Here is a 55,226-nt window from a genome sequence, read left to right on the forward strand (position 1 = left end):
TGCGGCGAACTCGATTACATCCGCGGCGAGGGACGCCAACTCGACTGCGACTACGTGATGTCAAATAATTTTGCGTTCGGCGGCATCAATACGTCGCTGATATTCAAAAGGTAGTGCCCTTCAATCAAAACTAAAAAAGGAAGTCCATGAAAGCTACTCGCCGCACCATCCTCGTGCTTGCCGTCGCCGCAGCGGTTCCGCTGCTGCAAGGCTGCGCAACCAAGATCAAGGCATCGTCGCTGAACAATCCGGCGCCGACCGAGGCGTTCTCGCAGTATGGCCGCATCGACGTCAAGCCGGTCGTGTTCGCCGCCGGCTACAAGGGCAACCAGGCTGCGTTGGGCAAGATTGCCGAGAATTTTGCCAAGGACCTCGGCCCGTCGGTGCAGAAATGGAATAGCGTTCCGGCCAACGGCCGTACGCTGACCGTGGAGCCGGTGGTGGAGCAGATTTCGTTCAAGAGCGGCGCCAAGCGCGTGTTCCTGGGGCCGTTTGCCGGCAGCTCGGGCGTGCTGATGCGCGTGACCTACCGCGACCAGAACGGCAAGGTCGTGGCCAGCCCACAGTTCTTCCAGCGCGCCGGCGCCATGGCGGGTGGCTTCACGATGGGCGTCCATGACAACCTGATGCTCAACCGCGTGGCCAAGCTGGCCAGTGACTACACCATCGCCAACTACGACCGTGCAGTCGGCGGCCCGACCGGCGCCGACGACGCCGCCGTCGCAGCGCCGTAATCACGGCACAGGGGCGGCGTGCTCCGGATTGCATGCCGCCCCGCAAGTATTTCAGACCTGACCGAAAGAGAAAACATGAAGAAGCTGGTCCTGAGCGCAGCCATTGCCCTGTTCGCCACCACCATGCCCGCCCAGGCGCGTGACACCGTCCATATGATGTCGATCGAAGCCGCCCTCGATGCCAATGACGCCCGCGCGCGTCTGGGCGACGGCATCAAGTTCTACTTTGGCGACCAGAAGACCCCGCAAGTCATCGAGCGGCTTGGTTCGGACAAGACCAGCCAGAAGACCAATTCCTTCGGCAAGTCCGCCGAGACCTCGTGCAACTGGGTGTTTCTCTCGGCAATGTTGCGGCTACGGGCGCGCGCGCAGGAGCTCGGCGCGAACGCCGTCGTGAACATCGTCAGCAATTACAAGAACGTCGAGCGCGCCAGCGCCACCGAGTTCGAATGCCACGATGGCGCCATCATGACCGGCGTCGCGCTCAAGGCCGACTTCGTCAAGATCCAATAAAGCGCCCCGGTGCCGATGGTGTCGCGATGACGTCGACCGGTCAGGTCCTGCTGTGGGCGGTGGATGCCGACGCCGTCGCGCCGGAGGCGCTGGAGCGCCATGCCGCGTGGCTGGGCGCATCGGAACGGGCGCGCTGCGCGCGCTTCGTGCGTCCCGAACGGCGGCGCCAGTTCATCATCGGGCGCGCTTTGCTGCGGCGCGCGCTGGGCAGCCTGCTCGGGACCGAGCCGGCCGCGATCTGCCTGGAGGAGCGCCCGGGCCTGGCGCCGGCCCTGTCGCCGCAGGCGGACGTCGATTTCAGCATCTCGCATAGCGGCCGCTGGGTCGCCTGTGCGGCGGGAGCGGGCGTCGGCCTCGGCCTCGGCCTCGACATCGAGCGTATCGATGCGGCGCGCGACGTCATGGCACTGGCAGAGCAAGCCTTCAGTGCGCACGACGTGGCGGTATTGCGCGCCAGCGAGCCGGCAAGTCGCCGGGTCGCCTTCTACCGCATGTGGTGCGCACACGAGGCCCGCATCAAGCTCGGGCGCGCGAGCGTCGCCGAGTATCCGCTCGCGCTTCCGGGCCTGGCGGGCATGCTGGCCTCTACGCAGCCGCTGGAAACCGTCCCGGTCCTGACACTGCTGCGGCTCGGCGCCCCGTGAACCGGGACCGGCGTCATCCGGCCCCCATCAGCTTGTGCACCAGTTCCAGCGAGGTCGACGCGGCGAACTTGCGCATCAGGCTGGCCCGGTGCATCTCGACCGTACGCGGACTGAGGTCGGTGTCGCGCGCGATCATCTTGCTGGTCTTTCCTTCCACCAACAATGCCGCGATCTCGCGTTCGCGCGGCGTCAATTCGGCCGTCACCGGCCGCTTCTCGCTCACGTCCTCGAACGTCCATACGCCGGCCCCCAGCGGCTCCAGCGGGTCGAGCGCGCGTCCGGTCACGTGGCACCAGAACAGCTCGCCGTTGGCGCGGCGCATGATGCGCTCGTCCGAATAGCGGCCCCTGGCGTTCATGATGGGAATGATGCGGTCGCCCGTGCGCAGGAACTCGTCCATGGTCGGATACAGGATGCTGAACGATTGCCCATCGAGCTTGCGGTCGGGATAGCCGAACATCGCCGCCAGCGCGCCGTTGCAGGCCTGGATCACGCGGTCGAGCGAGACGCACATGCCGACCGGCGCGTGCTGGAAGATCATCTCGTAATCGATTGCGCAAGGCGGTTTCATCTGAGGCAGATCGACAGCTGTGTTCATTCGCGGTGGTATGTGTGAAGGCGGGCTACGGACGCGGCCGTAGTTCTACGGTATTGTGCTTCGTTGTCACGTATTCTATGCTGAGACTCTACTCAGTTGTACAGAAGAGCTTTGGCTTAACCTATAAAAGGGACGGGTATGAATAAAGTTTATCCAGACGCGCGCGCCGCCCTGGCCGGCATCGTGCAAGACGGCCAGACCATCGCTGTGGGCGGCTTCGGCCTGTGCGGCATTCCGGAAGCCCTCATCGCGGCGCTGCGCGATTCGGGCGTCAAGAACCTCACCGCCATTTCCAACAACGCCGGCGTGGACGGTTTCGGCCTCGGCCAGCTCTTGGAAACGCGCCAGATCAAGAAGATGATCTCGTCCTACGTGGGCGAAAACAAGGAATTCGCGCGCCAGTTCCTGGCCGGCGAACTCGAGCTTGAGTTCACCCCGCAGGGCACCCTGGCCGAGAAACTGCGCGCCGGCGGCGCTGGCATCCCGGCCTTCTTCACCAAGACCGGCTACGGCACCATCGTCGCCGAGGGCAAGGAAACCCGCGAATTCAACGGCGAGCATTACGTGATGGAACACGCCCTGACGCCCGACGTGTCCCTGGTCAAGGCCCATATGGCCGACCGCGCCGGCAATCTGGTGTTCCGCAAGACCGCGCGCAACTTTAATCCGAACGTGGCCATGGCCGGCAAGGTATGCATCGTGGAAGTCGAGAAACTGGTCGAGATCGGCGAGATCGATCCGGACCAGGTGCACCTGGCCAGCATCTTCGTGCACCGCATCGTCCACAATCCGACGCCCGAGAAACGCATCGAACAGCGCACCATACGCGCCTGATCCCACACATTCGGAGACAAGAACATGGCATGGACTCGTGATGAAATGGCCGCGCGCGCGGCCCGGGAGCTGCAGGACGGCTTCTATGTGAACCTGGGCATCGGCTTGCCGACCCTGGTCGCCAACTATGTACCGAAGGATATCGAAGTCTTCCTGCAGTCCGAGAACGGCCTGCTGGGCATCGGCCCATTCCCCACCGAACAAGAAGTCGACGCCGACCTGATCAACGCCGGCAAGCAGACCGTGACGGCGCTGCCGGGCTCGGCGTACTTCAGCTCGGCCGATTCCTTCGGCATGATTCGCGGCGGCAAGATCAACCTGGCGATCCTGGGCGCGATGCAGGTGTCGGAACACGGCGACCTGGCCAACTGGATGATCCCGGGCAAGATGGTGAAGGGCATGGGCGGCGCGATGGACCTGGTGGCCGGCGTCAAGCGCGTGGTGGTCGTGATGGAGCACGTCGCCACCGCCAAGGATGGCAGCACCAGCCACAAGATCCTGAAAAAATGCGATCTGCCGCTGACGGGCGTGGGCGTGGTCGACCGCATCATCACCGACCTGGGCGTGATCGACGTGACCGATACCGGCCTGAAGGTGGTCGAACTGGCGCCGGGCGTGGGGCGTGACGAGATCGTGGCCGCCACCGGCTGCGAACTGCATATGTCGGCGCTGTAATCGGCGCGGTGTAAAACGACAAAGGGCGCTGCAAACCAGCGCCCTTTGTCATTGCAGCCTACCGGGATAGGCTCTTAATCCATCGTCCAGACGTATTGCACCGAGGTCCAGGCAAGGACCGGCTTCCCTTGGCGCATTGCTGGCTTGAATGTACAGGCCGAGAGGGCGCTTCGCGCTGCTTCGTCGAGCGAGGCGTCACCGCTCGAGGCATATAGCCGCGACTGGATGACCTTGCCATCCGGCCCGATCAGCATGCCAAGGGTCGTGGTTCCCTCGATCTTGTTGGCCGCCGCCTGTGCCGGATAGACCGGCCTGCTGCAGGAGCCGGGATTCGCGGCCGCCTGCGCCGCGTCGGCCGGCGCGGCGGCCTGGCGTGCGGGCGACTGCGCGCAGCCGGCGAGGAGCGTCGCGGCCATGCCGGCAGCCGCCAGGATGCGCATCGCGGGCGGCGTCATTGCGGCGCCCAGGCGTATTTCACCGCAGTCCACTGCTCCTTCGGCGCGCCGTTCACCGTACCCGGCTGGAACCTGCATTTGGCAAGCGCAGCGCGTGCCGTCTCGTCCAGCAATTCGTTGCCGCTGGTCTTCTGCACCACCGCTTCGCGCACCGTGCCGTCGGCCCTGACCAGGAAGGCGAGCGTGACCGTGCCTTCCGCCCTGGCGGCCAGCGCCTGCGGGGGGTACTCCGGCTGGCGGCACGACTTGAAGTTCACGACCGGCTCGGTGGTGACACTGTCCGGCAGCGCGGTAAAGGGATTGACCGGCGGCGTCTGGGTGCAGCCGGCGAGCAGGGCCAGTCCGAGCGCCGGCACGGCGGCTTTCCAGTGAGCGTGGGTGAGGGTGCAGGACAGCGGTTTGTTGTGTGACATTCCTTCTCCTTCATTGGCCGCACCGGTCGAATGGCGAGGAGCGGCTGTGTTCTTCGCTCCACCGGGCGTCCCCGGTGGAGCGTTCATGCTGTTATTTCAACTGCCATATATAGGATACCTTAGTCCAGGCCTGGACCGGCTTGCCGTTGGCCAGCGCCGGCTTGAAGCTGCACTTGACCAGGGCGGACCGCGCCGCTTCGTCGAGCCCGGCATGGCCGCTCGACTTCTGCACCTTGTTTTCCTTGACCTTGCCGTCCAGGCCAACCAGGAAGCCCAGCTCGACGGTGCCTTCGTGACGGGCCTTATGGTCGGCCTCCGGATACTCGGGCTTGGCGCAGGAATGGAAGTCGGCCAGCGCCTGCTGGTCCACCTGCTGCGCCGTTGCCTGCGCCGGCTGGGCGTTGGCGAAGACGGCGGCGCTCAGCATGGCCAGGCCGATGACCGGGACGGCTGCCTTCCAGCTCGGGGCTTGGGTGTCGGGACGAACCAATCGTGTGATACGTTTCATCAGGTTTCCTCCGTTGGCCGCTTGGGCCAGGTGGTGGGTGGAGAACTGGAGCTTGTCCAGTTCGGAAAGGGCAAGGGCCAGGCGCCGCGGTTCGCCCAGTTGCCTTGCCGCGATATCGTCGGCGATGTGTTCGCGCTCGGTGCGGATGCGCCCCGAGATCCACCACACCGCCGGGTGATAGAAGAGCAGCGTCTCGACCACGTTCTGGGCCAGGTTGACCAGGTAGTCATGACGCCGGATATGCGCCAGCTCGTGCGCCAGCAGCGCCTCGAGGAGGTGGGCCGGCATGCCGGTGACCAGGGACGCGGGCACCAGCACCACCGGTCGCCACCAGCCGGCGGTCACCGGGCTCGATAAGCCATCGACCAGGCGCAGGCGCACCGGCCGCGTGACGCCGCATTGCGCCGCCAGCCGATCGAGGCGGGCCTGCCAGGCGGCATCGCCGCGCTCGCCCGACGCGGCGCGCCGGATCCACGCCAGGCCGAGCGCCATGCGCAGCGCCAACGCCAGGGCGCAGGCGGCCCAGCAGGCCACGATCAGGGCAATGTGTTCGCGCAGCAGGGCGTCCCAGAACAGGCCATCCTCCATGGCCGGGCGCACCGCCGCGGCGCCGAAGAGGGCGCCGGCCTGATTGGCGCCGGCCGCCTGCAAGCGCAGGACGAGGCCCGCCGCCGGCAGCGCCAGGCACAGGAACAGTCCGGTACAGGCCACGGTGTAACGGTGTTCGGCGCGCGCCTTGCGCATCGCGAACAGGGCAAGGGCCACCGCACAGCCGATCAGTGCGCCCTGCCAGAGAAAGTGGATCAGGGTCCAGCCGATGCTGGCGACAAGATGCGCGCCGTTCATCGCTCGTCTCCGTCCTTCAGCAAGCGCTCGATCTCGTCGCGCTCCTTCTTCGAGATGCCGCTTTTGAGCGCGGCCAGCACCAGCGCCTTGGCCGAGCCCGCGAAGGCGCGCTGCATCAGGTCTTGCAGCAGATTGGTCTGCAGGGCGTCGCGCTCGTGCACGGGCGCATACACGTGGGAACGTTCGCTCTCGTCGCGGCTGAGCAGGCCCTTGCCGTGCATGACCTGCATCAGGCGCAAGACCGTGGCATAGGTGACGTCGGGGCGTTGCGGGAGCATCGCTTCGTGCACCTGCTTGGCGGTGGCCGCGCCGAGCGGCCAGAGCACCTGCAGCAGGTCGAGTTCGGCGGGCGTGGGCTTGGGAGCGTCGGGGGAGCGCGGCATGACATGACCTCGTCTGTTCAGGATGAATCTAGATTATCCTGTCTAGATCGAGGTGTCTACAACTATCCGCGTGTGTCAGGATGCGGGGTGAATAAAGTGAATGCCGGGAGGGCTCAGGCCGGGCGCTGGGGCAGGCCGGGCCGCGGTTTGCCGGCGGCGCCGAACTGCTCGATCGTTTCCAGCAGCACCTTGGCGCGGAAGGGTTTCAGGATGACCCGGCTGATCTTGCGGTTGCGCAGCTCGTGCAGCAGTTCGGCGGTGGCCTGTTCGGCCATGATCGCGACCGGGATCACCGCGTTCGCCGCGCCGGCGGCGCGCAGTTCGTCGACCAGGCTCAGGTCGTAGCGCCGTTCGCCGCCGCGACCGATGCAGTCGACCGCGATCACCGCGCCGTGGAAGGCGCGTGCGTGCAGCATGCGGCGCGCGGCCTCGATGCTCGCGGCTTCATGCACCTGGCTCAGCGCAAGACTGCGCGCCGTCATCGCCACCGTGCGGCGCAGCATCGGCTCCGGTTCCACCAGCAGGATGTGCATGGATTCAGTCATCCGCGCGCTCCTCCGGGTGCGCCAGTTCCATCACCGCCAGGTCGCGCAAGGTGCCCAGGATGGCCAGTTCCATCGCATCGAGCGTGCGCGGTCGGCGGTCGATCAGGCACAGGGTGCCCAGGCGCAGGCCGGACGGCAGCGCCAGCGGCGCGCCGGCATAGAAGCGGATGTGCGGCGCGCCCGTCACCAGCGGGTTGTCGGCGAAGCGCGGGTCTTGCAGCGCGTCGTCGACCACCATGATCTCGTCGCGCAGGATGGCGTGCGCACAGAACGACACGTCGCGGCCGGTCTCGCACACCGGCATGCCCACGCGCGCCTTGAACCACTGGCGATTGGCGTCGACCAGCGTGACCAGCACGATCGGCATGTCGAACTCGGCGGCGGCGAATTGCGCGATCTTGTCGAAACGTTCCTCGGGCGGGGTGTCGAGGATCAGGAGTTCGTACAGCGCGGCCAGGCGCGCGGCTTCGTCATCGGGTTGGGCGGCGATGTGCATCGTGGCGGACCAGGGCGGTCGTCATTCGGGAAAGCCGCAATATAGCAGACCCGTTGCGGCCATAAAATGGGGAAATAAAAGGGTGGGATAAAAAAGGCGCGATAAAAACGAGAGATAAAAAAGAAGGGATAAAAAGAAGGGATAAAAAGAAGGGATAAAAAGAAGGGATAAAAAGAAGGGATAAAAAAAACCGTGTCCGAGGACACGGTTTTTTTTGGGGCGGGCAGCGCGCGGGATTACGCCGCTTCGCGCACTTGCTTCAGGCTGTTCTGGTCTTCGACATGGACGCGGCCGCTCAATACGTCGTCCATGCGCGCCGAATCCAGTTCTTTCTCCCACTTCGACACCACGACCGTCGCGACGCCGTTGCCAATGAAGTTGGTCAGGGCGCGCGCTTCGCTCATGAAGCGGTCGATGCCGAGAATCAGGGCCATGCCCGCCACCGGAATGGTCGGCACCACGGCCAGGGTCGCGGCCAGCGTGATGAAGCCGGCGCCGGTGATGCCCGATGCGCCTTTCGAGGTCAGCATCGCCACCAGCAGGATGGTCAGTTCCTGGGTCAGGGTCAGTTCGGTATTGGTTGCCTGCGCCACGAACAGCGCCGCCATCGTCATGTAGATATTGGTGCCGTCCAGGTTGAACGAGTACCCGGTCGGGACCACCAGGCCGACCACCGGCTTGGAGCAGCCCAGCTTTTCGAGCTTGCGCATCAGGTTCGGCAGGGCGCTTTCCGACGACGAGGTGCCCAGCACGATCAGCAGTTCTTCCTTGATGTACTTGATGAACTTGAAGATCGAGAAGCCGGTGAACTTGGCGATGGCGCCCAGTACGACGAACACGAACAGCGCGCAGGTCAGGTAGAACGAACCCATCAGCTTGGCCAGCGGCAGCAGCGACTCCAGGCCATATTTGCCGATGGTGAAGGCCATCGCGCCGAAGGCGCCGATCGGGGCGACTTTCATGACGATGTTGACGATGCCAAAGATCACGTGGGCGATGTCGTCGATGAACTTGGTGACTGGACGGCCGCGTTCGCCCATCATCGACAGCGCGAAGCCGAACAGGATCGCGATCAGCAGGACTTGCAAGATGTTACCGGTTGCGAAAGCATCCACGAAGGTATTCGGGATGATGTGCATGATGAACTCGGTCGTGGTCTGGGCATGCGCATTGGTGGTGTACTGCGCGATCGAGCTCGAATCGAGGTGGGCCGGATCGACGTTGAAGCCGGCGCCCGGCTTGACCAGGTTGGCGACCACGAGGCCAATGGCCAGGGCGAAGGTCGACACGACCTCGAAATAGATCAGCGCCTTGCCGCCGACGCGGCCGATCTTCTTCATGTCCTGCATCCCGGCGATGCCGGCGACGACGGTACAGAAGATCACGGGGGCGATGATCATCTTGATCAGCTTGATGAAGCCGTCTCCCAGTGGCTTCATCGCGGTGCCCAGTTCGGGGTAGAACACCCCCAGCAACACGCCAAGGACGATGGCGATCAGCACCTGGACATACAGTACTTTATAGAAAGGCTTCTTCATGGCAACTCTTCAGCGAGGTTCGTGGTTGTTCCATGGTGGAGCAATCGTTCTCAGCGGGCTATTGTGGAAATCCGCATGCTGCACTGCACCAGGGCGGCATGCAGGCTCACGCACCGCAGCGGTGCGAACGGGGAGGGAGGAGGGTGGCCGGTCCGCCATCTGGCTGGCGGACGGCAGGGTCTGGCGGCAGGGTCTGGCGCAGCAGCCGTGACAGCGCGGGGCCGAGGCGGCGCCCGGCCGGCACCGCCGTTTCGCCCCGATGTTACTGGGCGGCCCAGCCGCCATCCATGTTCCACGCCACGCCACGCACCTGGTCGGCGGCCGGACTGCAGAAGAACACGGCCAGCGCGCCCAGTTCTTCCGGGGTGACGAATTCACCCGACGGTTGTTTTTCAAGCAGCAAGGCCTTGCGCGCGGCGTCGTTGTCCAGGCCGTCGCGCGCGGCGCGATCGTCGACCTGTTTCTGCACCAGGGGGGTCAGCACGAAGCCGGGGCAGATCGCATTCGCGGTCACGCCGGTCTGCGCCGTCTCGAGCGCCGTCACCTTGGTCAGGCCAACCAGGCCGTGCTTGGCGGCGACGTAGGCCGATTTCTGGCTCGATCCCACCAGGCCGTGCACCGACGCCAGGTTGATGATGCGGCCCCAGTTTTTCTGCTTCATGCCGGGCAGGACCAGGCGGGTGGTGTGGAAGGCCGAGCTGAGGTTGATGGCGATGATGGCGTCCCATTTCTCGGTCGGGAATTCCTCGACCGGCGCCACGTGCTGGATGCCGGCATTGTTGACCAGGACGTCGACCCCGCCGAATTTCTCGACGGCGTAGCGCATCATGGCCTCGATCTCCGCTGGCTTGGACATGTCGGCGTTGTGGTAGGCCGTCTGCACCCCGAATTCGGCGCCGATGTCGGTGTACAGCTTCTCGATCTGCTGGGCGTCGCCGAAGCCGTTGAACACGATGTTGGCGCCCTGTTCGGCCAGCGAGCGCGCGATCCCGAGGCCGATGCCCGAGGTCGAACCGGTGACGAGAGCCGTTTTGCCACTTAGCATGCTGGATTTCATTGCGTCCTCTATATGAAGGTGATCGGGGAAACTTCCTGAGAATTGGTAGAATTCTAATCGCAACGCCATTCTGATGGCGAATTGCACAGCCGCCGCCAACCGGCGGCTGCCTATTTTTTCATGACGGAGTCCCGATGTCTGAACCCAGATTAAAAAGCGTCCAGTGCAGCTCGCCCGCCGGGCTGCACCGCGTCGCCTACAAGGAATGGGGCGACGCGGACAATCCGAAGGTGCTGGTCTGCGTGCATGGCGTGACCCGCGTCGGCGACGATTTCGACCATCTGGCGCGCGCCCTGTGCGACGACTATCGCGTGGTCTGCCCGGACATCGTGGGGCGCGGGCGCTCGGAGCGGCTGCGCGATCCGGCCTATTACACGGTGCCGCAGTACGTGGCCGACATGGTGACCCTGATCGCGCGCGTGACGGCCGGCGCCGACAACGAGGACGTGGCCTGGTTCGGCACTTCGATGGGCGGCCTGGTCGGCATGGCGCTGGCCGCGCTCGAGGGCAGCCCGGTGCGCAAGTTCGTGCTCAACGATATCGGCCCGGTGCTCGATGGCGCCGCCTTGCGGCGCATCGGCGACTACATCGGCCAGGACGTGCGCTTCCCGAGCTTCGCCGCCGGGGCCGAGTTCGTGAAGACGGTCTCGGCATCCTTCGGCCCGCACTCCGACGACGAGTGGCGCAAGCTGGCGGCCGACGTCCTGCGCCAGGGGCAGGACGGCCAGTGGGAGCGCCACTACGACTTGAACCTGGCGCAGCCGTTCCGGGAGATCACCCTGGAACGCGCCGCCCAGGACGAGGCCGCGCTGTGGGCGGCCTGGGACAAGATTCGCTGCCCGACCCTGCTGGTGCGCGGCGAGCATTCCGACCTGCTGTCGCGCGCGACCGCGCAGCAGATGACGCAGCGCGGACCGCGTCCGCGCCTGGTCGAACTGCCCGGGGTGGGCCATGCGCCGACCTTCGTGCACGACGACCAGATCGCGATCGCGCGCGCCTTCTTAATCGACTGAACAAGCAACAACATTGTCAACCCGAACCGAAGCGGTTCGTCATAAACCTAAAGAAAGAGATCATGGAAATCAAACGACTGCACGTAGGCAAACGCCTGTCCGAAGTAGCGATCTACAACGACACCGTCTACCTGGCCGGCCAGATCGCCGAAGACACCAGCCAGGGCATCGAGGGCCAGATGCGCGAGGTGCTGGGCCACGTCGACCGCCTGCTGGGCGACGCCGGCAGCGACAAGACCTGCATCCTGACCTGCCAGATCTTCATCTCCAGCATGGATAACTTCCCCGGCATGAACAGCGTCTGGGACGAGTGGGTGGCGCAGGGCCATACCCCGCCGCGCGCGACCGTCGAAGCCAGGCTCGCCAATCCGGCCTGCCTGGTCGAGGTGTGCGTCACCGCCGCCGTTCGCTAAGGCAGAACCGTCGTATGGTATCGACCGCCCTGCTGGGCGACGTAAACAGCGGCCTGGTCCAGGGACTGGGCCAGGCGGACTGCGCGCGCGTGCAGGCGGCGCTCGATTACGCGGCCGCAGGCTATGGCGAGCGGATCGCTTCCTCGGGCCAGGGCGCGTTCGAGTTCTCGCTCGGCGCGGCCGGCACCCTGGCCTACCTGAACACCGACGCCGAGACCCGCATCGCGGGCCTCTTGTTCGAGCTGGCGCTGATGGACCCTGCCACCTTCGGGCGCATCGAGGAGCGCTTCGGCCCCGAAGTGGCGGCGCTGGTGCAGGGCGTGCACCAGCTGATCCGCCTGCGCGACCTGACCGCCGGCCAGGCGCCGGTGGGCAGCGGCAAGAACGCGGCCCAGCAGGCCGCGGCCCAGAACGAGACCCTGCGCAAGATGCTGCTGGCGATGGCCACCGACATGCGCGTGGTCCTGATGCGCCTGGCCTCGTGCGCCGCCACCTTGCGCTACTTCGCCGAGCACAAGCGTTTCGACGAAGTCACGCGCGCCTATGGCCGCGAGGTGCTGGACTTCTATGCGCCGCTGGCCAACCGGCTCGGCATCTGGCAACTGAAATGGGAGCTCGAAGACCTGGCCTTCCGCTTCATCGAACCGGATACCTACAAGCGCATCGCCAAGATGCTCGAAGAAAAGCGCATGTCGCGCGAAAGCTTCGTGGCCTCGTCGATCGCGCGCCTGCAAAGCGAGCTGGCCGCGGCCGGCATCCGGGCCGATGTCTCGGGGCGGCCGAAGCACATCTACAGCATCTGGAGCAAGATGCGCGGCAAGGAGCTCGATTTCTCGGAGCTCTACGACGTGCGCGCCTTCCGCGTGATCGTGGCCGACATCAAGACCTGCTACACGGTGCTGGGCGTGATCCACAATATCTGGACTCCGGTGCCTAAGGAGTTCGACGACTACATCTCGCGCCCCAAGCCGAACGGCTACCGCTCGCTGCACACGGTGGTGACGGCCGACGACGGCCGTCCGCTGGAGGTGCAGATCCGCACGCAAGAGATGCACAATTTCGCCGAGTACGGCATCGCGGCCCACTGGCGCTACAAGGAAGAGGGCGGGTCCAACTTCAAGAGCCAGCAGTACGACGAGAAGATCGCCTGGCTGCGCCAGCTGCTGGCCTGGAAGACCGACGTCGCCGACGCCGTGGCCGGCCAGGAAAACCAGCAGAAGGAATGGGTCGAGAAACTCAAGGCGGCCAGCCTCGACGACCGCATCTTCGTGCTCACGCCGCAGGCGCGCGTGCTGGAGCTGCCGGTCGGCGCCACGCCGATCGACTTCGCCTATCACCTGCACAGCGAGGTCGGGCACCGCTGCCGCGGCGCCAAGATCGACGGCGTGATGGTGCCGCTCAATACCCCGCTCAAGAACGGCCAGACCTGCGAGATCATCACCGCCAAGGGCGGGGCCGGCAGCCAGGGCCCGTCGCGCGACTGGCTCAGTCCCGAGTACACGGTCTCGAGCCGCACCCGCTCCAAGATCCGCGCCTGGTTCCATGCGCTGGACGTGGCCGAAACGCTGGCAAATGGCCGGGCGCTGGTCGAGAAATCGCTGCAGCGCGAGGGCAAGACCGCGGTCAACCTCGAGCTGCTGGCCCAGAAACTCGGTTTCGCCAAGGTGGACGAATTGTTCATCGAGGTCGGCAAGGACAAGTTCAGCCTGCGTCACGTCGAAGCGGCGCTGCACGAGAGCGTCGAGCCGGCGCCGGTCGAAGACGCGGCGGTGGTCAACAAGAGCCGCGCATCGAGCGTCGAGCAGGGCGCCAAGTCGGGCGTGCTGGTGGTGGGCACCGAAGGCCTGATGACGATGCTGGCCAAGTGCTGCAAACCGGCGCCGCCGGACCCGATCGTCGGCTTCGTCACGCGCGGCAAGGGCGTCTCGATCCACCGCCTCAGCTGCAAGAACTTCGCCGAGATGCAGGCCAAGTCGCCCGAGCGCGTGATCCAGGTGGAGTGGGGCACGGCCGGCATGGAGACCGTTTATCCGGTCGACCTGTTCATCCTGGCGCAAGACCGGCAAGGCCTGTTGCGCGACATCTCCGAGGTGTTCTCGCGCGAGAAGATCAATGTGATCGGCGTCAATACCCAGAGCGCCAGGGGCCAGGCGCGCATGGTGTTCACGGCGGAGATCGGGTCGACGGCGCAGGCGCAAAAGGCGCTGGCGGCGATCATGGAGGTGTCGGGAGTGATGGAGGCGAGGAGGCAGTAGGGCGCCGGCCACGCCGCCCCGCGGTCCGTGCGAACGTCATCAATTGTCACGGACCCGTTCAATCGCCTGCAACCGAGTATCATTCAGTCCATGCCGCGAACGATCCCGCCCATCGCCCAACCGACCCTGTGGCCCGCCTACCTGGCGCGCTACCTGCGCAGCTGGTGGTACATGATCCACCTGGGCGCGGTCGCCGTCGTCACGGCCCTCTCGCCGTCCACCTGGCGCCGCGCGAGCTTTCACGCCACCGCGCGCCACATCCACGCCAGCACCTGGCTGGTGCTGCCCTGGTTCACGCTGGCCTCCTGCCTGGTCAGCCTCGTCATCATCCGCATCGTGCTGGTCACGGCCAAGAGCTACGGCCTGTCCGGCATCGCGCTCGAGATGGTGGTGCGGGTGCTGGTGCTGGAGCTGATTCCGCTGGCGGCGGCGCTGTTCGTGGCGCTGCGCGCCAGCATGGCGTTCGACGCCGCGGCCCTGGGCCTGGCGCGCTCAGGGCTGTCGATCCGCGCCGCCAGCATCGAGGCGCTGCACCGCGTGCGGCGCGACCTGGTGCCGCAACTGATCGCCAACGCGGTGGCGGTGCTGTCGCTGGCGATGGTCACGTCGATCACCGTACTGCTGCTGGCCTATCTGAACGTGTATGGCCTGTCGCCCTGGGGCATTCCCGACTACACCCGCACCGTGGGCCGCGTGTTCACGCCGGTGGTGACGGCCGGCTTCGTGATCAAGACGGTGTTGTTCGGCCTGGCGGTGGCCCTGATCCCGACCGCCGCCGTGCTCGAATTGCAGCGCTATCCGCGTGCATTGGCCACCAGCGTGCAGCCCGGCGCGCTGCGCCTGCTGTTCGTGCTGATCGTGATCGAGGCCAGCTCCCTGGCCCTGAAATACATCTGAATCCTGGAACGAGAACCTCATGCCGGACCCGACTCCTGATCCATCCACCCCCGACGAGCCCAAGAACGTCGAAGCCAAGGCGGTGATCCTGCTGGTGCTGCTGGGCCTCATGATCGCGGCCTTCGTGCTGTACGTGATGTACGCGCGCGGCGTGTTCGAGCCGACCCAGCGCCTGACCCTGGTGGCCGAGGATTCGTCCGGCGTCATCCCCGGCATGGACATGACCTTCGCCGGCTTTCCGATCGGGCGCGTGCGCCAGGTCGACCTGGGCGACGACGGCAAGGTGCAGATCACGGTCGACGTCCAGAGCAAGGACGCCAAGTGGCTGCGCGTCTCGAGCGTGTTCACGCTGGAGTCGAGCATCGTCGGCGAGACCCGCCTGCGCGCCTATACCGGGGTGCTGACCGATCCGCCGTTGCCGCCGGATTCCACCCGCACCGTGCTGCGCGGCGACGCCACCGCCGAGATCCCGCGCATCGTCGCCACCGCGCGCGCGCTGCTGGAAAACCTGGAAACCATGACCGCGTCCGGCTCGGACGTCAACGCCAGCCTGGCCAACCTGTCGGCGGTGACGGCCCGCATGTCGGGCCGCTACGGCGTGCTCGGCGGCGCGCTGGGCGGCGACGAAGAGGCGAAGAAGCTGATGGAAGCGCTGGATCGGGTCAACGCCATCCTGGCCAAGGCCGACCAGCGCGTGTTCGGCAAGGCCGGCGTGATGGACGATACCCAGGCCGCGGTCCGCCAGCTGGACGTGGTGCTGCAGGACGCCAGCGCCACGCTGAAGAAGGTCGACGCGGTGCTGGTGGAGGCCCAGGCGGTGGGCGCCAATACGCGCGCGGCCACCGAAGACCTGGGCGCGCTGCGCGGCGAGGTCGACGCCAGCCTGCGCAAGGTGAACCGCCTGGTCGAGGAAATCAACCGCAAATGGCCGTTCGCCCGGAGCAGCCAGGAGATCAAGCTGCCATGAAAATCGCTTGCGTATTGATCGTGGCCGCGCTGGCCGGCTGCGCCGGCAAGCCGCTGCCGCCCGACTGGCAAGCCAATGCCAAGGACGCCCTCGACGCCGCGGTCGACGACTACCTGAAAGGGCACACGGCGGCGTCCGAGGCCGAATTCCGCGAGGCGCGGCGCGAGACGGCGGCCACCGGGCGCCCGGATCGCGTGGCCCAGGTGGAGCTGGTGCGCTGCGCGGCGCAGGCGGCCAGTCTCGTATTCGAGGATTGCCCCGGCTATGCGGCGCTGGCGGCGGATGCCACGCCGGGCCAGCGCGCCTACGCCGCCTACCTGGCGGGGCAGTGGATTGGCCTGGACGCGGCGCTGCTGCCCGAGCAGCATCGCGCCGTGGTCGCGGGCGGCGCGCTCGACAAGATCGACGACCCGTTGTCGCGGATGGTCGCGGCCGGGGCGCTGTTCAAGGCGGGACGCATGACGCCGCAGGGCATCGCGCTGGCGGTGGACACCGCCTCGAACCAGGGCTGGCGCCGCCCCTTGCTGACCTGGCTCGGGGTGCAGGAGCAGCGCGCCAGGGCGGCCGGCGACAGCGCGGCAGCGGACGGGATCCGGCGCCGGATGGCGCTCGTGGCGGGCCAGTGAGGGGAACCGGCGTTTGAGCGATGCATTGAAAGTCACCGGTCACGGTCGATCATGTCGAGACGCTCTTCGAGACGCAGCTACCGCGTGAGCGGGATCGCTGGCGCGCCGACAATGCGCGTTCCATCGTCAAGCCGCGCGTTCATCCCGACTGGCGCGCGCCACTTTGCATGGGGTGAGACCGCCGGCGTTGCTTCATGCGACAGCGCCCCGCGCGAAGCTCAGGCCCGCGGCGGCAGGCTGTCGGCCGGCAGCAGGCGATGCAGCAGTTTTTCGGAAAGACGGCGCAAGCGGATCGCCATGCCGGGTGGCGTCAGTCGGTCCAGGCGCCGGCCGAAGTGGCTGACACCGGGCAGGTCGACGCCGAATAATTGCTGGCGTTGCGGGTCGCCATCGAAACGGGCCAGATCGGATGGCGCAGCGCTGCGAAAGGCCTTCATCCAGAAGTGACCGTAGGTATAGATGAGCGACTTGCGTACGCGATCGGTGTCGTTGGCCTCGGCCATGTGCAGCACATGGGTGTTGAAGAGCACCACGTCGCCGGCGCGTGGCACGATGCGCACCGTTGCGCCGGAGGCGGCCAGCGTCGGCCGATGCGGATTGACATGCAGTGGCGGCAGGTGCTGGCTGCCCGGGATGAACGACAGGCAGCCCTGGTTCGGCGCCAGGTCTTCCAGGTAGAAGTGTGCCTTGGCCAGGAAGCTGGGCGCGTGGGCGGGGGCGACGCCCGACACGCGCGCGATGTCGGAATGGTAAGGGCTGGTGAAGGTTGGGCCGGGAAAGAACAGGCGCGCACTGGTTTCCTGCAACGCGATATCTTCGCCCACCGTCCGGCGCAGCAGCGGGAACAGCGCAGGCAAGTCGACGAGGTCGACGAATACCGGATCGGCATCGAGGATGGCGGGCAGGTCGTGGAAGCGCTTGCCGCTGTCGCGGGCCTGACGCGTCGCCTGCGCGTGGCGGGCGGCAGCGGCGTCGAAGGCGCTGCGCGCAGCTGCTACCACCGCCTGCGGCAGCAGCTGTTTCAGGTGGACGAATCCTTGCGTGTTGTACTGGAGCGTGAGGTCAAGCAGCTGGTCGGTGGAGAGCATGATCGATTGAAAATCCGGCGGCGTTGGCGAACAGGTTGAATTGGGCATGTGTGGTCGCGTGCCAGGAGTGCAGGCGGGCGTGTGCGCAGGTCGCTTCGCGCGTGGGCATGTCGGCGCGCAGGCGCCGTACGGCATCGGCCACGCCGGCCGCTGAATTTGCGCGCAGCAGTAGCCCTGCCGCATGGCAGCGCACCACCTCGGCGGTGCCGCCCACGTCGCTGGCGATGACCGGCGCACCGCAGGCCATTGCCTCGAGCAGGACGTTGGCCCAGCCCTCCCGGTTCGAGGCCAGCACCAGCGCGTCGGCGGCGCTGTAGCAGGTGCGCAACTGGCTCTGTGTCAGGAGGCCGAGGAAGCGGACGCGATCCTGCACGCCGAGCTGGCGGCACATGGCCATGAGCCGGTCGCGCTCCGGACCCGCGCCAACGATCATCAGGCGCACGCCACGCAGTTGCGGCAGGGCGGAGATGACCTTGTCGTGCCCCTTGCGTTCGATCAGGTGGCCGACCGAGAGCAGGGTGAAGCCGTCGATGCTCAGCCCCGCACGTGCCCGTGCATAGGGTTCCGGATAGAACAGTTCGAGATCGACGCCATTGCGCAACGCATGGATGCGTTCTCCGGGCAGGCCGAGGCGGATCATGTCCTGGCGCAGTGCCTCGCAGACGCTGATCATTGCATAGGCGGAGTGCGCCGCCTGGCGGATCAGGCGGCGTGGCCAGACATGGTCCGGCAGCTGGGTGATGTCGCTGCCCAGCGCGCTGATGATCACCGGCTTGCCGTAATGGCGTCCCAGCATGGCCGCGGCCACGCCGTCCGGGTAGAAGTAGTGAGCATCGATGAGGTCGAAATCGGCGCCCTGCGCAAGCAGGCCATCGATGGCCCCGCGTGCGGCGTGGAACAGTGTCCATGGTGTCGCATACATGCCGATACCGGGCAAATTGGCGTAGCGCGGATGCAGCACCCGTATGCCGTCCCGGACTTCCTCGCGCGGCACCCGCGCATAGCGCGCATAGCGCCCGAAGACCCCCGCAGTCGACGGGAACCATGGCACCGGTGCAACCACTATCGAGCGGACGGGGTGGTGGCGCAGTTGCTGGCGAAGACTGGTCTCGGTGAAAATTCCGTGGTGCGGTTCGACGGCATTCGGGAACAGGGTTGAGAACGTCAGAATATTCAGCATCAGGGATCGTCGGCAGCGTTGATTGGTCGCGCCGCCATCAGTCAATGATGAATTCGGACGATGGGTATCGCTATGCAATTCCCATGCCTGCCTGCAATTACTTGATTTTGTTCACTATCTGCTACCGACGTTGTTTAACTGTAAAGTTTTTCGACAGTCGGTCATGGCCGGGAGCGCAGGGCCCAGGGCAGCGTATTGTGGATGGTCGTGGCCGCGATCGCCGCCTGGCCCGTCGCCACCGCGATCTGGTTCAGCCCGCGCGTGACGTCGCCGATGGCGAACAGGCCCGGCACCGTGGTGCGGCAATGGTCGTCCACCAGCAGCTTGTCGCACTCGGCGGTTTCGGCGCCGAGGGCCGCCGCCAGGCTCGATCTCGCGCTTTCGCCCAGCATCGGATAGAACACGTCGCATTCGTAGTGCTCGCCATCGCGCGTGTGCAGCACCGGTCGCAAGTCGTCGGTCAGGGTCACGCCGGCCAGCGGCGACGCGATGTGGAGCACGTTCGCCGCCTCCAGCTGGCGCTTTTCGTCGGCGTTGACGGCAGTTTCGTCGGCGCGCTCGAACAGCAGCACGTCGGCGCTGAAGCTGCGCATGAACAGGGCGTGGCCGACCGGATTGACCTCGGACGTGGCCACCGCGATGCGCTTGTCGATGACGTCGAAGCCGTCGCACACCGGGCACAGGCGCACGGCGCCTGCCGCGACCGCTTCTTCCCAGCGCTCGACCGGCATGCCGGCGTCGGCCACGCCGGTGGCCAGCAGCACCGTATGCGCGCGCAGGGTGGTCAGGTCGCCCTCGGGACTGCAGCAGTCGGCTTCGAACAGGCCGTCCTCGATGCGCAGGTTCGTGATCTCGCCGGGGATCACATGGCCGCCGTAGTTGCCGAGCTGGCAACGGAGCTGGTCCAGCAGCAGCTTGCCGTTGACTCCATCGGGAAAGCCTGGATAGTTGTGCGAGACGGGAATCCAGCCCAGCCGGCTATTGCCCTTGTCGACCAGGGCCACGTTGCGCGTGAAGCGGTGCAGGTAGATGGCGGCGGTCAGGCCGCCAGGGCCGCCGCCGATGATGATGGTGTCGAAGACGTTCGGTGTGAGTTCCATGCCTTGATTATCGCGGGGCGGGTACGACCGGGGTATCGGCGCGCGCCTGAGCGCCGGGTCGGCATCGGCTTACACGCGCGCCTTAGCGCCTATCCCGGTAGGTGGGGGGAAGCTCATGCCGACATGCGCGTAGGCGATGCATGGCGAGTGTGAGCAAGGCGCGAGGAGGCCGCATGGCGAGCCATGCAACGACGAGCAACGCAGCGCACACTTGCCAGGCGCGGCAGGAGCGACTCCCACCTGCCGGGGTAGGCGCTTAGAGCGACTTGCCGCCAGCCGCCTCGGGCTGCAGGGTCACGTGATCGATGCCGTGCCGTTCGCGCAGCATGGCGCGCACCGCTTCGAGCACCGGCGGCCATTCTTCCAGGCTGCGGATCTCGATGTGGCCGATCAGGGCGGGGTGGCCCGGCGACATGTCCCACACGTGCATATCGTGCACGGCCAGCACGCCGTCGACGGCGGCCATGTCGGCGCCGACCTGCACGTAGTCGATCGCATGCGGCACGCCTTCCATCAGGAAGTGGTACGACTCGCGCAGGATGCCGCTGGTCGAGCGCAGGATCAGGAGGGCGACGAAGATCGACAGGATCGGGTCGGCCTGCACCCAGCCGGTGACGTAGATGATGGCGCCGGAGGCGATCGCCGCCAGCGAACCGAGCAGGTCTCCCATCACGTTGACCAGGGCGGCGCGGGTATTGATGCTGTCGTTGTTACGAGAAAGAATCCAGGCGACCAGCAGGTTGATCGAGGCGCCCAGGGCCGCGACCACCAGCACGATGCCGCCCTGCACCTGTTCGGGATGGATCAGCCGCTGCACCGCCTCGTAGCCGATCCAGGCCACCAGGCCCAGCATCGCCAGGCAGTTGACGAAGGCGGCCAGCGCTTCGGCGCGCACGAAGCCGAAGGAGTGGCGGGCCGACGGCGGGCGCTTGGCGATCAGCTGGGCCAGCAAGGCCAGGCCCAGGGCGGCGGCGTCGGTCACCATGTGGCCGGCATCCGAGATCAGGGCCAGCGAGTTGGAGAGGAAGCCGGTGATCACTTCGACCACGGCGAACAGCAAGGTCAGGCCGAGCGCCACCGCCAGCGCCTTCTGGCTGCGCGCCTCGATCGAGTGCGCATGACTGGCGTCGCCGTCCAGGTGGGCGTGCAGGTGCGAAGGGTCGTACGGCTGGTAAGTCATCGCTGGCGAAGGGAAAATGGTGGCAGACCGGAAGTGTAAAGCATACGCCGCAACCGGGCAGGGGCGGGTCCTGCGGCAACTATTTCCGTGCGAGGGTTGCGGTTCCGCCATGCGGTCCTTATAATGGCGGCATCGGGCGGTTAGTTCAGCTGGTTAGAATACTTGGTCGACATCCAAGGGGTCGCAGATTCGAATTCTGCACCGCCCACCAGAACACGGCAATAAGAGCGAGAAAGGCACCGACGGTTATGACACCGCGAACTACAACCTGGTTGTGGGGGAGTCGCTAGACGCGAAGGGGTGTGCTTTTGCTCAACACAACGGAAAAACGCGGCTAGTGCCGCGTTTTTTTTCGTCTTTTAAATTCCCATTGTCTATTTGTTTATTTTTCACCGGCGCGTGCGCCAATTGGAGAACAGCATGCTGAACGTTCGACTTCCCGATGGCTCCAGCCGTCAATTCGACGGCCCCGTGACGGTGGCCCAGGTAGCACAAAACATCGCCCCGAGCCTGGCCAAGGCCGCCCTGGCCGGCAAGGTCAACGGCAAGGTGGTCGACACCTCGTTCCTGATCGACGGTGATGCCGATCTCGCGATCGTGACCGAGCGCGACCCGGAAGGCCTGGACGTGATCCGTCACTCGACCGCCCACCTGCTGGCCTATGCGGTCAAGGAATTGTTCCCGGAAGCCCAGGTCACCATCGGCCCGGTCATCGAGAACGGCTTTTACTACGACTTCTCGTACAAGCGCCCGTTCACCCCGGACGACCTGGCCGCCATCGAAAAGAAGATGGTCGAGCTGGCCAAGAAGGACGAACCGGTCACCCGCAAGGTGCTGCCGCGCGACGAGGCCGTGGCCTATTTCAAGTCGATCGGCGAACACTACAAGGCCGAAATCATCGCCTCGATTCCGGCCAATGAAGACGTCTCGCTGTACAGCGAAGGCGGCTTCACCGACCTGTGCCGCGGCCCGCACGTGCCGTCGACCGGCAAGATCAAGGTCTTCAAGCTGATGAAGCTGGCCGGCGCCTACTGGCGCGGCGACTCCAAGAACGAGATGCTGCAGCGCGTGTACGGCACCGCCTGGACCAGGAAGGAAGACCAGGAGCAATACCTGCACATGCTCGAAGAAGCGGAAAAGCGCGACCACCGCAAGCTCGGCAAGGCATTGGACCTGTTCCACTTCCAGGAAGAAGCGCCGGGCCTGGTGTTCTGGCATCCGAAGGGCTGGACCGTCTGGCAGCAGGTGGAGCAGTACATGCGCCACAAGTACCAGGTCAGCGGCTACAGCGAAGTCAAGGCGCCGCAGATCCTCGACCGCACCCTGTGGGAAAAGACCGGCCACTGGGAGAACTACCGTGACAATATGTTCACGACCGAGTCGGAAAACCGCTCGTATGCGCTCAAGCCGATGAACTGCCCGGGACACGTGCAGATCTATAACGCGGGCATGCGCTCCTACCGCGACCTGCCGCTGCGCTTCGGCGAATTCGGCCAGTGCCATCGCAACGAGCCTTCGGGCGCGCTGCATGGCCTGATGCGCGTGCGCGGCTTCACCCAGGACGACGGCCACATCTTCTGTACCGAAGAGCAGGTCGAGCGCGAAGTCACGTCCTTCCACGCCCAGGCGATGGGCGTCTACGACGACTTCGGCTTCGCCAACATCGACGTCAAGCTCGCGCTGAGGCCAAGCAGCCGCATCGGTTCCGACGAAGTCTGGGACCAGGCCGAAGAGTCGCTCCGTTCGGCGCTGCGCGCCTGCGGCGTGGAGTGGACCGAATTGCCGGGCGAGGGCGCCTTCTACGGCCCGAAGATCGAGTACCACCTGAAGGACAGCCTGGGTCGCCCATGGCAGGTCGGCACCGTGCAGGTCGACTTCTCGATGCCGGGCCGCCTCGGTTCCGAGTATGTCGCAGAAGACAACACCCGCAAGGTGCCGGTGATGCTGCACCGCGCGATCGTGGGCTCGATGGAGCGCTTCATCGGCATCCTGATCGAGAACTACGCCGGCGCGCTGCCGCTGTGGCTTGCTCCAGTGCAAGTTGCGGTGCTCAATATTTCGGATGCGCAGGCCGACTACGTCAAGCAAGTCGAGCAAAAGCTGCGCCAGGCCGGGCTGCGCGTTCACGCTGATTTGCGGAACGAGAAGATCACCTATAAAATACGTGAACATTCCGTCCAAAAACTGCCGTATATCCTCGTTGTCGGGGATAAGGAAAAGGACGCGAACACTGTGGCCGTGCGTGCCCGCGGCAATGTCGATCTGGGCGTAATGTCCGTCGACGCGCTCGTGGAGCGTCTGGTAGGCGAAGTTGCCGCCAAGACGAAATAATCCCGGCCAATACCAATACATTCAAAGGAAAAGACATAGCTACTGACAAGCAGAATCGCATCAATGGCGAGATCACCCATCCGGAAATGCGTTTGAACGGTGTGGACAACGAGCCGCTGGGCATCGTGACCCTGGCCGAAGCGTTCCGTCTGGCCGAAGAAAAGAACGTCGACCTGGTTGAGATCGCGCCGAATGCGGTCCCTCCGGTTTGCCGCCTGATGGACTACGGCAAGTTCAAGTATTCGGAGCAGAAGAAGGCCCACGAAGCCAAGCTCAAGCAGAAGATCATCCAGGTCAAGGAAATCAAGTTCCGTCCGGGCACCGATGAGGGCGACTACAGCATCAAGCTGCGCAACCTCATCAAGTTCCTGGAAGAAGGCGACAAGACCAAGATCACCTTGCGCTTCCGCGGTCGCGAGATGGCCCACCAGGACATCGGCCTGCGCATGCTCGAACGCCTGCGTGCCGACCTGGAAGCCGTCGGCACGGTCGAGCAGTTCCCGAAGCTCGAAGGTCGCCAGATGATCATGGTGGTCGCGCCGAAAAAGAAGAAGTAATTCTTCGCGCGAGGCGGATACACGGCCGGGTCCGTGGCGCAGGCGAAAGCCGGCGCCACGGACCGGCTGTCACGCGTCCATGCTTCGTGGGCGACGCGTGGCGTGCCGGATGAGTTGCCGGCGACCATCCTATTCCCTCGAAACCTGTGCTACAATCTGCGATTCCTGTTTTTAGAAACAGGTTGTAGCAGACTCGCTTCTGCTGCAAGACAAGTGAAAGTAGGCATCCAAGAGCAGCGTTGCTGCCACCTGCAATCCTGTCCCATATGAGGCTGTCCGCAAGGGCAGATGACTATGCCAAAAATGAAAACCAAGAGCTCCGCGAAGAAACGTTTTCGCGTGCGTCCGGGCGGTACCGTCAAGTCGGGCATGGCCTTCAAGCGTCACATCCTGACCAAGAAGACCACCAAGAACAAGCGCCAGCTGCGCGGCACCCGTAACATCAATGCGTCGGACGTGACCAGCGTCTACCGCATGATGCCATCTGCTGTTTAATCTCACACTAAGGAGCGAATATGCCTCGAGTAAAACGTGGGGTTACTGCACGTGCCCGTCACAAGAAAGTTCTTGAACTTGCCAAAGGCTACCGTGGCCGCCGCAGCAAGGTATACCGTGTTGCCAAGCAAGCAGTCATGCGCGCTGGCCAGTATGCCTACCGCGATCGCCGCAACAAGAAGCGCGTCTTCCGCGCACTGTGGATCACCCGTATCAACGCGGCTTCGCGTTCGCACGGCATGACCTACAGCGCCTTCATGAACGGCCTGAAGAAGTCCGCGATTGAACTGGACCGTAAAGTCCTGGCCGACATGGCTGTGCATGACAAGCCGGCATTCGCCGCGATCGTCAGCGCCGTCAAGGCCAAGCTGGCTGCCTGAGCAGGCGAATAAATCAGTCTGCTAGCAAGTCAGCGCCGCGTTAGCGATGGCGCGGCGCACTAGAAGCGGGGCAAGGGTCACACCTGTGCCCCGTTTTTGATTCTGGCGTCTCCCGCCAACGAAAAACAGGAAAAGAACAAGCATGAACTTGGAACAACTCGTCGTCGCGGCCAGGAACGACTTCGCGGCCAGCCTGGATGCCGCCGCGCTCGAAAATGCGAAAGCCAAGTACCTGGGCAAGACCGGCCAGGTGACCGACCTCATGAAGGGCCTCGGCAAGCTCGACCCTGAACAGCGCAAGGCGCAGGGCGCCCTGATCAATGCCGCCAAAGAACAAATCGAACAGGCCTTGACCGCGCGCCGCGAGGCGCTCGCCGAAGCGCAGCTGATGCTGCGCCTGTCCGCCGAGAGCATCGACGTCACCCTGCCGGGCCGTGGCCGCTCCAAGGGCGGCATCCATCCGGTGATGCGCACCTGGGAACGGGTCGAGCAGATCTTCCGCTCGATCGGCTTCGACGTCGCCGACGGTCCCGAGATCGAGACCGACTGGACCAACTTCACCGCGCTGAACAGCCCCGAGAACCATCCGGCGCGTTCGATGCAGGACACGTTCTATATCGAGGGCAATGACAGCCTGGGCAAGCCGCTGCTGCTGCGCACCCACACCAGCCCGATGCAGGTGCGCTATGCGCGCACCCACACGCCTCCGATCAAGGTGATCGCGCCGGGCCGCACCTACCGCGTCGACAGCGACGCCACCCATTCGCCGATGTTCCACCAGGTCGAAGGCCTGTGGATCGGCGAGGACATCAGTTTTGCCGACCTCAAGGGTGTGTACCTGAACTTCGTCAAGGCTTTCTTCGAGACCGACGACCTGCAAGTGAGGTTCCGCCCGTCGTACTTCCCGTTCACCGAACCGTCGGCCGAGATCGATATCGCCTTCGGTTCCGGTCCGCTCAAGGGCCGCTGGCTGGAAGTGTCGGGCGCCGGCCAGGTGCACCCCACCGTGGTGCGCAACTTCGGACTGGATCCGGAAAAGTTCATCGGCTTCGCGTTCGGCTCCGGCCTCGAGCGCCTGACGATGCTGCGTTATGGAATCAACGACTTGCGCCTGTTCTATGAAGGCGACCTGCGGTTCCTGAAGCAGTTCAATTAATTTGCGACGCTGAGGTAAAAAGAATATGCAATTCTCGGAAAACTGGCTCCGTTCCATGGTCGATCCGAAGATGAGTTCGGATGAGCTGTCCCACCTGCTGACCATGTCCGGCCTCGAAGTGGAAGAGGTCGAGGCGGTCGCGCCACCGTTCTCGAACGTGGTGGTGGCCGAAGTCAAGGAAGTGGTGAAGCACCCGAACGCCGACCGCCTGAACGTGTGCCAGGTCGACGCCGGCAGCGGCACGCTGCTGACGATCGTGTGCGGCGCGCCGAACGTGCGCGCCGGCATGAAGGCGATTTGCGCCAAGGCCGGCGCGTTGCTGCCGCCGGGCGCGGACGGCAAGCCGTTCGAGATCAAGGTCGGCAAGCTGCGCGGCGTCGAGTCGCAGGGCATGCTGTGTTCAAGCAAGGAGCTGGGCATCTCGGAAGAGGGCAGCGGCCTGATGGAACTGCCCCAAGACGCCCCGGTGGGCCAGAACATCCGCGACTACCTGGGCTTGAACGACCTCAAGTTCACCATCAAGCTGACCCCGAACAAGGCCGACTGCCTGTCGGTGCTGGGCGTGGCGCGCGAAGTGTCGGCCCTGACCGGCTCGCCCCTGAGCCTGGCGCCGACGCGCGCCGTGCCGGTGAATAGCGACGACATCCTGCCGGTCAAGGTGTCGGCGCCGGACCTGTGCGGCCGTTTCGCCGGCCGCGTGATCCGCGGCCTGAACGCGCGCGCGAGCACGCCCGAGTGGATGAAGCGCCGGCTGGAACGCAGCGGCCAGCGCCCGGTGTCGGCCCTGGTCGACATTTCCAACTATGTCATGCTGGAAGTCGGCCGTCCGTCGCACGTGTTCGACCTGGCCAGGATCCACGGTTCGCTCGACGTTCGCTGGGGCAAGAAGGGCGAGTCGCTCAAGCTGCTGAACGGCAACACCATCGAACTCGACGAGTGGGTCGGCGTGATCGCCGACGACCAGGAAATCGAATCGCTGGCCGGCATCATGGGCGGCGACGCCACTGCCGTCTCGCTGGACACGACCGACATCTACCTGGAAGCGGCCTTCTGGTGGCCGAACGCGATCCAGGGCCGCGCCCGCCGCTACAATTTCTCGACCGACGCTGCGCACCGCTTCGAGCGCGGCGTCGACTATGCAAGCATTCCCGAGCACCTCGAGCGCATCACCGAGCTGATCGTCGAGATCTGCGGCACCGCCGCCACCAGGGTCGGCCCGGTCGACGACCAGATCGTGAACCTGCCGCAGCGTCAGCCGGTGCGGCTGCGCACGGCGCGCGCCCAGAAAGTCATCGGCGTGCCCTTGACCGACGACTTGATCGCCGACATCTTCACCCGCCTGGGGCTGGAATTCGTGCGCGAGGAAGGCGGTTTCCTGGTGACGGCGCCGAGCTACCGCTTCGATATCGAGATCGAGGAAGACCTGATCGAGGAAGTGGCGCGCGTATATGGCTTCGAGAACATCCCGGCCAATCCGCCGGTGGCGCCGAGCGCCATGCTGATCGCGCCCGAAAACACCCGTTCGCTGTTCGCGGTTCGCCATCAGCTGGCCGACCTGGGTTACCAGGAGGTGGTCAATATGAGCTTCGTCGAGAGCGCCTGGGAAGCGGATTTCGCCGGCAATCCCGAGCCGATCCGCCTGCAGAACCCGATCGCCAGCCAGCTCTCCGTGATGCGTTCGAGCCTGATCGGCAGCCTGGTCGCCAATGTGCGCTACAACCTCAACCGCAAGGCGAGCCGCGTACGCGTCTTCGAAGCCGGGGCCGTGTTCAAGCGTAATAGCGACGTCCAGGACGGTCCGCTGGCGGTGGCCGGCTACGAGCAACCCAAGCGCGTGGCCGCGATCGCCTACGGTCCCGCCGCGGACGAGCAGTGGGGTGTGCCGACCCGCGCCGTCGATTTCTTTGACGTGAAGGCCGATCTGGAAGCGCTGTTCGCGCCGCGCCAGCTGCGTTTCACCAAGGCCGAGCACCCGGCGCTGCATCCGGGCCGCTGCGCCACTGTCGAGCTGGACGGCGAGCGGATCGGCCTGGTCGGCGAACTGCATCCGCGCTGGCTGCAGAAATATGATTTGCCGCAAGCGCCGGTGCTGTTCGAAGTCGATGCGGACGCCCTGTGCGAGCGCGTGGTCCCGCGCCATACCGAGATTTCGAAGTTCCCGGGCGCCACGCGCGACCTGGCGCTGGTGGTGAAGCAGGACGTTCCGGCCCAGAGCGTGCTCGACGCGTTCCATGCCGAAATCGCCGTCAATCCTGCAGGAAAGATCGTGCAAGCCGTTGTTTTGTTTGATGAATATCGCGGCAAGGGCCTGGAGGCGGATGAAAAAAGCCTTGCTTTCCGCTTTAGCTTGCAAGATACTCAATCGACGCTGCAGGACGAAGCGGTCGATGCCATCATGGCAGCGGTCGCCCAATCGGCGTTGACGACACTGAACGCGCGGCTGCGCGCATGAGTGGCGAAATAGGCGGCGACATCCGACTGCAGGACTATTCCATGACGGGCGAGCCCAGGCTTGTCCGTGATCCGAAACATCGTTCGACTTGAAGGCAGGGCTTCAAAATTAACAACAACGACCTTGATTCCGCCGTGTTCCAGGAGGCGCTCGCCGCCGACCTGGACCGCGCCATGCAGGTGGCGCGGGTACGCAAGGAAGCTGAACAGTCATTGCCGACCTTGACCAAGGCCGAGCTGGCCGAGCTGCTGTTCGAGCAGGTCGGCCTGAACAAGCGCGAAGCCAAGGACATGGTCGAAACCTTTTTTGACGAGATCCGCAATGCGCTCGAGCGCGGCGAGGCGGTCAAGCTGTCCGGCTTCGGCAACTTCCAGTTGCGCGACAAACCGCAGCGGCCTGGCCGCAACCCGAAAACAGGGGAAGAAATTCCCATCACGGCGCGCCGCGTCGTGACATTCCACGCCAGCCAGAAACTCAAGGGAATGGTTGAAGAGACCACGCCAGGTAGTCCACCCGCGGGTTCCCTGGCGCGTGCAGCCTGAGGACGCCCAATAAGCAATGAATGACCGACCGAACAAGATCGAACCGACCGTGCTGCCGCCGATTCCGGCCAAGCGTTATTTCACGATTGGGGAAGTCAGTGACTTGTGCGGAGTCAAACCCCACGTCTTACGTTACTGGGAACAGGAATTTACTCAGCTTAAGCCGGTCAAACGCCGTGGAAACCGCCGCTATTATCAGCACCACGAAGTCCTGCTGATCCGGCGCATCCGCGCGCTGCTGTACGAGCAGGGCTTTACCATCAGCGGCGCGCGCAACCGCCTCGACGACCGCGCCAGCGCGGCGCTCGAGTTCGACCGGCTGGACCTGCCCGACAGCCCGCCAGCGATCGACGGCGACAAGCTGCGCGCCGATCTGCTGGACATTCTCGACTTGCTCAAGAACGGGCCACGGCCGGCGTAAACTGCGCAGTAGTGCCATTGCCAGCCGGGCCAGCCGTGAACAAATCGTGCCGCCCAGAAATGTGCGTTCATCCGCCGGCGAGTCGTCCCCGGTTCAGATGCCGGCCTTTTGCTGGTCAGATGCCGGTCACTCGGCTTATGATGACTCAACCATTCGTGCACCTGTTGAACGCGGCCCTCTGAGTGTTAAAATGTCACTCGCGCATATGCTGAATAAAACGCATGTATACCGGGCGGTTCAGACCCGGCACTTTCCTGCGCGAGGAAAATTTAAGGGAAGACAATGATACGCGTTGCCATTTGTGACGATCACCAGATAGTTAGAGCAGGATTCAAGCAGATTTTCTCATCGTCGGGCGATTTCGACGTTGTCGCCGAAGGCGCTACTGGCCGCGAGGCCCTCGATATCGCACGCCGCGAGATCTGCGACGTCCTGCTGCTGGACATCGCGATGCCCGACCAGAGCGGCATCGACATCTTGCGCACCATCCGCCAGGGCCAGCCCAATCTGCCGGTGCTGATCCTGTCTGGCTACCCGGCGCAGCAATATGCGCTGAACCTGTTCAAGATGGGCGCCAACGGCTATCTGAACAAGGAGTGCGAGGCCGACGAACTCAAGACCGCCGTGCGCACCGTTTATCAAGGCCGTCGCTATGTGTCCTCCACGGTCGGTGAACTGCTGGCCCAGAGTTTCGACCGCGACCCCAACACGGCGCTGCATACCGAGCTGTCCGACCGCGAATTCCAGGTCTTCCTGCGCCTGGCGAAGGGCGCGACCGTGTCCGACATCGGTAACGCGCTGTCGCTGTCGATCAAGACCGTGTCCACCTACCGTACCCGCATCATGGAAAAAATGGGTCTGCAGTCGAATTCCGACCTGACCTATTACGCCATGAAAAACAATTTGCTCGATTAATGTTCGACTGATTTTTTGGCCGGATTCATCTGACAGCGCGCCCACCAGGGCGCGTTTTCATTGGTAGAGCGAGTTGCATATCCTCATGGGCAAATGCAACAAGAAGTTACGGCAGAGAATTTCGCAGTGCAACATCACGTGCATACGCCTATAATGAAGGGCCAAATTCCTTGCACGAAAGGAAGCCTGGATGGTTTTCACTACCGCTGCGGACGAACAATCCATCCGCAGTCTCCCCCTTCACAAAACACTGCTGTGCCTGATGTGCGTGGTGCTGCTGGTCGTCAACGGCGTATTCCTGACGCGTAACCTCGACGACTTGCGCTCTGCCAATGCGCTGCAGGTGCAGACGGCCAAGGTGTCGGACGAGCTGCAATACCTGAACCTGATCGTCACCGATGCCGAAAGCAGCCTGCGCGGCTATTTCCTGTCGGGCGACGAGGTGTATCTCGGCCCGCTGCGCAGTGCCTCCCAGCAAATCGACAAGCAGATGCGATCGCTCGGCGGCCTGCTGCGCGACACGCCTTCGCAGGCAAAGAACCTGCATCAGCTGCGCACGCTGGTCGACAAGAAATTCGGTTTGCTGCAACAGTCGCTCGGGGTCTACCGCGAGGGTGGACTGAACGATATCGTGGCGATCGCCGCCTCGCCCGACGACCGGGCGCAGATGGACGAGATCCGCCTGCAGGTCGTGATCATGACGCGCGAGCAGAACGAATTGCTCGCTACCCGCACCGCCGAGTTCTACCAGCAATATCGGCACGCCGTGGTCTTCGGCGTCGGCATCAACGCCGCCGCGATTATCGTGCTGCTGTTGTTCTACAAGATGATCAAGCGCGCCTTCTGCATGCGCCTGTTGGCCGAGCGCGCCCTGCAGCGCACCAATGATGGCCTGGAAGAAATCGTCGCCGAGCGCACCGCCCAGTTGTCGGTGCTGTCGCGCCACCTGATCAAGGTGTCGGAAGAAGAAAAATCGCGCCTGGCGCGCGAACTGCACGATGAAATGGGCGCCAATCTGACGGCGATCGGCATGGACCTGTCCACGGTCAGCGAGCAACTGCGCACCAGCCATCCGGAACTGGCGTCCACACTGGGGCGCGCCAAGCGAACCTTGGTCGACACCGTGCAGCTGAAGCGCCGCATCATCGAGAATTTACGGCCGAGTCTGCTCGACAATATGGGGCTGTCGGCTGCGCTGCAAACCTATTGCGCCGATTACGCACGCATCACGTCGCTCGATTGCGATGCGCTGATCGACGCCGAGGCCGACGCCGCCGGCCCGATGCAGGCGATCGCGCTGTTCCGTATCACGCAAGAGGCGTTGAACAATATTGCCAAGTACGCCAAGGCGCGCACCGTGATCGTCAACCTGACGCGCGAGCCCGATGGCTGGGGTCTCGAGATCAGCGACGATGGCGTCGGCATTCCCCAGGATGCCCTGGCCGGGTCGACATCGCATGGTCTACTCGGCATGCGCGAGCGCGCTTTCTTGCTGGGCGGCACCCTGGTGGTGGAGCGTGGTGTAAATGGGGTGGGAACGTGCGTGCGCGCTGTGATTCCGGCGGCGGCCCCGGGGGGCAGTGAAGAAGCGGGTGTGGCGGGCGCATTGACCGCGACGATGACCGGGACGACGACCGTAGCTGCCGTGGCCCTCTCGTGCGTACAGGCCGAAGCGGCCTTGCCGCCGCCGCTCTCGCCATCGTCCGCCCTGGAGGCGGAGCCGATGGCGAAGCCGGCGTCACGTCATCTCAACGCGCCACATCCATGAGCAGGCGGTCGTATTCCGATTTGGCGACCTTGTAGCATTCGCCCGCATATTCTTCCAGGCCGGCGCGGTCGAGCACGGTGATATTGCCGCGGCGGTACTGGATCAGGCCTTCGTCCTGCAGCTTGCCGGCGGCGGCGGTGATGCTTTCGCGGCGCACGCCCAGCATGATCGAGATCAGTTCCTGCGTCACTTTCAGCTCGTTGCTGGCCGAGCGGTCCAGGCGATCGAGCAGCCAGCGGCACAGCTTCTGTTCGATCGAGCTGTGACGGCCGCCGACGGCGTTCTGGGCCATCTGGGCGAACAGCGCATTGGTGTAGCGCATCAGGAGCTGGGGCAGGGCGCCGCCGCGGTTGAAGGCGTCGCGCAGATACTGGGTCTTGAGGCGGTAACCGTAGCCGGCGCTCTGGACCACGGCGCTGCAGGTGGCGCGCTCGCCCATGAACAGCGACACACCGACCGCGCCTTCATGGCCGACCACGGCGATCTCGGTGGTGGCGCCGTCTTCCATCACATACAGCAGCGACACGATTGCGGTCGTCGGAAAATACACGTATTCCAATTTGCTGCCATACTCGAACAACTCTTTACCGAACGGCATCGGGACCAGTTCGAGGTGGTCGAACATCTCTTCCAGGTCGGTGCGGGGCAGGGCGGCCAGCAGCTCGTTCTGCTGGGTGCCGCTGTAGCTCACGACCGGTTTCGACGCGGACTTCATTGCCTCACTCGTGGCAGGGACCTGGTTTTTCGATTTTTGGGTGAGACCACCAAACTGAGTGTTGTTCATCTTATGTCCTCTTATGTCTATCGTGCGTCGGGGGCGATTCCAGCGAGGGTTGTTTTTCTTACCTCATCGCGATGGGTGTACTTTAAAGCTACCGTCTGTTGCCGCACATAAGACGAGTATCCGCCCCCATGTAGGTTCCAAACATGATGTCGTGTCAGCCCAGTCCTACTAGGGAGATCGGTGCGCTGGCGCACCTTGCGCCACAAAGTTTCATTAAAGAACGCCGAAATGCCGCATAATTCGCCGACGCGACCCTGACGGGCGCATCACGACGACGGAATTGACGGATATGGGGCTGCGGGTGTTGCTGGTGGAAGACGATGCGGTGCTGGCCGACGGCCTGCTGCGCGCATTGCAGGCGCAGGACATGACGGTCATGCAGGTGGCCGATGGCCTGGCCGCCGACCGCGCCCTGCAAGAGCCCGGGCCCGAGGTGGTGGTGCTCGACATCGGCCTGCCCGGCATCGACGGCTTCGAGGTGGTGCGCCGCCTGCGCGCGCGCGGCGCGGCCACGCCGGTGCTGCTGCTGACCGCGCGCGACGCGGTCGAGGACCGGGTGCGCGGCCTGGAGACCGGCGCCGACGACTATCTCGTGAAACCCTTCGCCACCGCCGAACTGGTGGCCCGCATCCGCGCGCTGGCGCGGCGCCACGCTCCCGCCTCCACCCTGATCTCGCTTGCCGGCCTGAGCCTGGACCGCGCCACCCGCCGCGCCCGCGTCGCCGGCCATCCCATCGAGCTGTCGGTGCGCGAGTGGGGCGTGCTCGAATACCTGCTTCAGCAGGCCGGGCGGGTGGTGTCCAAGGGGCAGATCATCGACGCCATCCTGCCCTGGGGCGAGGACGTGACCCAGAACGCGGTCGAGGTCTATGTGTCGCGCCTGCGCCTGAAACTGGACGGTTCCGGCGTGGCGATCCGCACCATCCGCGGTTTCGGCTACCTGCTGGAGGCGGCCGAATGAAGGGTGGTTCCACGCTGCGCCCGGCATGAGCAGCATCCGGCTGCGCCTGCTCAAGTGGCTTCTCGGCCCGATCCTGCTGGTCAACCTGGTGCTGGCCGCGCTGGTCGCAGGCCTGGCCTGGACCCCGGCCCAGGTCGCCTTCGACGGCGGCTTGCAGGACACCGCCAACGGCCTGGCCGCACGGCTGGCCGCGGGCGCCGCGCCGCAACTGCCGCCGGCATTGTCGCCGGGGGCGCCGGGCGCCGACCGCAGCTGGTTCGTGGTGCGCGATGCGCATGGCCGGCGCCTGGCCGGCGCCGCCGGCTTTCCTGCCTTGCGACCGGGTGCGGCGCCGTATGACGCCGAGGTCGACGGCGAGCCGGTGCGGGTGGTCGCCCTGGCGCTCGCCACGCCCGAGGGCGAGCGCCACCTGGGGGTGGCGCGCACTCTCCGCCAGCGGCTCGAGGTGCGCTCGGCCGTCGTGCGCTCGCTGGTGGTGCTGGTATCAATGGTGACCCTGGCCCTGGCCGGCGTGGTCTGGCTGTCGGTCAGCAACGGCTTGCGCCCGCTGGCGCGCATCCGCGCCGAGCTGGCCGCGCGCGGGCCCGGCGACCTGGCGCCGATCCCCCAGGCCAGCGTGCCGTACGAGATCGCGCCGGTGGTCGCGGGCTTCAATGAATTGCTCGACAAGGTGGAGGCCGGTGCGCGCGCCCAGCGCGACTTCCTGGCCGACATGGCGCACCAGTTGCGCACGCCGCTGGCCGGCATGCAGCTGCAGCTCGAGTGGCTGCGTGCGCGCCATGCGCGCGACGGCGACACCGTACGTTCGCTGGGCATGATGGAGCTGGCCAACGGGCGCATGATCCGCCAGGTCAACCAGCTGCTGGCGCTGGCGCGCGCCAGGGAGGGGCGCCCGGACGGTCGGCACGCCGCGCTCGACCTGGCGAGCCTGGTGCAGGAAACGATCCAGTTCTTCGTCGGGCAGGCGGCCGCCAAGGACATCGACCTCGGCTTCGAGCTGGCGCCGGCGCCGGTCGACGGAGATGCATTCCAGCTGCGCGACCTGATCGACAACCTGGTCGACAATGCGCTGCGCTATACGCCGCCCGGCGGCCGGGTGACGGTCGCCTGCGCCCGCGTGGGTGACGCGGTACTGTTCACGGTCGAGGATTCCGGTCCCGGCATCCCGGCCGCGCGGCGCGCCGCCGTGTTCGAACGCTACGTGCGCCTGGACGACAAGACGACCGGCAGCGGCCTGGGATTGGCCATCGTGCGCGACATCGCGCAGGCGCACGGCGCCACCGTGGTGCTGGACGATGCCGAGGGCGGCGGCGCCCGCGTCACGGTGCGTTTCGGCGCAGGATCGGCACGCTAGGCCGCACGGCGTCGTATTTGCGTCGCTGTCAGGACTTTGTCAGCTTTTCCTCAGGGAAATGACAGGTTCCTGGGATATCATTCCTCATGGCAACATTATCGGCGGAATCCGCCCGCCTTCGAGGAGAATTCCATGCAGCAGCGCCAATCCGGCTTTACGCTCGTCGAGCTGATGATCGTGGTCGCGATCGTCGGCATCCTCAGCGCGATTGCCGTGCCTTCCTATAATAGCTACGTCATGCGCGCGCGCCTGGTCGAGGCGCATGGCACGCTGGCGTCCACCCAGAACAAGCTGGAGCAGTACTGGACCAACCATCGCAAGTACGAGGATTTCGACAAGCCAGGCGCCAGCCTCATGCCGGAGTCCGGCCAGAATTTCGACTACACCCTGGAAGACGCCACCGTCTCGGCCTACACCCTGGTCGCCACCGGCAAGAACGCCGCCGCCGGTTTCGTCTATACCATCGACCAGGCGGGCCTGCGGGCCACCACCGGGGTGCCGGACGGCTGGCTCGGGAGCGATGACTGCTGGGTCGACCGCAAGGAGGGCACATGCTCCCAGTAAGGCGATCCGACCAGGGCGGCTTCACGGCGATCGAGGCATTCGTGGTCCTGGCGATCCTCGGCATCCTGCTGGCGGTCGGCGTCCCCGGCATGCGCGGCTGGCTGGGCGGCACGACGGCTACCGGCGCGGCCGAGTTCTACGCGGAAGGTTTCCGGACCGCGCGCAACCAGGCGCTGGCCAACAACAGCCGCAGCCGCCTGGTCTTCACCGAGAACGCGGGCAGCGGCCAGCTGGACTGGCAGGTCGACGTCTGCTTCCCCATGCCGGACGACGGTTGCGCCGCCGACAGCGAACGCTGGTCGACCGTGGACGACCCGGCGCCGGGTCCGCAAGACGGCAACGTCGCGACCCGTTCGGTATTTCGCAGCGCCGCCGCGCTGCCGCGCACCACGGCCCTGACCGTGGCGCCCGACGCCGAGGCGCGCTCGGTCTATTTCACCGAGCTGGGCTGGGTCGACGGCGGCAAGCCGGCGCTGATGCGGCTCGACCTCGGTCCTGGCAGCGCCGACGCCGAGCGCGCGTTCACGCCGGGCGCCGTGGTGCTGACGCTGGCCGGCGCCGTCGTGACCTGCCGTCCCGACGTGGGCAACGCCGATTCGCGCAGGTGCCCCTGATGCGCCCGCGCTTTTCGCCGCTACGCCAGGCCCAGCGCGGCGTCGCGCTGCTCGAAGCCCTGATCGCCGTGCTGCTGCTGGGGATCGGCCTGGTCGGCACCCTGGCGTTGCAGGTCAATTCCCAGGCCGCCCTGTCCGAGGCGGCGATGCGCGCCGAGGCGACCATCGCGGCCAACGAGTTGATCGGCGTGATGAGCACCGATCTCGATCACCTGGACGAGTATGCGCTGGCCAGCGATGCGCAGCCGGGCGCGCGCCTCGAGACCTGGCACGCCGCGCTGTCCGGCCACCTGCCGAATGCGGCGGTCGAGGTCACGGTCACGCCGGCGGCGGACACCGAGCGCACCGCCATCGTGATCGTCATCGGCTGGCGCCGCAGCGAAGAGGCGCAGCAGAACACGCATCGCGTGGTCACCTACCTGGCGAGGTCGGCATGAGTTCCGCCATGCGCCTGCATCAGGCGGGCCGGATGGCCGGCTTTTCGCTGGTCGAGCTGATGGTGAGCATCGTCATCGGCCTGCTGGCGGTGCTGTTCGCCACCCGCATGATGACCGATTCCGAAACCACCAAGCGCGGCGCGCTGGGCGGCTCGGATTCGATGCAGAACGGGATGATGGCGATGTTCTCGATCAGCGGCGACGCCGAGCAGGCCGGCTATGGGCTGAATGATCCGATCCTGAACGGCTGCGACACCCTGTTCAACGACAACAGCGATTATGTGCTGGCGTCCGCCAGCCGCGCCGGCGCCGAGATAACGCCGCTGGCGCCGGCCGTGATCGTGCCGGGCGCGGACGGCAAGCCGGACCAGCTGACCCTGTACGCCGGCAGCGCGCCGGGCGGCACCGGCACCACGCGCCTGCAAACCAACTACATCGGCGGCAACCAGCTGGTGGTCGACCGCCTGTTGTACGGCTTCACGGTCGGCGACGTGATCGTGGTCGCGCCCGAGAATGGCGAAGGACGCTGCGCGCTGGCCCAGGTCACGGCGCTGACGGAGGAGGGCGCCGCGCCGACGATCTCGATCGGCGACGTGCGCTACCGCTACAACACCGGCGCCCTGGGGCGTAATTTCGACGGCAGCGCGAGCCGCATCTTCAACCTCGGACCCGAGGAGAACCTGTCGTTCCATACCTGGCTGGTGCGGGACGGGGTGCTGCGCCTGCGCGCCACCAACCTCGGCGCCGACGGCGGCGCCGCGCACGCGGTGGCCGACAACATCGTCTCGCTCAAGGCGCAGTACGGCTTCGACACGCGCGACGCCGCCGGCTTCGATCCGGAGCTGGGCATGCAGGTGGGCGAATGGTCGGGCGCGATGATCGACGCCGACCTGGATGGCGTGACCGGCGGGCCGGGCGACTACCAGCGCATCGCTGCCCTGCGCATCGCCGTCGTGGCGCGTGCACGGACGCCCGAGCGGCCCGGCGCGGACGGCGTGTGCACGGCGCAGCCCGACCCGATCAAGGTGTTCGGCAGCGCGCAGCCGCAGGGCGTCGATCCGGTGGAGATCGAGCTCGACGTGCAAGTCGCGGACGACCCGGTCGACTGGCGCTGCTACCGCTACCGTACTTTTGAGACCATCGTCCCGCTGCGTAACGCCGGCTGGAGGCCCACCGCATGAACCATCCACCGACACGAACCGGCAGCCAGGAAGGCGTCGCCTTGCCCGTCATGCTGATCATGATGCTGGTGATGCTGGTGACCAGCATCTACCTGCTTCGTTCCAGCAACTCGGCCACCCTGGCGGCCGCGAACCTGGCCTACGACGCCACCCTGAGCCGGGCGGTCGACTTCGGCCTGCACACGGGCTTCCAGTGGCTGAGCGACACCGCGTCGGCCGACAAGGCCAGCCTCAACCAGGATGACGCGGCCAACGGCTACCAGGCCATCCTGGATACGACCTGGACGCCGAACAACGAAAAATTCTGGGCAAACAGCGTCGTGGTCGAGGATCCGGACGGCACCCGGATCCGCTATGTCATCCACCGCATGTGCAGCAAGCCGGGCGGCTTCAGCGGCGCAATGCAGCAATGCGTGCTGACCTCGGCCAATACGGTCCGGATCGGCAACCGGGTCGCGATCGGCGAGAGCCTGGCGTCCGACGCGCCGGCCTACGCCAGTTCGCCCCAGATTCACTACGTGATCACGGCCCGCGTCGACGGCGCGCGCGGCGGCAACGTGATCAACCAGATGGCTGTCCTGATCGGCGCCTGACGCCCCACGAATGGAATGCGCATGAACTTCTCCCTCCTCACCCTGCTCGCCATGGCGCTGGCCATGACGCTGGCGCCGGCGCCGGCCTGGGCCGGCCCGACCGGCCTGGCCTCGCTGCCCCTGATGAGCATCACCGGCAGCGGCACCGTCAAGCCGAACCTGATGCTGCTGTATGACGATTCCGGCTCGATGGCCTGGAACCATACGCCGGACTACGTCGACGACAACACCACCTGCCGCGCCAGTACGACGCTCGCGGCGCGCACCCCGCGCGGCTGCGTGATCGGCGATCCGCCGTATGCGGCGCCGCAGTTCAACCGCCAGTACTACGACCCGAAGGTGCGCTACCATCCGCCGGTCAGGGCGGACCAGACCTCGTATCCGAGCCAGACCTCCGGCGCGACCGACGGCTGGACGACCGTGACCACCGACGGCTTCGGCATCGACCGGCGCAACATGCGCAATGCCAGCGAGACCACGACCAATCTGCTGACCGGCTATCCGGACCTGCAGTGGTGCAGCAGCAGCGGCGAGTGCCGCCGCAACATCGGCGGCTACGCCTATCCGAGCCTGAGCTACAACAGCGCCGAGCAGGTCGGCGGCAACCCCTACTACTACACGATCAACGTCGCCGAATACTGCACCGACGCCAGCCTGAAGAATTGCGTGAGCACGGCGGTCAATGCCCCGGCCCCGCAGGGGTATCCGGTGGCGGCCCCGGTCCGCTGGTGCAACAGCACGGCGCTGACCAATTGCCAGGCCAAGTACGTCGGCAACTACAAGTACCCGCGCTATGGCGACCCGAACCGGTCGGCCAACTGGTACTCGACCATCACGATCAACGACTCGGGCGCCGCCAGCGCGGTCTCGATCACGGCCGTGCGCTCGGTCGGGGTATCGGGCACGCAGACCGTCACCAGGGACGTGGCAGCGGCCGCGAGCGGCACCAATACCGCCGCCAAGCGCACCGCGCTGGCCACCGCGCTGGCGGCCTCGATCGTCAACAAGACCGGACTGGCGCGCCCCTTCACCGCCTGCGTACCCACGGCCAGCGGCGTGGTGCGCGCCTGCGCCGACTTCGGCATCACGCTGGATTCAAGCGACATGCTGGCCGTGATCCCGATCAGCTGCGCCGCCGGCGTCACCAACAAGAACGACTGCACCGTGGTGAAGGAGGGCGAACGCACCGGCGACGAGATCGTCGTCGATTCCGGCACCGCCGCCACCGCGCTGCTGCAGGTCGGCGGGCGCGCCGCCAACAGCAGCACCACCAGCGGCCGCAGCCGCCTGGTTGGCCTCAAGCTGGGCAATACCACGCTGATCGATTCGCTGCGCCTCGGCCAGAACTACACGGCGGCGCAAGTCGCTGCGCAGATCGCCGCCGACATCGGCACCGGCGGCACGATCAAGGCCTATGTCGGACCGAACAACGTGACGCCGCATTGCGCGGCGGCCACCAGCTCGACGGTCTGCATCGTGGCGCCGCTGAGCATGACCGGCGCCAACCTGAGCTATAGCCGGGTCGACAATCCGGCCAGCCTGACCTGGGGGAGCGCGCCGGCCACGAGCGATGGCGCGCCGACCTCGGTCTCGGGCTTCGATACCGGCGTGTTCGTGCGCACCGACATCGTGCCGGCGCGCGACACCTACCCGAAATCGGCGCAGCGCACCGATTGCCAGGGCGCGGCCTGCACCTACGACGAGGAAATGACCAACTTCGCCAACTGGTACGCCTACTACAAGACGCGCAACCAGATGATGAAGACGTCCGTCGGCCTGGCCTTCCAGCCGCTGGGCGAAGCCTACAAGGTCGGCCTGGTGGGCCTGCAGGATGCGGCCGGCGAGGAAGCCATGAGCCGTCCGCAGCCGTTCACGGGCCAGAACCGGATCGACTGGTACAACGCGCTGTACGCGATGAACAGTTCGGGTGGCACCCCGATCCGCCTGGCGCTGCACGCGATCGGCAAGATGTTCGCCAACCAGGCGCCCTACCAGCAGGCGGCCGGGGAGGAGACGGTGGAGTTTGCCTGTCAGCAGAACTTTACCTTCGTCACCACCGACGGTTACTGGAACGGCAGCAGCCCCAAGACGCTGGTCGAGCCGGCGACCCGCAATTCGCCTGCCGTGTACCAGGAAACCGTCGTCAACAACGACCACATCGTCAACCCGGCGCGCTTCTGCACGCGCGAGAAGGGCTGCCTCGATACCCGCCCACAAACGCTGCCGTCGCTGGCCGACGTCGCGCTGTACTGGTACAACGGTGGCTCGAGCACCGGCACCGTGTCGCTGCGTCCCGACATCGACGACATGTCGAAGACCGGCCAGGTGCCGGGCGTCGGCAACAACCACCTGCACATGCGCACCTACGCCCTGGGCCTGGGCGTGGACGGCATCATGACCTACGAGCCGGACTACGACACCAAGCCCGTGGTCGGCGGCGACTTCTACAACCTGATCAACGGCGTAGCGACCGGCTGCCCGTGGAACAACAACGGCGCCTACGTCTGGCCCGATCCGAATACCGGCACCACCGACCTGTCGACCGCGCTGCAGTCGCGGGTGGACGACCTGTGGCATGCCGCCATCAACGGCGGCGGCAAATACTTCCCGGCCTCGGATCCGCTGCAGGTGGTCGACAGCCTGAACCGGGTATTGAACGACATCCAGGTCGCCACCGGCGCGGCCGCGGCGGCCGCCACCTCGACCCCCAACGTGGCCCAGGAAGACCGCGACATCTTCTCGGCCACCTTTACCACCGTGAAGTGGACGGGCAACCTCTCCAAGCGCGTGATCGACATCGTCACAGGCGAGGTCAGCAAGGACGTTGAATGGAAGACGTCCTGGAGCATCGGCCAGAAGGTCGGGGCCGATTCCGACACCCGCAACATCTGGTGGCGCGACCCGGCCACCGGCGCGCGCACCGACTTCGCCTACGACCTGCTGGGCGCCGACCAGGCCTGGTTCTCGAACAAGTGCGCGGCGCTGCCGCAATGCGCGCGCCTGTCGGCCGACCAGCGCGCCGTCGTCGACGACGGCCGGACCATCGTCGGCTGGCTGCGCGGCCGGCAGCGGCATGCCGACAACGTCCTGCTGCGCGCCTACACCACCACCGGGCCGGAAGACACGGGTCCGAACGGCGCCCAGCTGGAGATCCTGGGCGACGTGGCGTCGTCCAAGCCGGCCTACCTGCGCGAACCGCGCAAGGCCTACGGCAGCGCCGACTACGCGGCCTTCCGCAGCGACAACGCGAGCCGCGACCCGATCGTCTTCATCGCCGCCAACGACGGCATGCTGCACGCCTTCGACGCCGAGCATGGCGCGGAGCTGTGGGCCTACATGCCGCGCATCACGATGAAGAAGCTGTACCGGCAGGCCAGCGTCAACTACGCCTCGAGCCACCAGTTCAGCACCGACGGTTCGCCCGAGCTGGCCGACGTCAAGATCAATGGCGAATGGCGCTCGGTGCTGGTCGCCGGCCTGAATGCCGGCGGGCGCGGCTACTATGCGCTGGACGTTACCGATCCGGCCGATCCCCGGCCCTTGTGGGAAATCTGCGCCGACAGCGCGGTGTGCGGCGGCGTGCACCACCAGCCCGACATGGGCTTCACCTTCGGCAATCCGCAATTCGGCACCATCCGGGTGGGCGGCGAAGAGCGCTGGGTGGTGTTCCTGACCTCGGGTTACAACAATATTCCCGGCGCCGACGACATCGGGTCGGGCAGCGGCAAGGGCTACCTGTTCGTGATCGACGTCGCGACCGGCCAGGCGATCGCCAACCTGGGCGCCAGCGACGTGCTCGACAAGGGCATGCTCACCACCGGCAGCGGCGACGCCACCACGCCGTCGGGCCTGGCGAAGATCACGGCGATCACGGCGAACCCGAACACCGATCCGCTCGTGACCTACGTCTACGGCGGCGACAACCAGGGCCAGATGTGGCGCTTCGACTTCACCGGCGAGCAGGTCGGGCGGCTCCTGATGGCCAATGCCGGCCCCGACCAGCCGATCACCACCCGGCCCGACGTCGCCGTCTGCCAGGTCGGCTCGACCGGGGAGGGCGCGGACGCCTCGCCGACCAAGCGCGTGGTGGCCTTCGGCACCGGCCGCATGCTCGACCTGCCGGACATCCAGAACACCAGGGTGCAAAGCGCCTACGTGCTCAAGGACGACGGCGCCGCGTTCGACGCCGCCGCCTGGCGCGACGACGCGACCTATGCCGAGCGCACCCTGACCGAAACCCGGCCCTACGATGACGCCGCGCCGGACGTGCCGCGCTCGAACCAGTTCACGATCGGCGGGACGATCGCCGACCTGGGCCGCCAGCGCGGCTGGTTCGTCGACTTCGACGAGAACGACGGCGAGCGGGTCAACCTGGATCCGAAGATCGTGGCCGGCACCCTGACCGTGGTGACCAACCTGCCGCAGTCCTCGACCGCCTGCGCCGTGGGCGGTATCAGCTACGCGTATTTCGTGGACGTGTGCAGCGGCGCGGCGGTCTCGAACGACATCGCCGGCGTGCTGCTGTCGGGCGACGCGGCGGCGGTGGGCACGACCATCGTGCGCCTGCCGTCGGGCGCGCTCAAGCTGATCACCACCACCGCCAAGGGCAATACCATCACCACCGAGGTGGCGCCGGCCAGGACCCAGGACGCGCGCCGCACCGGCTGGCGCCGGGTGCGCGAATAGGCAATAGACAGCGCCGGGCGCGCCGTTTAGTTCACACGGCGCGCCCCGGAAACGGTAAAATCGAGGGTTTTCCGACCAGGGTCGCCCGCGGCCCGACAACAGGGCTCGATTGATGGCCAACGACACCGATATTTCCAGCGACGACCTCGACGTCGCCGCTCCCCGCCAGGCCGGCGCGATCGCGCGCGAAGTCGCGCGCCGCCGCACCTTCGGCATCATTTCCCACCCCGATGCGGGCAAGACGACGCTGACCGAGAAGCTGCTGCTGTTCTCGGGCGCGATCCAGCTGGCCGGCACCGTCAAGGGCCGCAAGAGCGGCCGCCACGCGACCTCGGACTGGATGGACATCGAGAAGCAGCGCGGCATCTCGGTCGCGTCCTCGGTGATGCAGTTCGAGTTCCGCGAGCACGTGATCAACCTGCTCGACACCCCAGGCCACCAGGACTTCTCGGAAGACACCTATCGGGTGCTGACCGCTGTCGACTCGGCCCTGATGGTGATCGACGCCGCCAAGGGCGTCGAGGAACAGACCATCAAGCTGCTCGACGTGTGCCGCATGCGCGACACCCCGATCGTCACCTTCATGAACAAGATGGACCGCGAGACCCGCGATCCGCTGGAGCTGCTGGACGAGGTCGAGTCGGTGCTCAAGATCGAGTGCGCGCCGGTGACGTGGCCGATCGGCATGGGCAAGAACTTCCGCGGCGTGTACCACCTGCTGAAGGACGAGATCATGCTGTTCAAGGCCGGCGAAGAGAAGGCCGACGGCGCCTTCGAGATCGTCAAGGGCATCGACAATCCGAAGCTGGCCGAGATGTTCCCGCTCGAAATCGAGCAGCTGAAGATGGAAGTGGAGCTGGTGCACGGCGCCTCGCACGTGTTCGACCTCGAGCGTTTCCTGTCGGGCGTGCAGACCCCGGTGTTCTTCGGCTCGGCGATCAACAACTTCGGCGTGCGCGAAATCCTGTCGGCGCTGGTCGACTGGGCCCCGGCGCCGCGCGAGCGCGACGCCACCGTGCGCGCGGTCGCGCCGGTCGAACCGAAGTTCTCGGGTTTCGTGTTCAAGATCCAGGCCAATATGGACCCGGCCCACCGCGACCGCATCGCCTTCCTGCGCGTGTGCTCGGGACGCTTCGAGAAGGGCATGAAGGTCAAGCACCTGCGCCTGGGGCGCGAAGTGAAGCTGTCGTCGGTGGTGACCTTCATGGCCTCGAGCCGCGAGCAGGTCGAAGAGGCGTACGCCGGCGACATCATCGGCCTGCCGAACCACGGCAACATGCAGATCGGCGACAGCTTCTCGGAAGGCGAGCTGCTGACATTCACCGGCATCCCGTACTTCGCGCCGGACCTGTTCCGCACGGTGCGCATCCGTAACCCGCTGAAGGTCAAGCAGCTGCACAAGGGCTTGCAGCAGCTGGGCGAAGAGGGCGCGGTACAGGTGTTCAAGCCGGTGCTGGGCGCCGACCTGATCCTGGGCGCGGTCGGCGTGCTGCAGTTCGAGGTCGTGGCCAGCCGCCTGCTCAACGAGTATGGCGTGGACGCGGTGTTCGAAAGCAGCAGCATCAGCAGCGCGCGCTGGATTTCGAGCGACGACAAGAAATCCCTCAGCGACTTCGAAAACCAGCTCGGCCACCAGGTCGCCTACGACGCCGCCGGCAACATGGCCTTCCTGGCCACCTCGGGCGTCAACCTGCGCCTGACCCAGGAGCGCTGGCCAAAGCTGGTCTTCCACGCGACCCGCGAGCACGCCGCCAAGCTGGCCTGACGCGGCCCCTGCATCAAGGCCCGGCCGCGCTGTCCATCCCGATCTCGGCGGCGTCCAGGGTCTGGGTGCGCACCGCGCCGTCGGGCAGCGTCAGGCGCAGCTGCACCGGCAGCCAGGCCTGGCCCGGCGCCAGCCATATTTCCAGCCGCGGCGCCCCCTCGGGCGCCAGCTGCGCCAAACGCAGCGCTTTTAGAACGCCGATCCCGGTGTCGACCGGCTCCATCCCCATCGCCTCGTAGCGTTCCTCGCGCGCCCCGCCGGCGGCGCCGATCCAGAACGCCAGCACGCCGCGCAGCTGGTCCGGATTGGCGCGTCCCATGCCCGAGAGCTGCAGCAGCAGCGAGGCGCGGTCCTGGGCGCCGCCCGCCAGCTGGTCGCGGCGCGCGCCGAGGTGCGAGACGATCACCCCGTTCGCGCGATCGAATTCGGTACTCGCCCGGCCCGGACCTGCCGGCTCGCTGGCGCGCAGCGGCGCCAGCCCGCCGTCGTCCAGGCCGCCCTCGCTGTCCAGCGCGCCCAGGATGCCGTCGAGCGCGATCCGGTAGCTGCTGCCGTCGGTGCGCCACTCCAGGCGCGCCGCGCCCCCGCCGCTCACGCGGTAGCCGAGGCGTGCCGGCGGCGCCGGCGAGACCCGGAACTGGCCCGGCATCGCGCCCGGCAGCACCTCGCCTTGCCCGCCCGGCTGGAGCGGCGCGAGCGGGGGCAGCGCAGGCGTGGCGGTCTCGGGCCTGGCATCCGGCTCGGGCGCGCTTGCCAGGGCGGACTGTGAATCGGGCTGTAGACCAGGCTGCGACTCGGGCTGCGACTCGGACTGCGGGCCGGGCGCGAGCCGCAGCGTCACTGGAGCAGGCTCGTGCACGCCCGGCGCACGCTGGACGGCCAATTCGAGCCAGGCAAGGGCGGCCAGGTGCAGCAGCAGCGATACCAGGCCAACGCCCAGCAACAGCCGGTAGCGCGCGAGGAAAGCGGGAAATCTCATGGGCGCTAGTGTAGCGCGCGCCCGTCCCGGAAAGCGAGCTCAGAAGCCGACGTTCAGATTGGCCCGCACCCTGCTGCTGGAGTTGGTCGCGTTCTCGAAGCGCCTGGCCGCATGGCCGTGATTCTCGAAAGAGCCGTCGAACGTGGCCCGTTCGCTGATCTTGTACTGCGCACCGACGCCGGTGTACAGGCCCGTATCGACGCCCCTGCGCACGCCCCGGCGGTTCTCGCTGTGGGCTACCCCGACCTTGCTGTACGCCGACAGGCCGTCGCCGAGCGGCTGCGTCACCTTGACGGCCGCGTGCAGATTGAAGCCGCGCAGGCCGATCGCGCCGGTCGTGTCTTCGGGATCGCGTTCGTTTACCGGGCGAAAGCCCTGGTCGAGCAGGTTGACGTAGCCGGCCTCGAAGGCCAGCGCCGGCGTCACCGAGACGCCCATCAGCAGCCTGGGATCGGTCTTGAACAGGCCGCCGAACAGGCGGTCGTTGGGGTTGGCGTTCACATTGCCCCCGTACACGCGCGGAAAAGTCTGAAAGCCCGGGTCGCGTGGGGCCGAGAACACGCTGCGTGCGCGGGCGTCGGCCAGCTCCACCGGCGCGGCGGCCGGCGCCGCCAGTTGCGCATATGCCGGCGCCATCGCCATCGTGGCGACGGCAAGCCATCCGGGCGTCGACAGGAGGGCGCGTGCTTGCATGGGATTTCCTCGATCGGGGGATGGTGCGAGCATAGCGCGACCAGAGGCGCTGCACTCATGCGCCACGCATGGGTTGGTAAGCAGTTGTTACCGGTAAGCATACATGGGCTCGCTCATACGTGCGCGGCCGGACCGGGCTTGCGTCGGAACAAGCGAATGCGTTGACGGACGGCGTACATTGTGGAGTGCATTCCAGAAATGTTGCGAGAGAACGCCATGAACATGACACCGCCGCGCCGCCCACCGCAGCCGTCCACCGCTCGCGGGGGCTGACCATGCTGTCCCGCCTGCTGTCCCGGCCGTTGTGCCGCCTGAAGATCGGCCCCAAGCTGCTGCTCGCGCCCGGCGCCGTCCTGATCCTGCTGCTCCTGCTGTCGTGGGTCGCCTATTACGCGATGGTGCGCCAGAACGATTCGCTCGAATCGATCGTCGGCCAGCGCGCGGCCAGCATGCGCGCCGCCAGCAGCCTGGCGGCGCAGTCGCAGAAGGCGCACGCCGATATCTATCGCCTGCTGAGCTGGATGGGCGGCAGCTTCCCGCTGGCGCGCACCGAGCCGCTGCGCCAGGACATCCTGGCCCAGCACCGGCGCATCGCGGCCGGCCTGGAGGCACTGGGCAAGGCGACCCTGACCGAAGCCGAAGACCGCCACGTGGAGCAGGCCGCCGCCGCGCAGCGGCGCTACGCTGCGGCGGTGCGCGAGGTGATCGAGCTGGCGCCGCTGGACGGCTCGATCGGCGCCAATGCCATGCAAAAGGCCGAGAGCGCGTTCGCGCTGGTGGCGCAGCGCCTGGCCGCCCTGGGCGCGCTCGAAGAAGCGCTGTCGCGCGAAGCCTCCGCCAGCGCCGAGGCCGACTTTCGCATGATCTCGATGCTGATGCCGGCCGTTGTGCTGCTGGCGATCGCGCTGTCGCTGGCGATCACGTTCGCCGTGCGCCGCATCCTGCTCGACGAGATCCGCGGCATCGGGCTGGCCGCGAGCAGCCTGGCCAGCGGCGACCTGACCGTGCGGCGGGGCGAGGGCCACGATTACGGCGGCGACGAGATCGCCGACACCTCGCGCCAGCTGGACGCCAGCATCCGCAACCTGAACGGCACCCTGCGCTCGATCCTGGAATCGGCGCGCCTGATCGGCGCCGCCTCGCGCGACATCAAGCTCGGCAGCCTGAGCCTGGGCAGCCGCGCCGTGTTCCGCGCCAGCGCACTGGCCCATACCGAAGGCGCGCTGCGCGAACTGGCGGCCGACGTCAAGCTGGGCGCCGACCAGGCGCGCGCCGCCAACCGCCTGGCCGCGGGCGCCGGCGCGGCGGCGCACGAAGGCAGCGACGTGGTCGAACGGCTGGTGGCGACGCTCGCCGGCAGCCGCCGCGGCGCGCAGCGGGTGGTCGAGATCGTCGATGGGCTGGACCTGGCGGCGAGCGAGGCCGGCACGCTGGCCCTGAACGCGGCGCTGGGCGCGGCGCGCGCACATATGGCTGCCAGCGTGGACGACGACGTGGACGCCGGCGAGCCATCGCCGGCGATGGCCGCGATGGCCGGCGAGGTGCGGGCGCTGGCGCGCCGGGTGGTCGCCGCCAGCCGCGAAATCCGGAGTGTGGCGGCGCAGTCGCTGGCCGAGATCGATGGCGGCGCGGCCTGGGCCCAGCATGCCGGCAGCAATATGGAGCGCATCGCGGGCACGGTGCGCGAAGTGGAAGACCTCGCCGGGCGCATCGGCGCGGCGGGAGAGGGCCAGGCCTCGCACCTGGCCGACGTGGGCCAGGCGATCGTGCGGATGGACCAGGTGACGCGCCAGAACTGTACGCTGGTGGAAGAAGCGGCGAGCGCGGCGCGCACCCTGCAGATGCAGGCGCTGGCGCTGTCGCGCACGGTGGCGGGGTTCAGGCTGGAAGAAGAGGGCGCGCAGGCGCCGCCGCCGCAGGTGGAGGGCGCGGGGAGCAAGGACGGCGGCGGGGCCTGGTCGGCGCCCGGGGAACCGGCGCGCGAGCGCCGCGGGGGCGCCAGGGAACGGCGCCGCCACCAGGCGTCGCACTTGCGGCTCGCCTCGAGCCGCAAGTGACCGGGGATCACTCGTAGTCGCTGATCGGCGCGCAGCCGCAGAACAGGTTGCGATCGCCATAGACGTTGTCGGCGCGGCCGACCGGCGGCCAGTACTTCTTCTTGCGCAGGCTGGCGACCGGGAAGGCCGCCACTTCACGGGTGTAGCCGTGAGCCCAGGCATCGGCGGTGACCACCTCGGCGGTGTGCGGGGCGCCCTTGAGCGGGTTGTCCATGCGGTCGTACTCGCCGCGCTCGACCTTGACGATCTCGGCGTGGATGGTGATCATCGCCTCGATGAAGCGGTCGATCTCGGCCTTCGATTCCGATTCGGTCGGCTCGATCATCAGGGTGCCCGGCACCGGGAAGCTCATGGTCGGGGCGTGGAAGCCGAAGTCCATCAGGCGCTTGGCCACGTCTTCGTTGCTGATGCCGGTCTTGTCCTGCAGCGGGCGCAGGTCGATGATGCACTCGTGCGCGACCAGGCCGTCGTGGCCCGCGTACAGCACCGGGTAGTGCGGCGCCAGGCGGCGCGCGATGTAGTTGGCGTTGAGGATCGCCACTTCGGTCGCGCTGGTGAGGCCCTCCGCGCCCATCATCGCGATGTACATCCACGAGATCGGCAGGATCGAGGCCGAGCCGAAGGCGGCGGCGCTGACGGCGCCGATGCCTTCTTCGCTACGGACGTAGCCGCTCGACAGCTGGTTTGGCAGGAATTTCGCCAGGTGGGCGCCGACGCCGATCGGGCCGACGCCGGGGCCGCCGCCGCCGTGCGGGATGCAGAAGGTCTTGTGCAGGTTCAGGTGGCTGACGTCGCCGCCGAAGGCGCCCGGCGCGGCCAGGCCGACCAGCGCGTTCATGTTGGCGCCGTCGACGTAGACCTGGCCGCCATGCTGGTGCACGATCTCGCACAGTTCCTTGATGCCCTCTTCGAACACGCCGTGGGTCGACGGGTAGGTGACCATCACGCAGGCCAGGTCGCGGCTGTATTGCTCGGCCTTGGCCTTCAGGTCGGCGAGGTCGACGTTGCCGTTGTCGTCGCAGGCGGTGACCACGACCTTCATGCCGACCATGCTGGCCGAGGCCGGGTTGGTGCCGTGCGCCGACGACGGGATCAGGCACACGTTGCGGTGGCCTTCGCCGCGCGACTCGTGGTATTTCTGGATCACCAGGAGGCCCGCGTACTCGCCCTGCGAGCCGGCGTTCGGCTGCAGCGAGATGGCGGCGTAGCCGGTGGCGGCGCACAGCATGGCTTCGAGCTGGGCGATCATCTCGCGGTAGCCGACGGTCTGGTCGTTCGGCGCCAGCGGGTGGACGTTCGAGAACTCGGGCCACGTGACCGGCACCATCTCGGCGGTGGCGTTGAGCTTCATGGTGCACGAGCCGAGCGGGATCATGGTGCGATCCAGCGCCAGGTCCTTGTCGGCAAGCGCGCGCAGGTAGCGCAGCATCTCGTGCTCGGCGTGGTAGCGGTTGAAGGTCGGGTGGGTCAGGTAGGCGCTGGTGCGGGCGAGCACGGCCGGGAAGGCGTCCGCCACGGCGGCGTCCAGCTGGTCGATGTCGACGCTTTTGCCGTTGCCGAACACGGCGAACAGGTTGGCCAGGTCGTCGCGGGTGACGGTTTCGTCGAGCGAGACGCCGACGCTGGTGGCGTCGATCCGGCGCAGGTTCAGGCCGCGCGCGGCAGCCTGCTGGTGGATCGCGCCGGCATCCTGCACGCGCACGGTGAGGGTGTCGAAGAAGGTCTTGTTGGCCAGCTCGAAGCCCAGCTGCTGCAGGCCGGCGGCCAGGATGGCGGTCTGGCGGTGCACGCGGCGCGCGATGCGGGCCAGGCCTTGCGGGCCGTGGTAGACCGCGTACATGCCGGCCATCACGGCCAGCAGCACCTGCGCGGTGCAGATGTTCGAGGTCGCCTTTTCGCGGCGGATGTGCTGCTCGCGCGTCTGCAGCGCCAGGCGGTAGGCCGGGTTGCCCTGGGCGTCGATGGTGACGCCGACCAGGCGGCCCGACATGCTGCGCTTGAATTCGTCGCGGGTGGCGAGGTAGCCGGCGTGCGGGCCGCCGAAACCGAGCGGCACGCCGAAGCGCTGGCTGTTGCCGACCACCACGTCGGCGCCCCATTCGCCCGGCGGGGTCAAGACGGTCAGGGCCAGCAGGTCGGCGGCCACGATCACCATGCTGCCCGCGGCGTGCAGGTGCTCGACGGCGGCGCGGTAGTCGCGCACTTCGCCGTCGACGCCCGGGTATTGCAGCAGCACGCCGAAGCAGGTTTCCTCGAGTTTTTCGATGTCGCCAGGCGCGATGGTGCGCACTTCGATGCCGATCGGCCGGGCGCGGGTCTCGATGATCTCGCGGGTCTGCGGCAGCACGTCGTCGGCCACGTAGAATACCTTCGAGGCTGACTTGCCGACGCGCTGGATCAGGGTCATGGCCTCGGCGGCGGCGGTGCCTTCGTCGAGCATCGACGAGTTGGCGATGCCCATGCCGGTCAGGTCGGTGATCGCCTGCTGGAAGTTCAGGATGGCTTCCAGGCGGCCTTGCGAGATCTCGGGCTGGTAGGGCGTGTAGGCGGTGTACCAGGCCGGGTTTTCGAAGATGTTGCGCAGGATTACCTTTGGCGTATGGGTGCCGTAGTAGCCCTGGCCGATCAGCGATTTCAGCACCTTGTTCTTCGACGCCAGGCCGCGCAGGACCGCCAGCGCTTCTTCTTCGGTGCGCGGCTCGGCGAACTGGCCCAGGTCCAGCCTGTCCTTGCGGCGGATGTTGGCCGGGACCACGGCGTCGATCAGGGCGGCGCGGGTAGCGTAGCCGAGGGTCGACAGCATGGCTGCCTGTTCGGATTCGGACGGGCCGATGTGGCGCGGGATGAACGAATCGCGTGCTTCAAGTTGGGTGAGGCTGGAGCGGGTCATGGTAGGAAAAGAGAATCGGGAAGGAGTCTGGCGCCAATGCTGGCTGGGCGAAGAATGGGGTGGCTGGGATGGCACGGGGCGGTGCGCCCGGGAGCGGGCGCACCCGGGACCATCAGTGGTCGGTGGTCTTGCCGTAGGCGTCGGCGTCGAGCAGCTTGTCGTAGGCGGCGGCGTCGCTCGGGGCCAGCTTGAACAGCCAGGCGCCGTAGGCATCCTGGTTGATCGAGTCGGGCGCGTCGGCGACCGGCTGGTTGACGGCGATGACGGTGCCCGAGACCGGCGCGTAGATGTCGCTGGCGGCCTTGACCGATTCCACCACGGCGGCGTCCATGCCCGCGGTGAATGCCTTGCCGACCTGCGGCAGTTCGACGAACACGATGTCGCCCAGCGCGTCCTGCGCGTATTCGGTGATGCCCACGGTCAGGGTGCCGTCTTGTTCGCGGCGCACCCATTCATGGGATTCGGTGTATTTCAGGTCGGTAGGGATGTTCATGGAGACTCCTGAGGATGGTGGGGTTGTCAGTATAGGGTGTTTGTTATCCGGTCCGGCGGGTCAGGCGGCCAGCACTTTGCCATTGCGCACGAACGGCAGCTTGACGACGCTGGCGGCCAGGTGCTTGTCGCGGATCGCGACCTGCACGGTGTCGCCGACCGCGACGTCCATCGGCACGCGCGCCAGGGCGATCGCCTGCTGCATGCTGGGGCTGAAGGTGCCGCTGGTGATTTCGCCGAATTGTCCCGATTCTTCGCTCGAGGCGGCGATCACGCGCTGGTGCGCGCGCAGGATGCCCCCCTTCTCGCGCAGGATCAGGCCGACGAACTGCGCCCCCTGGCCCTTGGCCTGCAACGCGGCCTTGCCGATGAAGTCGCGCTCGGAGACCAGGTCGACGGTCCAGGCCAGGCCGGCGTCGAGCGGATTGGTCGTTTCGTCCATGTCCTGGCCGTACAGGTTCATGCCGGCTTCCAGGCGCAGGGTGTCGCGCGCGCCCAGGCCCGCCGGCTTGACGCCGGCGGCGAGCAGGGCATTCCACAGGGCTTCGGCCTGGCTTGCTGCCACGCCGATCTCGAAGCCGTCTTCGCCGGTGTAGCCGGTGCGGGCGACCATGGCTTCGCCGAAGGCGGTAGCTTCGACGATGGCGGCGTTGAACGGCTTGAGGTTCTCGGTCGCGGCCCTGGTGGTCGGCAGCACTTCCCATACCCTGGCGCGGGCGTTCGGACCCTGGACGGCGACGAGGGCGATCGGATCGTTGCCGTCGCGGCGCTGGGTGATGGTCACGCCGCTGTTGGTGGCGGCATTGTGCTGGTTCATCCAGGCCACGTCCTTGTCGGCGGTGCCGGCGTTGACGACGATGCGGAACCAGTCCTCGGAGAAGAAATAGACGATCAGGTCGTCGATGACGCCGCCTTCCGGATTGAGCATGCACGAGTACAGGGCCTTGCCCGGCGCTTGCAGCTTGTCGACGTTGTTGGCCAGCAGACGACGAAGGAAAGAGCGGGCGTTGGCGCCCTTGACGTCCACGACGCACATGTGGGAAACGTCGAACATGCCGGCGTCGCTGCGCACCGCGTTGTGCTCTTCGATCTGGGAACCGTAGTTGACGGGCATATCCCAGCCGCCGAAATCGACCATTTTGGCGCCAAGGGCGCGGTGAGCGGAATTGAGCGGGGTCGCTTTGAGCGTCATGGAATCCTCGGACATGAATAGGGTGTCGGCACGATCGTCGTGCGCTATCGACCCCTCTGTCCTTGGTACCTGAGAGATAGCGGCCGGCGCCGCTTGCCCCTTCGGTGGGCCGCATCGCGGCCGCTCTCCAGAGTTGACCGGCCGCGCCGTGCGCCGCCGTCCCTTGACCGGTCCTTTTGCCTGAGAGTTTATGGGTGAGTGCCCCTTCGGCGGCAGCGTCGCTGCGCTCTCCCGATCAAGACTGCGGAGGATATGCCAGCCCGCCAACCCTGTCAACCACGCAAGCCCCGGATCGACCGCCCGCTCCCCTTGCCCCGCCATGAGGGCGGCGTCGGATTGGCTGGCAACGTAGAGGATTTGCCGGCATCGCCCCGCATTCTTGAATTGCTCGAAAGCATTGCTGCGCACTATTGGTGCAGGGGCTTTCGGGGTGTTTGTCGTGATTTGCTACACTTGTTCCACTTACTTTGTAGGCGGGAACAGACTATGAACGAAGAAAAAACGTTGCAAGAGAAAGAGGGGTGGTACACGCTGTCGGGCGACGTCAACAGTGATATGGTGCACCGGATGTTCGAGGCGGTGGCGGCGATGACCGAGGAAGGGATCGATACCGCCCACGTGCTGCTGCAGTCGAACGGCGGCTATGTCAGCGACGGCTTGTGCCTGTATAACTTCATGGCCAACTCGCCGATCAAATTCGTCATGTATAACGCCGGGGCGGTGGCCTCGATCGCGGTGGTGGTCTATCTGGCCGGTTCGCGCCGCTACGCCAGCGAGACCGCGCGCTTCATGATCCACAAGTCGCACGCGACCGCCTCGCCGGGTTCGCGGCCGGATGCGCTCAACATCATCGTCGAAGGATTGCGCGCCGACGATGCGCGCACCGAGGCCATCCTGCGCAAGGAAATCGAACTCTCGCCCGAGCAGTGGGGCGTGCACCAGTACGGCGACCTGCACCTGACCGCGCGCGACGCCAAGAAGGCGAAGATGATCCACGAGGTGCAGGACTTCGCGCCGCCGAAAGGCGCCATCCTGCGCAATATCTGAACCGGGTTGGTGCGGCCGCCGTCGCACCGGCGGTCGGCGCCGCCCCGGCCGGGATGTGTTTGATCATTGCTGGGAGGTAAGAGTATGGCAGAATAGGGGTTCGCCACACTTCGCCCAACCGTCATGGCCACCCCATCCGCCCAGAGCTCTGCCGCGCGCAAGGCCGCACCCGCCCAGCAGGCGGCGCTGGCCGAGCTGGTCGACATGGCGCGCAGCCATGCCGAGTCCGGCCTGGCGGACATGGCGCGGCGCATGGTGTCCGCGCTGCTCGACCTGACCGCGGCCGGTCTCGACCCCGCCGCCGTCATGCGGCGCGTCAAGTCGGGCAATCTCCTCAAGGACAACAGCTACGCCTTCATCCACCTGGCGACGGGCGGGATCGACGCCGCGCTGCGCCAGGAAGTCGCGCGCCTGTTCCCGCACGCGGCCGATACCGGGATCCCGGCTGCCGCGGCCAGGCCGGTCGAACTGAGCCTCGTCCCGCTGGAGCAGATCGACCGGCAGATGGCGCTGGGCGTCGTCAGCCGGCCGTTCGACCTGCAGCATTCCGAGGGCCTGGCCACGCTCGGCGTGCGCCTCGGCCTGCTGCTCGGGCGCGACCTGGTGCGCGCCGCGCACAACCCGTTCCGCCCCGACGTCTTCCTGGCCGCCGTGGACGCGGCCTGGCGCCAGTTCGAACCCGATCCCGACGCCCACGGCCTGGTGGCGCCGCTGCTGCGTCCCGGCCTGATGTTCGACCTGGGGCCGCTGTACGAAGCCCTGGTCGGAAAGCTCAAGGCGCGCAAGGAGGGCGACGCCGACACCCGCTTCAGCAAGACCGACGACCGCGCGGCGCGCCAGGCCGGGCGCGCCCGGCGCGACGCCGCGCTGGCCGAGCAGTTGCGCCAGCTGTTCGACCCGGCCGTGCCCGAGATCCCGAACCTGCCGCAGGGCAGCGGCGGCTGGCGTCCGAGCGCGGCGTC

At 66.4% G+C, this 55,226-nt stretch carries 53 protein-coding genes, 1 tRNA gene and 2 riboswitches (2 of these 56 only partly in view); of the genes, 35 read left to right on the forward strand and 19 right to left on the reverse strand.

The features are described from left to right. The 4 genes from ACZ9AQ_RS04405 to ACZ9AQ_RS04420 form a co-directional block, all read left to right on the forward strand. Positions 1-114, forward strand: the final stretch of a protein-coding gene (locus ACZ9AQ_RS04405) for a beta-ketoacyl-ACP synthase (RefSeq protein WP_429202513.1). It extends 1,110 nt beyond the left edge of the window; only the last 114 of its 1,224 coding nucleotides appear in the window; the start codon falls outside the window, past its left edge; its stop codon occupies positions 112-114. 32 nt (positions 115-146) lie between these two features. Further along, complete coding sequence (locus tag ACZ9AQ_RS04410) at positions 147-734, forward strand: hypothetical protein (RefSeq protein WP_429202512.1); 588 nt, start codon at positions 147-149, stop codon at positions 732-734. A gap of 75 nt (positions 735-809) precedes the next feature. Further along, a complete protein-coding gene (locus ACZ9AQ_RS04415) occupies positions 810-1,247 on the forward strand; it encodes an excinuclease ATPase subunit (RefSeq protein WP_429202510.1) in 438 nt (145 codons plus the stop codon). A gap of 26 nt (positions 1,248-1,273) precedes the next feature. Beyond that, positions 1,274-1,891, forward strand: a complete 618-nt coding sequence (locus ACZ9AQ_RS04420; RefSeq protein ID WP_429202508.1) for a 4'-phosphopantetheinyl transferase family protein — start codon at positions 1,274-1,276, stop codon at positions 1,889-1,891. A gap of 13 nt (positions 1,892-1,904) precedes the next feature. On the opposite strand, the gene ACZ9AQ_RS04425 is transcribed toward ACZ9AQ_RS04420, so the two are convergent. Continuing rightward, positions 1,905-2,462 carry a LuxR C-terminal-related transcriptional regulator gene (locus ACZ9AQ_RS04425; protein WP_429202506.1) on the reverse strand — a complete coding sequence of 186 codons (558 nt, stop codon included), beginning with the start codon at positions 2,460-2,462 and terminating at the stop codon, positions 1,905-1,907. Positions 2,463-2,627: 165 nt separating this feature from the next. Between ACZ9AQ_RS04425 and ACZ9AQ_RS04430 the strand changes: the two genes are divergently transcribed. Together ACZ9AQ_RS04430 and ACZ9AQ_RS04435 are read left to right on the forward strand one after the other, a co-directional pair. Beyond that, positions 2,628-3,323 (forward strand): CoA transferase subunit A, encoded by a 696-nt coding sequence (locus ACZ9AQ_RS04430; protein WP_429202504.1) that lies wholly within the window; start codon positions 2,628-2,630, stop codon positions 3,321-3,323. Between the two features lie 24 nt (positions 3,324-3,347). Next, the gene (locus tag ACZ9AQ_RS04435) at positions 3,348-3,998 is read left to right on the forward strand and encodes a 3-oxoacid CoA-transferase subunit B (protein ID WP_429202502.1); all 651 of its coding nucleotides are present in this window, start codon (positions 3,348-3,350) and stop codon (positions 3,996-3,998) included. A gap of 74 nt (positions 3,999-4,072) precedes the next feature. On the opposite strand, the gene ACZ9AQ_RS04440 is transcribed toward ACZ9AQ_RS04435, so the two are convergent. The 8 genes from ACZ9AQ_RS04440 to ACZ9AQ_RS04475 all read right to left on the reverse strand — a co-directional run bounded on the left by ACZ9AQ_RS04440 (position 4,073) and on the right by ACZ9AQ_RS04475 (position 10,227). After that, positions 4,073-4,453, reverse strand: a complete 381-nt coding sequence (locus ACZ9AQ_RS04440) for an energy transducer TonB (protein ID WP_429202500.1) — start codon at positions 4,451-4,453, stop codon at positions 4,073-4,075. Continuing rightward, complete coding sequence (locus ACZ9AQ_RS04445; protein WP_429202498.1) at positions 4,450-4,866, reverse strand: energy transducer TonB; 417 nt, start codon at positions 4,864-4,866, stop codon at positions 4,450-4,452. The genes ACZ9AQ_RS04440 and ACZ9AQ_RS04445 overlap by 4 nt, the downstream gene beginning before the upstream one ends. A 91-nt stretch (positions 4,867-4,957) precedes the next feature. Continuing rightward, positions 4,958-6,220, reverse strand: coding sequence for a TonB family protein (locus ACZ9AQ_RS04450; RefSeq protein ID WP_429202496.1), 1,263 nt, complete (start codon positions 6,218-6,220; stop codon positions 4,958-4,960). Continuing rightward, on the reverse strand, positions 6,217-6,603 hold the full coding sequence (locus tag ACZ9AQ_RS04455) for a BlaI/MecI/CopY family transcriptional regulator (protein WP_429202495.1): 387 nt from the start codon (positions 6,601-6,603) through the stop codon (positions 6,217-6,219). The genes ACZ9AQ_RS04450 and ACZ9AQ_RS04455 overlap by 4 nt, the downstream gene beginning before the upstream one ends. Before the next feature lie 113 nt (positions 6,604-6,716). Then, entirely contained in the window at positions 6,717-7,148 is a 432-nt protein-coding gene (locus ACZ9AQ_RS04460) for a response regulator (RefSeq protein ID WP_429202493.1), read from the reverse strand. Further along, on the reverse strand, positions 7,141-7,644 hold the full coding sequence (locus ACZ9AQ_RS04465; protein WP_429202491.1) for a GAF domain-containing protein: 504 nt from the start codon (positions 7,642-7,644) through the stop codon (positions 7,141-7,143). Before ACZ9AQ_RS04465 ends, ACZ9AQ_RS04460 begins: the two co-directional genes overlap by 8 nt. Positions 7,645-7,880: 236 nt before the next feature. After that, positions 7,881-9,182, reverse strand: coding sequence for a dicarboxylate/amino acid:cation symporter (locus ACZ9AQ_RS04470; RefSeq protein WP_429202489.1), 1,302 nt, complete (start codon positions 9,180-9,182; stop codon positions 7,881-7,883). Positions 9,183-9,444: 262 nt separating this feature from the next. Beyond that, on the reverse strand, positions 9,445-10,227 hold the full coding sequence (locus ACZ9AQ_RS04475; RefSeq protein WP_429202487.1) for a 3-hydroxybutyrate dehydrogenase: 783 nt from the start codon (positions 10,225-10,227) through the stop codon (positions 9,445-9,447). A 146-nt stretch (positions 10,228-10,373) separates the two neighbouring features. On the opposite strand from ACZ9AQ_RS04475, the gene ACZ9AQ_RS04480 reads away from it, so the two are divergent. The 6 genes from ACZ9AQ_RS04480 to ACZ9AQ_RS04505 all read left to right on the forward strand — a co-directional run bounded on the left by ACZ9AQ_RS04480 (position 10,374) and on the right by ACZ9AQ_RS04505 (position 16,410). Next, the gene (locus ACZ9AQ_RS04480; RefSeq protein ID WP_429202485.1) at positions 10,374-11,252 is read left to right on the forward strand and encodes an alpha/beta fold hydrolase; all 879 of its coding nucleotides are present in this window, start codon (positions 10,374-10,376) and stop codon (positions 11,250-11,252) included. Positions 11,253-11,314: 62 nt separating this feature from the next. Beyond that, complete coding sequence (locus ACZ9AQ_RS04485) at positions 11,315-11,665, forward strand: RidA family protein (RefSeq protein ID WP_429202483.1); 351 nt, start codon at positions 11,315-11,317, stop codon at positions 11,663-11,665. A 14-nt stretch (positions 11,666-11,679) separates the two neighbouring features. Further along, a complete protein-coding gene (locus ACZ9AQ_RS04490; protein WP_429202481.1) occupies positions 11,680-13,920 on the forward strand; it encodes a RelA/SpoT family protein in 2,241 nt (746 codons plus the stop codon). Positions 13,921-14,010: 90 nt separating this feature from the next. Continuing rightward, positions 14,011-14,817, forward strand: coding sequence for an MlaE family ABC transporter permease (locus tag ACZ9AQ_RS04495; RefSeq protein ID WP_429202479.1), 807 nt, complete (start codon positions 14,011-14,013; stop codon positions 14,815-14,817). Between the two features lie 19 nt (positions 14,818-14,836). Then, positions 14,837-15,784, forward strand: a complete 948-nt coding sequence (locus tag ACZ9AQ_RS04500) for an MlaD family protein (protein ID WP_429202477.1) — start codon at positions 14,837-14,839, stop codon at positions 15,782-15,784. Then, a complete protein-coding gene (locus ACZ9AQ_RS04505) occupies positions 15,781-16,410 on the forward strand; it encodes a hypothetical protein (protein WP_429202476.1) in 630 nt (209 codons plus the stop codon). The genes ACZ9AQ_RS04500 and ACZ9AQ_RS04505 overlap by 4 nt, the downstream gene beginning before the upstream one ends. Before the next feature lie 218 nt (positions 16,411-16,628). Here the strand turns inward: ACZ9AQ_RS04505 and ACZ9AQ_RS04510 are convergent, their stop codons facing one another. From ACZ9AQ_RS04510 to ACZ9AQ_RS04525, 4 genes are all read right to left on the reverse strand, one after another. Continuing rightward, positions 16,629-17,498, reverse strand: a complete 870-nt coding sequence (locus tag ACZ9AQ_RS04510; protein ID WP_429202474.1) for a phytanoyl-CoA dioxygenase family protein — start codon at positions 17,496-17,498, stop codon at positions 16,629-16,631. Next, a complete protein-coding gene (locus ACZ9AQ_RS04515) occupies positions 17,473-18,678 on the reverse strand; it encodes a glycosyltransferase family 4 protein (RefSeq protein ID WP_429202472.1) in 1,206 nt (401 codons plus the stop codon). Before ACZ9AQ_RS04515 ends, ACZ9AQ_RS04510 begins: the two co-directional genes overlap by 26 nt. A gap of 161 nt (positions 18,679-18,839) precedes the next feature. Then, positions 18,840-19,778 (reverse strand): NAD(P)/FAD-dependent oxidoreductase, encoded by a 939-nt coding sequence (locus ACZ9AQ_RS04520; RefSeq protein ID WP_429202471.1) that lies wholly within the window; start codon positions 19,776-19,778, stop codon positions 18,840-18,842. A gap of 256 nt (positions 19,779-20,034) precedes the next feature. Next, positions 20,035-20,958 carry a cation diffusion facilitator family transporter gene (locus ACZ9AQ_RS04525; protein WP_429202469.1) on the reverse strand — a complete coding sequence of 308 codons (924 nt, stop codon included), beginning with the start codon at positions 20,956-20,958 and terminating at the stop codon, positions 20,035-20,037. Positions 20,959-21,092: 134 nt separating this feature from the next. Here ACZ9AQ_RS04525 and ACZ9AQ_RS04530 point away from each other — a divergent pair. The 11 genes from ACZ9AQ_RS04530 (at position 21,093) to ACZ9AQ_RS04580 (ending at position 31,975) form a co-directional block, all read left to right on the forward strand. After that, positions 21,093-21,169, forward strand: a tRNA-Val gene (locus tag ACZ9AQ_RS04530). 209 nt (positions 21,170-21,378) lie between these two features. Continuing rightward, positions 21,379-23,289 (forward strand): threonine--tRNA ligase, encoded by a 1,911-nt coding sequence (gene thrS / locus ACZ9AQ_RS04535; protein WP_429202467.1) that lies wholly within the window; start codon positions 21,379-21,381, stop codon positions 23,287-23,289. Further along, positions 23,289-23,846 (forward strand): translation initiation factor IF-3, encoded by a 558-nt coding sequence (infC, locus tag ACZ9AQ_RS04540; RefSeq protein WP_292031645.1) that lies wholly within the window; start codon positions 23,289-23,291, stop codon positions 23,844-23,846. Before thrS ends, infC begins: the two co-directional genes overlap by 1 nt. Positions 23,847-24,140: 294 nt before the next feature. Then, the gene (rpmI, locus tag ACZ9AQ_RS04545; protein WP_005667419.1) at positions 24,141-24,341 is read left to right on the forward strand and encodes a 50S ribosomal protein L35; all 201 of its coding nucleotides are present in this window, start codon (positions 24,141-24,143) and stop codon (positions 24,339-24,341) included. A 20-nt stretch (positions 24,342-24,361) separates the two neighbouring features. Beyond that, positions 24,362-24,721, forward strand: a complete 360-nt coding sequence (rplT, locus tag ACZ9AQ_RS04550) for a 50S ribosomal protein L20 (RefSeq protein WP_320472443.1) — start codon at positions 24,362-24,364, stop codon at positions 24,719-24,721. Between the two features lie 142 nt (positions 24,722-24,863). After that, a complete protein-coding gene (pheS, locus tag ACZ9AQ_RS04555) occupies positions 24,864-25,877 on the forward strand; it encodes a phenylalanine--tRNA ligase subunit alpha (protein WP_429202465.1) in 1,014 nt (337 codons plus the stop codon). 25 nt (positions 25,878-25,902) lie between these two features. Next, positions 25,903-28,329, forward strand: a complete 2,427-nt coding sequence (gene pheT, locus ACZ9AQ_RS04560) for a phenylalanine--tRNA ligase subunit beta (RefSeq protein WP_429202463.1) — start codon at positions 25,903-25,905, stop codon at positions 28,327-28,329. Between the two features lie 173 nt (positions 28,330-28,502). After that, complete coding sequence (locus ACZ9AQ_RS04565) at positions 28,503-28,871, forward strand: integration host factor subunit alpha (RefSeq protein ID WP_005667425.1); 369 nt, start codon at positions 28,503-28,505, stop codon at positions 28,869-28,871. 16 nt (positions 28,872-28,887) lie between these two features. Further along, complete coding sequence (locus tag ACZ9AQ_RS04570; RefSeq protein ID WP_429202462.1) at positions 28,888-29,292, forward strand: MerR family transcriptional regulator; 405 nt, start codon at positions 28,888-28,890, stop codon at positions 29,290-29,292. A gap of 282 nt (positions 29,293-29,574) precedes the next feature. Further along, the gene (locus ACZ9AQ_RS04575; protein WP_429202460.1) at positions 29,575-30,207 is read left to right on the forward strand and encodes a response regulator; all 633 of its coding nucleotides are present in this window, start codon (positions 29,575-29,577) and stop codon (positions 30,205-30,207) included. A gap of 190 nt (positions 30,208-30,397) precedes the next feature. Next, complete coding sequence (locus ACZ9AQ_RS04580) at positions 30,398-31,975, forward strand: CHASE3 domain-containing protein (RefSeq protein ID WP_429202458.1); 1,578 nt, start codon at positions 30,398-30,400, stop codon at positions 31,973-31,975. Here the strand turns inward: ACZ9AQ_RS04580 and ACZ9AQ_RS04585 are convergent. Then, entirely contained in the window at positions 31,956-32,690 is a 735-nt protein-coding gene (locus tag ACZ9AQ_RS04585) for a Crp/Fnr family transcriptional regulator (RefSeq protein WP_143054549.1), read from the reverse strand. The genes ACZ9AQ_RS04580 and ACZ9AQ_RS04585 overlap by 20 nt on opposite strands. Before the next feature lie 358 nt (positions 32,691-33,048). On the opposite strand from ACZ9AQ_RS04585, the gene ACZ9AQ_RS04590 reads away from it, so the two are divergent. The 9 genes from ACZ9AQ_RS04590 to ACZ9AQ_RS04630 all read left to right on the forward strand — a co-directional run bounded on the left by ACZ9AQ_RS04590 (position 33,049) and on the right by ACZ9AQ_RS04630 (position 44,914). Beyond that, positions 33,049-33,720 carry a response regulator transcription factor gene (locus ACZ9AQ_RS04590; protein ID WP_429202455.1) on the forward strand — a complete coding sequence of 224 codons (672 nt, stop codon included), beginning with the start codon at positions 33,049-33,051 and terminating at the stop codon, positions 33,718-33,720. 25 nt (positions 33,721-33,745) lie between these two features. Then, positions 33,746-35,074: a sensor histidine kinase gene (locus ACZ9AQ_RS04595; protein WP_429202454.1), complete on the forward strand. Its 1,329-nt coding sequence runs from the start codon at positions 33,746-33,748 to the stop codon at positions 35,072-35,074. Between the two features lie 132 nt (positions 35,075-35,206). Then, positions 35,207-35,638 carry a type IV pilin protein gene (locus tag ACZ9AQ_RS04600; RefSeq protein WP_429202452.1) on the forward strand — a complete coding sequence of 144 codons (432 nt, stop codon included), beginning with the start codon at positions 35,207-35,209 and terminating at the stop codon, positions 35,636-35,638. Beyond that, a complete protein-coding gene (locus ACZ9AQ_RS04605; RefSeq protein ID WP_429202450.1) occupies positions 35,626-36,252 on the forward strand; it encodes a pilus assembly FimT family protein in 627 nt (208 codons plus the stop codon). Before ACZ9AQ_RS04600 ends, ACZ9AQ_RS04605 begins: the two co-directional genes overlap by 13 nt. After that, complete coding sequence (locus tag ACZ9AQ_RS04610; protein WP_429202448.1) at positions 36,252-36,689, forward strand: type IV pilus modification PilV family protein; 438 nt, start codon at positions 36,252-36,254, stop codon at positions 36,687-36,689. Before ACZ9AQ_RS04605 ends, ACZ9AQ_RS04610 begins: the two co-directional genes overlap by 1 nt. Beyond that, positions 36,686-37,870, forward strand: coding sequence for a PilW family protein (locus ACZ9AQ_RS04615; RefSeq protein ID WP_429202446.1), 1,185 nt, complete (start codon positions 36,686-36,688; stop codon positions 37,868-37,870). The genes ACZ9AQ_RS04610 and ACZ9AQ_RS04615 overlap by 4 nt, the downstream gene beginning before the upstream one ends. Further along, positions 37,867-38,463, forward strand: coding sequence for a pilus assembly PilX family protein (locus ACZ9AQ_RS04620; protein ID WP_429202444.1), 597 nt, complete (start codon positions 37,867-37,869; stop codon positions 38,461-38,463). The genes ACZ9AQ_RS04615 and ACZ9AQ_RS04620 overlap by 4 nt, the downstream gene beginning before the upstream one ends. A gap of 21 nt (positions 38,464-38,484) precedes the next feature. Next, entirely contained in the window at positions 38,485-43,149 is a 4,665-nt protein-coding gene (locus ACZ9AQ_RS04625; protein ID WP_429202442.1) for a pilus assembly protein, read from the forward strand. Positions 43,150-43,261: 112 nt separating this feature from the next. Next, on the forward strand, positions 43,262-44,914 hold the full coding sequence (locus ACZ9AQ_RS04630) for a peptide chain release factor 3 (RefSeq protein WP_429202440.1): 1,653 nt from the start codon (positions 43,262-43,264) through the stop codon (positions 44,912-44,914). A gap of 13 nt (positions 44,915-44,927) precedes the next feature. Here ACZ9AQ_RS04630 and ACZ9AQ_RS04635 read toward each other — a convergent pair whose 3' ends face one another. Together ACZ9AQ_RS04635 and ACZ9AQ_RS04640 are read right to left on the reverse strand one after the other, a co-directional pair. Beyond that, a complete protein-coding gene (locus tag ACZ9AQ_RS04635) occupies positions 44,928-45,893 on the reverse strand; it encodes a DUF3108 domain-containing protein (RefSeq protein ID WP_429202438.1) in 966 nt (321 codons plus the stop codon). 39 nt (positions 45,894-45,932) lie between these two features. Next, positions 45,933-46,586, reverse strand: coding sequence for a hypothetical protein (locus tag ACZ9AQ_RS04640; RefSeq protein ID WP_429202437.1), 654 nt, complete (start codon positions 46,584-46,586; stop codon positions 45,933-45,935). 275 nt (positions 46,587-46,861) lie between these two features. On the opposite strand from ACZ9AQ_RS04640, the gene ACZ9AQ_RS04645 reads away from it, so the two are divergent. Beyond that, on the forward strand, positions 46,862-48,643 hold the full coding sequence (locus ACZ9AQ_RS04645; protein WP_429202435.1) for a methyl-accepting chemotaxis protein: 1,782 nt from the start codon (positions 46,862-46,864) through the stop codon (positions 48,641-48,643). Positions 48,644-48,650: 7 nt separating this feature from the next. Here ACZ9AQ_RS04645 and gcvP read toward each other — a convergent pair whose 3' ends face one another. From gcvP to gcvT, 3 genes are all read right to left on the reverse strand, one after another. Continuing rightward, the gene (gene gcvP, locus ACZ9AQ_RS04650; protein WP_429202433.1) at positions 48,651-51,533 is read right to left on the reverse strand and encodes an aminomethyl-transferring glycine dehydrogenase; all 2,883 of its coding nucleotides are present in this window, start codon (positions 51,531-51,533) and stop codon (positions 48,651-48,653) included. 112 nt (positions 51,534-51,645) lie between these two features. Beyond that, positions 51,646-52,026: a glycine cleavage system protein GcvH gene (gene gcvH / locus ACZ9AQ_RS04655; RefSeq protein WP_429202431.1), complete on the reverse strand. Its 381-nt coding sequence runs from the start codon at positions 52,024-52,026 to the stop codon at positions 51,646-51,648. 60 nt (positions 52,027-52,086) lie between these two features. Beyond that, positions 52,087-53,217: a glycine cleavage system aminomethyltransferase GcvT gene (gene gcvT / locus ACZ9AQ_RS04660; RefSeq protein ID WP_429202429.1), complete on the reverse strand. Its 1,131-nt coding sequence runs from the start codon at positions 53,215-53,217 to the stop codon at positions 52,087-52,089. Between the two features lie 46 nt (positions 53,218-53,263). Continuing rightward, positions 53,264-53,358, reverse strand: a riboswitch (glycine riboswitch). A 17-nt stretch (positions 53,359-53,375) separates the two neighbouring features. Continuing rightward, positions 53,376-53,461: riboswitch (glycine riboswitch) on the reverse strand. Between the two features lie 242 nt (positions 53,462-53,703). On the opposite strand from gcvT, the gene ACZ9AQ_RS04665 reads away from it, so the two are divergent. After that, entirely contained in the window at positions 53,704-54,264 is a 561-nt protein-coding gene (locus ACZ9AQ_RS04665) for an ATP-dependent Clp protease proteolytic subunit (protein ID WP_429202427.1), read from the forward strand. Positions 54,265-54,387: 123 nt separating this feature from the next. After that, a protein-coding gene (locus ACZ9AQ_RS04670) for a DUF1631 family protein (RefSeq protein ID WP_429202425.1) crosses the window boundary here: on the forward strand, positions 54,388-55,226 show its start. The gene runs 1,432 nt beyond the window's last position; 839 of the gene's 2,271 nt are visible here — the first part of the coding sequence; it begins with the start codon at positions 54,388-54,390; its stop codon lies off the right edge, out of view.

It is taken from the genome of Massilia sp. UYP34 (assembly GCF_056279385.1).

What these genes read in the sequence shown, in the direction of transcription:
- ACZ9AQ_RS04435 (WP_429202502.1), top strand. Translation starts at nt 3,348, where the DNA reads ATGGCATGGACTCGTGATGAAATGGCCGCGCGCGCGGCCCGGGAGCTG.
- ACZ9AQ_RS04415 (WP_429202510.1), top strand. Translation starts at nt 810, where the DNA reads ATGAAGAAGCTGGTCCTGAGCGCAGCCATTGCCCTGTTCGCCACCACC.
- ACZ9AQ_RS04520 (WP_429202471.1), bottom strand. Translation starts at nt 19,778, where the DNA reads ATGGAACTCACACCGAACGTCTTCGACACCATCATCATCGGCGGCGGC.
- ACZ9AQ_RS04420 (WP_429202508.1), top strand. Translation starts at nt 1,274, where the DNA reads ATGACGTCGACCGGTCAGGTCCTGCTGTGGGCGGTGGATGCCGACGCC.
- ACZ9AQ_RS04665 (WP_429202427.1), top strand. Translation starts at nt 53,704, where the DNA reads ATGAACGAAGAAAAAACGTTGCAAGAGAAAGAGGGGTGGTACACGCTG.
- ACZ9AQ_RS04495 (WP_429202479.1), top strand. Translation starts at nt 14,011, where the DNA reads ATGCCGCGAACGATCCCGCCCATCGCCCAACCGACCCTGTGGCCCGCC.
- ACZ9AQ_RS04500 (WP_429202477.1), top strand. Translation starts at nt 14,837, where the DNA reads ATGCCGGACCCGACTCCTGATCCATCCACCCCCGACGAGCCCAAGAAC.
- ACZ9AQ_RS04425 (WP_429202506.1), bottom strand. Translation starts at nt 2,462, where the DNA reads ATGAAACCGCCTTGCGCAATCGATTACGAGATGATCTTCCAGCACGCG.
- ACZ9AQ_RS04490 (WP_429202481.1), top strand. Translation starts at nt 11,680, where the DNA reads ATGGTATCGACCGCCCTGCTGGGCGACGTAAACAGCGGCCTGGTCCAG.
- ACZ9AQ_RS04510 (WP_429202474.1), bottom strand. Translation starts at nt 17,498, where the DNA reads ATGCTCTCCACCGACCAGCTGCTTGACCTCACGCTCCAGTACAACACG.
- ACZ9AQ_RS04505 (WP_429202476.1), top strand. Translation starts at nt 15,781, where the DNA reads ATGAAAATCGCTTGCGTATTGATCGTGGCCGCGCTGGCCGGCTGCGCC.
- ACZ9AQ_RS04525 (WP_429202469.1), bottom strand. Translation starts at nt 20,958, where the DNA reads ATGACTTACCAGCCGTACGACCCTTCGCACCTGCACGCCCACCTGGAC.
- ACZ9AQ_RS04570 (WP_429202462.1), top strand. Translation starts at nt 28,888, where the DNA reads ATGAATGACCGACCGAACAAGATCGAACCGACCGTGCTGCCGCCGATT.
- ACZ9AQ_RS04620 (WP_429202444.1), top strand. Translation starts at nt 37,867, where the DNA reads ATGAACCATCCACCGACACGAACCGGCAGCCAGGAAGGCGTCGCCTTG.
- gcvH (WP_429202431.1), bottom strand. Translation starts at nt 52,026, where the DNA reads ATGAACATCCCTACCGACCTGAAATACACCGAATCCCATGAATGGGTG.
- ACZ9AQ_RS04450 (WP_429202496.1), bottom strand. Translation starts at nt 6,220, where the DNA reads ATGAACGGCGCGCATCTTGTCGCCAGCATCGGCTGGACCCTGATCCAC.
- ACZ9AQ_RS04575 (WP_429202460.1), top strand. Translation starts at nt 29,575, where the DNA reads ATGATACGCGTTGCCATTTGTGACGATCACCAGATAGTTAGAGCAGGA.
- ACZ9AQ_RS04590 (WP_429202455.1), top strand. Translation starts at nt 33,049, where the DNA reads ATGGGGCTGCGGGTGTTGCTGGTGGAAGACGATGCGGTGCTGGCCGAC.
- ACZ9AQ_RS04610 (WP_429202448.1), top strand. Translation starts at nt 36,252, where the DNA reads ATGCGCCCGCGCTTTTCGCCGCTACGCCAGGCCCAGCGCGGCGTCGCG.
- ACZ9AQ_RS04455 (WP_429202495.1), bottom strand. Translation starts at nt 6,603, where the DNA reads ATGCCGCGCTCCCCCGACGCTCCCAAGCCCACGCCCGCCGAACTCGAC.
- ACZ9AQ_RS04480 (WP_429202485.1), top strand. Translation starts at nt 10,374, where the DNA reads ATGTCTGAACCCAGATTAAAAAGCGTCCAGTGCAGCTCGCCCGCCGGG.
- ACZ9AQ_RS04470 (WP_429202489.1), bottom strand. Translation starts at nt 9,182, where the DNA reads ATGAAGAAGCCTTTCTATAAAGTACTGTATGTCCAGGTGCTGATCGCC.
- ACZ9AQ_RS04515 (WP_429202472.1), bottom strand. Translation starts at nt 18,678, where the DNA reads ATGCTGAATATTCTGACGTTCTCAACCCTGTTCCCGAATGCCGTCGAA.
- ACZ9AQ_RS04625 (WP_429202442.1), top strand. Translation starts at nt 38,485, where the DNA reads ATGAACTTCTCCCTCCTCACCCTGCTCGCCATGGCGCTGGCCATGACG.
- ACZ9AQ_RS04645 (WP_429202435.1), top strand. Translation starts at nt 46,862, where the DNA reads ATGCTGTCCCGCCTGCTGTCCCGGCCGTTGTGCCGCCTGAAGATCGGC.
- ACZ9AQ_RS04635 (WP_429202438.1), bottom strand. Translation starts at nt 45,893, where the DNA reads ATGAGATTTCCCGCTTTCCTCGCGCGCTACCGGCTGTTGCTGGGCGTT.
- ACZ9AQ_RS04600 (WP_429202452.1), top strand. Translation starts at nt 35,207, where the DNA reads ATGCAGCAGCGCCAATCCGGCTTTACGCTCGTCGAGCTGATGATCGTG.
- ACZ9AQ_RS04605 (WP_429202450.1), top strand. Translation starts at nt 35,626, where the DNA reads ATGCTCCCAGTAAGGCGATCCGACCAGGGCGGCTTCACGGCGATCGAG.
- ACZ9AQ_RS04485 (WP_429202483.1), top strand. Translation starts at nt 11,315, where the DNA reads ATGGAAATCAAACGACTGCACGTAGGCAAACGCCTGTCCGAAGTAGCG.
- ACZ9AQ_RS04440 (WP_429202500.1), bottom strand. Translation starts at nt 4,453, where the DNA reads ATGACGCCGCCCGCGATGCGCATCCTGGCGGCTGCCGGCATGGCCGCG.
- ACZ9AQ_RS04580 (WP_429202458.1), top strand. Translation starts at nt 30,398, where the DNA reads ATGGTTTTCACTACCGCTGCGGACGAACAATCCATCCGCAGTCTCCCC.
- thrS (WP_429202467.1), top strand. Translation starts at nt 21,379, where the DNA reads ATGCTGAACGTTCGACTTCCCGATGGCTCCAGCCGTCAATTCGACGGC.
- ACZ9AQ_RS04615 (WP_429202446.1), top strand. Translation starts at nt 36,686, where the DNA reads ATGAGTTCCGCCATGCGCCTGCATCAGGCGGGCCGGATGGCCGGCTTT.
- pheT (WP_429202463.1), top strand. Translation starts at nt 25,903, where the DNA reads ATGCAATTCTCGGAAAACTGGCTCCGTTCCATGGTCGATCCGAAGATG.
- ACZ9AQ_RS04465 (WP_429202491.1), bottom strand. Translation starts at nt 7,644, where the DNA reads ATGCACATCGCCGCCCAACCCGATGACGAAGCCGCGCGCCTGGCCGCG.
- gcvP (WP_429202433.1), bottom strand. Translation starts at nt 51,533, where the DNA reads ATGACCCGCTCCAGCCTCACCCAACTTGAAGCACGCGATTCGTTCATC.
- ACZ9AQ_RS04630 (WP_429202440.1), top strand. Translation starts at nt 43,262, where the DNA reads ATGGCCAACGACACCGATATTTCCAGCGACGACCTCGACGTCGCCGCT.
- pheS (WP_429202465.1), top strand. Translation starts at nt 24,864, where the DNA reads ATGAACTTGGAACAACTCGTCGTCGCGGCCAGGAACGACTTCGCGGCC.
- ACZ9AQ_RS04445 (WP_429202498.1), bottom strand. Translation starts at nt 4,866, where the DNA reads ATGTCACACAACAAACCGCTGTCCTGCACCCTCACCCACGCTCACTGG.
- ACZ9AQ_RS04565 (WP_005667425.1), top strand. Translation starts at nt 28,503, where the DNA reads ATGCAGGTGGCGCGGGTACGCAAGGAAGCTGAACAGTCATTGCCGACC.
- ACZ9AQ_RS04475 (WP_429202487.1), bottom strand. Translation starts at nt 10,227, where the DNA reads ATGCTAAGTGGCAAAACGGCTCTCGTCACCGGTTCGACCTCGGGCATC.
- ACZ9AQ_RS04460 (WP_429202493.1), bottom strand. Translation starts at nt 7,148, where the DNA reads ATGACTGAATCCATGCACATCCTGCTGGTGGAACCGGAGCCGATGCTG.
- ACZ9AQ_RS04430 (WP_429202504.1), top strand. Translation starts at nt 2,628, where the DNA reads ATGAATAAAGTTTATCCAGACGCGCGCGCCGCCCTGGCCGGCATCGTG.
- rpmI (WP_005667419.1), top strand. Translation starts at nt 24,141, where the DNA reads ATGCCAAAAATGAAAACCAAGAGCTCCGCGAAGAAACGTTTTCGCGTG.
- rplT (WP_320472443.1), top strand. Translation starts at nt 24,362, where the DNA reads ATGCCTCGAGTAAAACGTGGGGTTACTGCACGTGCCCGTCACAAGAAA.
- ACZ9AQ_RS04410 (WP_429202512.1), top strand. Translation starts at nt 147, where the DNA reads ATGAAAGCTACTCGCCGCACCATCCTCGTGCTTGCCGTCGCCGCAGCG.
- ACZ9AQ_RS04640 (WP_429202437.1), bottom strand. Translation starts at nt 46,586, where the DNA reads ATGCAAGCACGCGCCCTCCTGTCGACGCCCGGATGGCTTGCCGTCGCC.
- ACZ9AQ_RS04585 (WP_143054549.1), bottom strand. Translation starts at nt 32,690, where the DNA reads ATGAAGTCCGCGTCGAAACCGGTCGTGAGCTACAGCGGCACCCAGCAG.
- gcvT (WP_429202429.1), bottom strand. Translation starts at nt 53,217, where the DNA reads ATGACGCTCAAAGCGACCCCGCTCAATTCCGCTCACCGCGCCCTTGGC.
- ACZ9AQ_RS04595 (WP_429202454.1), top strand. Translation starts at nt 33,746, where the DNA reads ATGAGCAGCATCCGGCTGCGCCTGCTCAAGTGGCTTCTCGGCCCGATC.